Genomic DNA, 57,671 nt, shown 5'->3' with positions numbered 1-57,671 from the left:
CTGGTGCTTCGCCAGTGGTTATGCCTGGCGAAGCAATTTCCATTAAGTTTTCTGCAGCCAAAGGACAAGCGCTGAGCTTTGCAACGATGTATGGTTGGTCGAATGACTTGTTTTTTGCTCCCGCAAATCCTGGCATAAAGCTGTATCAGGACAATGGAACTCCGGTTGAGGGCGATGTTTCTGCACAGATCAAATTATGGGATAATGGTACTCGTATCAATCAGATTCCAGGTGCAGCTGTAATTCACCCGGGAACAACAGAAACTGCTCCAAGAGCTATTATTGAAGTAAACGGAACCGATGCACAGGGCAATACTTATGCTCCAGCTTCTACTTTAATGAAAGCAACACTTCATTATGAAGGTAATTCCAATTTTACACTTATAATCACTAATGTTTCGGGCGGTACGACCAATCCGACCCCCTTCAGTCCCGGAGTTTGGGCGATTTCATATAGCGTGGGAGGCAACCTGTTAAATCCTAATCCATTATTTGAAGTAGGAAAACCAAGTGTAAATGGCTTGACAAATATTGCGGAGATGGGAGACAATAGCGTGTTGGGTAATTACATTAATACGCAAACAGGTATTTTTACACCATTATCTCCAGTTTTGGTGGTGCTATATAAAGGCATCGAAAACCCAATATATAAAATCGGTGAAAATGACCGTGGTAAAGGACTGAAAGATTTAGCGCAAAAAGGTGATGCATCGGGCCTGGCGGCTTATCTTAAAACACTCTCCGGTGTAAAAGCGGTTTATATCCTTCCGGCGGCTAGCTCAACAGTATTACTTCCTAAAATCGGAGCGCAGGCAGGAAGTAGCGTTTCACAGCGGTTAAGTATAGCAAGTGGAGATCGAATTGCCATTGCAAGCATGTATGGCCTTTCCAACGATTGGTTCTTTGCAACAAAAGATAATGGAATTGATGCAACAGTAAAAGGAGAGGTATCCTATTCAATCGGATTGTTTGACAATGGGACAGCGATTAATCAGTTTCCCGGAGCCGGCAATGAGCAAGCAGGATTAGGCGGCACTCCTGTGACCGAACGTAAACCAATTGCAGAAGTGCCTAATCCAAATGGGTTCACCACACTGCCATCAATTTCTAGCATTATTAAAGTAACAATCAACTAATTTTTGAGGCCGGTTATACGAACGAAAATCTCATGGCTATTATTGTTCTTATTGGAGACAGGACAATCAGCAACCTATTTCATGCAGTGGCTAAAGTATCGATTGAGTTTCCACGGGCAAAAAGTATCGATTCAGTATTTATTAAGTAATAAACGTGTTATGAAATGAAAAATCCTATAAAAACAAAATTAGCTGCGTTTGTTGCGCTGCTGTTGTTCACGACCTGCATCGCAAGCATAGCCAATGCGCAGGAGCGGTCCAGCATGCGGAGAGCTGACAGCAGGATAGATAAAATGGATATGAAGCAAATCCCTTATCGAATTCCGCAAAATCCGGAAGACATCAGTCCGTTATTGTGTGGAGAAAAAATACCTATGGCAGTATTGGTAGACGTTTCAGGTAAAAGGTTTGATCTCAATAGAGCGATTTCCCAAAAGCCGACCATTTTGGTTTTCTACCGCGGTGGCTGGTGTCCTTATTGTACCAGACAACTTTCGGGCTTACAAGAGGCCTTTCCCGGCTTGGAAGAAATGGGGTATCAGTTGATTGCCATAAGTACAGACGAATCCGAGGGATTAATGAAAGCTGCAGCGAAAGAAAAATTAAGCTATACACTTTTATCGGATGCAGATCTTTCACTGTCGAAACAAATGGGGATTGCGTATAAAGCTCCGAAAGACTACTGGGAGATGCTACCGAAAACAACTGGAGGTAAAGACACCGACTTGCTGCTTCCGGTTCCATCAGTATTTATACTTGATCAAAAGGGAACAATTCATTTTGAATTTATCAATCCCGATTTTAAACAAAGATTATCCTCCAATATGCTGCTTGCTGCTGCAAGCAGCATTAAAGAAGACCTTTAAATTTCTAGCTTGTGGGCGTTAGGCTCTTACAAGAAAATGATTAAATTTAAGCGAATTGAAATGCTGTAAGTAAATGACAACATGATTAGGGAGTATAGCGATAACGCAACAGCAGCACTTTTTGTGATGCACAGTGACAACAGCCAGTTTTCAGGCAGGGGACTTCGTAATGCGAATTCCCTGCCTATCAATACATTTATTTATAACAAGGGCGGCGAACAAAAAGTGACGATCGATGAGATCAGCTATACGATGCCATCAAGGTGTATACTTCCTTTGGTTTCCAATCAACATTTTGTATTTGAACAGCCCGATGTGCTGACTGCCTGGCAGTTTAATAGGGAGTTCTATTGTATCGTTGATCACGATGCTGAGGTCGGTTGTGTTGGTTTTCTGTTCTATGGTATTCGACATCCAATGTTCATTGTATTAAATGAAACTGCTGTGGAAGAAATGTCTCATCTGGAGAATGTGTTTTCAAATGAGATGATGGTAAAAGATAATTTTCAGGGTGAAATGCTGCGCACCCTTCTTAAGAGAGTGATTATCAATACCACAAGAATTGCAAAGCTCCAAAGTGAAAGCTATCAGTTATTCCCCGACGAAAAAATGGATATTGTGAGAAAGTTTGCATTGCTACTAGAATGTAACTTTAAAGAGGAACATGAAGTCAGGTTCTATGCGGCTGCACTCAACAAATCACCAAAAACACTAAGCAATGTATTTGCGCTGTTGAAACAGTCGGCGCCATCCGTTCTAATCCGCAACAGAATAATTCTTGAGGCTAAAAGGTATCTCCATTATACCGAGAAGTCAGCGAAAGAGATAGCTTACGAACTGGGTTTTGAAAGTCCTGCTCATTTTAGCCGGTTTTCAAGATGTACTCCGGAACAAATATTTCTGTCTTTAAGAACCTTTGATCATTATTGCGTTTAAATACAGACTGTCATGTTGAACATGAATAAGAGGTGCTACAAATAATGTGAAAAAACGGCAAATACTGCCCTATAATTTTCTTTGTTTTCAACAATTTGTGTGCTAACTTATGACCTATTAAATCTTCAAAAATAGGAATCGATTCATTGGTGAAAAGCTTTAGATATTTAAATTTTATATAGCCAGTATCAGGATTGAATCAACGTAATAGGACGACTTTGTTTTAGCTAGTGATCATGAAAGTTTATTAATCATAGAAGCGAAAATAAGAGAATTTAAATAATCAACAAACCGAAACGGAGCACAGAAAAAGAATGAAAAAAGGAATAAATAATCTAATATTAGCTGCTCTGATTTTTGGATTTTTTACAAATTGTCACCAAAAAGAAAATAGAAATTCTAATTTTAATAAAGATAACAAGTTTGAATTTACTGAAAAAAAGAGCATAGTGTATGTTGAGAAGTTTGATGGCTTTTTGGTCCATTTCTTTTGTGACTCAATATTCCAAATAAGTAGAATCGATTTCCCGCTCAGAGGCATGTCAACTGAATTTGTTTTTAATGAAGAAGAAGCAAGAGATTCAGTTGGTAATTCTTTTTTCATTAAGGACAGAAAATTTTATTGGACTAAAATGAATTGGACCGTTATTCAGTCGGCGAACCTTAATAATGTCGAAGATTATTCCTTTTTCAAGAAAAAAGGCGATAATTATTATGAGATAACCTATCGGTCAAAGTTAGACGACATTGTTTTATTTTTTAGATTTCAATCTGTGTCCGGACATTGGTACCTTACATATTATAGTTTTGAATGGAACTAGGTAAATGATCCTTTAAGAAAGGGGAAATTAATAAAGCTTACTTTGATCATCAAAGAGGGCGACTTTTTCTTCATGTTTATGGAAGAAAACGATGATGATTTGCTAGCAAATTCGGAATTTTGGAAGCAGGAAATTGAAGAATTGATTATAAATAAAAATGCAAATTCGACAAGTTGAATTTTAGAGCATGACAATCTGTTATCGACAAATCTAGTTTATAAATATGCATTTGAATGAGGGCATTTCACATATAGTCAAGGCCTTCGAGTCTGAGCGAAAGACTAGAATCCTATTTTGAAAAATGAAATATGTTGTTACTTTTACTTTCTCTTTTTTTTTCATTATAATTTACTTTGATCGATCACATTCGCATAAAACTGTTCGAAAGGAGATACAAAAACTAATAAAAATGAAAAGTAAAATAAGCTTAGAGAAATTCGATATTGAATGCACTAATTTTACTATTGGACAGAAGAATTTAGGTTTTCATTATAGGAAAGCTGACTTATATTTTATTGAAGACGCACTAATTATTGTCGGATTTTATACACTATTTAGAATATAAAAAATGACTAGCATTGTCCTGCCTAAATGAGTATCTTTCAAAAAAATATATAATGAAAACCAAACTCCTAATTTTAACCCTATTTATTGCCAATTTCGGTCGTGCACAAACCTCATTAATGGATAGTTTAATTCAAAATAGCTATTCGACCTTTAAAAAAAACAAAAATAACGCTTTTGACGGCAAAGGATGGACTACTTTGCTAGATGAAATCAGCAAAAACAACTCCGTATTATTGGGCGAGCAGCATTTCACCAGCGAAATTCCTTATTTCACAAACGCGGTCGTCAATAATATTAAGTTCGATAACTATATTCTGGAAATTGATCCCTATACAGTCAATACAATATCAAAGAAAATTAAATCCTTAACTCCTTCTGAACTGGACAAATTTCGCAATGAGTCGGGGTCTGCTTTATCTTTTTTACAAGGTGAGGCTGAGTTTGACTTATTCAAAAACATAGTAGATCAGAATGTCAAAACCTATGGAGCTGAACAAATTAGTTTATTTTCAGATCGCTTGCTTTTTTCGGAATTAAGTAAGCAATCCAAAAGTGCTAAAGCAAAAGAAATTTATACACAGATGATTGCTAATTCTGCTGCTTTTGACACAAAAAATAACACCAGATTCTATTTGTTCTCTGATGATTGTTTAGAAAAAATAAATGCATTGACCGCTCTCAATTTATCCGCCATTGAGAAAGAACAGCTTGAAGCGCTAAAATTAAGCAAGGATCTATATTTAAATCGAATTCATCGCTTAAGGATTCAATATATCAAACATCTGGTTTTTGAGAAGCTTCCCGAATGGAAAGACAAGAAGAATCTTTTCAAATATGGCGCTAATCACATGCCTAAAGGAGAGAGTTTAATGGAAGTATTCGATGTTGGTAACCTGGTTGCTAATATTGAAGAGGCAAATTACCGGAAGTCATTACATATTATGCTCATCGGAAAGGGCGAAGGTGAAACATTGGCTGATTTGGATCAATATAAATCGTTTTTAAGCGTTGTAAAAGATGACAATTGGTATGCCTATAATTTGAGACCCTTACAACAAGCAATCTCTAAACAGAAGCTTAAGGTAGAGGATTTGGAGTTGGAAAGAATTATAAAAGGTTACGATTATTTGGTTTTCATCCCCAATATTACCAAAACACCCAAAAGAGGTAAACAGGATCATTAAATCCTTTTCAAAAGCCGGCTTTCTATAACACAGCCGGCTTATTTGTTTGATTCATATAGATCCTTCCAAGTTTGTCTATAAATCGACATGCTTGTTAAGTATATATTTTTAACCGATATTGAATGCCTACTTTCGTTTATTCAGGGCGAAAAGGATGAATATGGTACATTAGCTCAACTGCAAAAGACTGTAGATCAGGGTTCGGGATGTGCGGAAGAATTAATTTATTTTAGAGCCCAAACATTGCTATCGAGAAAAGAGATCTTATTTAGGTTAATTGTTATACTCTTGATCTGTCACAGGTTTAAGCCATACTGTTTCTCCCTTTTCCCTGCCTGTTATGGCAATCTGTACAAAAGCAGAATCGGCGCTCGCGCCATGCCAATGAGGAACATCTATTGGGCATTTTACAACTTCTCCTTTACGGACGATTATTTTTTCCTTACCTTCTTCCTGATAGAAGCCGACACCATCCAATGCCAGAATAATCTGTCCCGCCGGATGAGAATGCCACTTGGTCCTGGCGCCAGGCTCAAAGGTCACACTTCCAACAGCATTCTGATTGATCCGATCTGCGGTTACTAGATTATTTAACCACACTGTTCCTGTGAAATTGTCATTTGTAATCCTTTTACCTTTTGAAAAAATAGGATCATGTGTTTTGTCCTGTTCAGTTTTTGGTGGTTTGATCTGTTGAGTACATGAAATTGCCAAGATTCCCGTCAGAAATAGTATCGTTGTATTGTTTAAATGCATGATTTTAAATTTTTAAATAAAGTTTATCCTTTCTATTCGCTAACACTTCATCGAATATTTTTTGTGCAACTATAGCCTCTTTTTTGCCCACAGTAGATTTAATAATAATTATAAACTGCTGTAATTGTTCTTCCGATAAACCAACATTTAAACAAATTGCCAAATGCGATTTCAGCATCGGTTCCACGCCGCCTATGCTGGCTAGTACAGAGACTGTTACCAGTTCTCTTTCAGCGTAGGTAAGAATATCCCGTTCAAAAATATCAGCAAATAGATGTTCCTTTAAAAATAGTTCAATAGTTGGAGCAAAAGCAGCATAATCAGTTTTTGGATCTTTTTCGGCTACTCCTGTAAGCTGTTCCAAAATCGCTTTGCCACGATCATATTTTGCAATAATATACTTTTGTTTCTTCATGATCATTCTCTATTAGTGATCCTTTCTATTTCATCTCTTTTTGGAGTAGAAAGACTAGCGATCGCATTCTTTACGAAGATATCACTGGTTGAATCGTTATTAGTTCCCAGGAGTAAGCAGTTTGGTGAATGACAGTGATCCTAGTTTCCAAGTGCCATTTTGTTTTACGTAGACTTCCGTAACCATAAAGGGATTGGTTACCTCGTTACCACCAACGACAGCAAGTAGGTCGATCCTATTGAGAAGGATGGCTGTATTGTCAATGATATTAACCGATACTTCATGGATATCAGCCTTTTTATACCAGATTCCGCCACTTTTTATGACATCAAGTTCCCTTTGTTTTCCCCAGGATCCCCCCATGTGGACAAACATTGAATTTTCATGAAAAAGGCTGTCCAATGTGCCGATATTTTTGTCGGCCATCAATTGCCATTTATCTTTTGAAATTTTGATGATTTCCTGATCAGCAGGCGACTGTGCAAATGAGATCTGAATTCCGGAGAGGGCCAAACAAAGGCCGAGTAATAATTTTTTCATAATCATAATAAAGTATAGTGTATTTTTTATTAAAGGTTCTGGTGATAAAACTCAACCAATTTATTTACAGCTTTTGTGACGTATTCCTTTTTCCAGTAAGTTTCAATGTGTGTAGCTCCTTCTAGTAAAAAGAGCGCTTTGTTTTTTGCGTTTTTAGCCTTTGAAAAAGCCTCATCGGTCATATACTTGGTATCTGCCTTGCTTCCAGCGATCATCAACAAGGGCTGATCGATCAGTTCGATACCATCGGTCGCGTCCCATGTCATCAGATCCATCAAGCTGCTGGTTGTATATAAAAACGTTGAATTCGGATGGGCGTGCGTCCGATAATAATATTCAAATCCTTGCCGATAGAGATCTGTTGGAGTTTTGGCGATCTCTTCGTCCGTTATACTAGCTACGCCAGAATACTTGATTTCTCCGCCTGCTGCCTCCTGTGCCCGGGCATCTGATGCCTGTTTCAATCGTTGCTCAATTGTATTTTGTTGGGAATTTTGAAAACCGTTGCGTCTCACTTCACCAGAGTTGAACATGCTCAGTGTAGCAACAGCTTTTAGCCGTTTATCAGACTGTGCTGCTTTGAGGGTATAACCGCCGCCGCCGCAGATCCCGAGTGCACCGACACGCCCCGGATCCACACCGGCGTAACCAGCGATATAGTCTGCCATGCCATGGATATCCTCTGTTCTGAACTGGGGTTTGTCGGTATGGCGGGGTTCGCCACCGCTGGCTCCCTGATAGGCGGCATCTGCGGCTATTGTAATGTAACCCGCTTCTGCTAGTCGCTGTGCATAAAGACCGGCAGTTTGTTCTTTGACCCCACCATTGGGATGTGCGACTATAATGGCAGGATATCTTTTTGAAGGGTCATAATTCGCCGGAGTATATACATTAGCAGCGATCGCTATTCCGTTTAATTTATAGCTCACAGGATGTATATTTACTTTTCCCTTTACATTTTCCTTTATAGCATCACCATACACAAGGCCAAATGGATTTTTTGATTTGTCCTGTGCTTCTGTGATGAGCCCCGTCGCCATAAACATGGCTACGATGATATACTTGATTTGTTTCATTGATTGTAATTTTATGCTTTCCACTTCTTATTATTTTGTGAATCCAAGTTTTTCAAGCCATTGGGCAAGTTGAACGGTAAGCTGTTTTTCTTTTTCACCTGATATCACAAAGAGGATTCCGTCCCGTTCTTTACCTGCTTTTGTTGTAAACCCTTCCAATATTTTGCTTTTGGAACAAAGTTGTTTGATCGTGTCAAAGCTGCTCCCAACGCCATATCCGGCATTTGTATTAAAAGGGACAATCGTCTTTCCTGCCAGATCATACTGTTTTAGAAAACTCTTTATGGGGGGAGGGAGCTGCATCCCCCAGGTTGGAAAACCCACAAAGATGAAGTCGTATTTTCCTATGTTGTCTATTTTCGTTTTTAGTGGCGGCAGATAACCCGTTTTATTTTCTTCGGCAACCTGGTCGACAGCGGTTTGATAGTGAGCGGGATAAGGATTTTCGAGCTCAAGACCAACCAGATCACCGCCTACCTGCCGATGGATAATCTCCGCTACAGCTTTGGTATTTTTTGTCCGCGATAGGTAAACGATCAAAACTTTCTGATTATTTAGCGAATCACGGGGAACTATCGGGAAACCTTTGTTTTCAAATGTGGCTTCATTTGCTCCCGAACAGGAAGTTACCGCAAACAACAGGCAAAGTAGTAGGCAATATAAATATCTAGTTTTCATTTGCATCGTTTTTGATTTATACAAAGTTCCCTAAATCAACTTTCTTTTTAGGTAGACGGATTACGGATAGTACTACCATTATTACTTATCCAGTCCTTTTTGTTTTAACCATTTGGATAGTTCATCCGCAACTTGCAAATTGTTGAGATCCGAAAAAGGAAAATGAGTATTTCCCATGATTCCAACTTCAGGAAGATGGATTACCGTTGCATTTCCGCCATGTTTATTAATTGCCGCGGCCCATAGTCTGGCCATTCCCAGCCCCGAACGCCAGTGGTCTTTGTTCCATACATTAGTCGGCTCTTTGGCAATATTATCCCCATAGTAAATGACAATGGGGATTTGGGTCAGCTTTTTAAAATCAGATAGGGGAATTGTAACTCCTTTGAGTTCACCAAACAACCCCGCGGATTTTATGGGAGCCGGAAGTTCACCCTCTGGAAATACAAATCCACTGTATGGTTCGTATGCGACGACCGCTTTGACTTTATCGTTTTTGATCGCGGTCAGCCAACCTGGACCTCCGCCTTGGGAGTGGGTGACCAAGATTCCGGCATTAATCTTATCAAATAGACTGGATACCGCTGCGGTAATAACGGTTGCATCGAAAGCACCCGTATTGGGTGTCATCTGTCTATAGAACTGTTCTAATGCTATACTATCCTTTGGAAACTGAACATTTGAGAAATAGTTGGGGTAATTGCCTATACGAAATTGTGTAAACCAGAACTGCTCATCTGCCGCAGGCTTGATCGTTGCTTCTACCATGCTTTTTCCGGCTTCCCCACGTCGCGGTTGGTCGATGAGGTACACTGAGAATTTCCGACGGAGGAAAATGTTCTGAAAGCCTTCTCTACCATCTGCTGTTGTTTCCCATGTTTTTTTTGATTGGCCTGCACCATGCAGAAATACCAAAGGATACTTGTGGGCTTTTACCGGTTTTTGATAGAAAACGTAGGCATGATCGCCATGGAAAGTTTGTCCTTGAGGACTCAGGGCATCATTTACGTTAAAGTGCCCAGCTTCGGTCTTGATTGTACCACCAACTGCAAAGCTGCCTTGTTCATCAATGAGCAAAGGCTTTTGTTTTTTTTGGGCATGTACCGTCATCGATAAAATAAATAGGGCAGCAGAGGCTGTAATATTTCGTATTATTCTGTTCAATCGCATAGTTTATTTTTTATTTACCGACTCTGTTCTGTAAAGCAGCAGGATATCGTTCGCCTTGGATGGTAATCGCTGAAGCCGCCTGGTTGATCTCCTGTATTTCCTTTGTATCTAGCTGAACAGCAATGGCGTCAATATTTTCCTTCAGGCGATGTAGTTTTGTCGTTCCCGGGATTGGGGCAATCCATGGTTTCTGAGCAAGCAGCCATGCCAATGCAATCTGCGCTGGAGTGGCATCTTTTGCACTTGCTATCGTTTTTAGGAGATCTACAAGAACCTGATTCGCTTTGCGATTTTCTTCCGAGAAACGTGGTACGATGTTACGGAAATCCGTCGGGTCAAATTTTGTCGTTTCGTTGATTGCGCCGGTTAAGAAGCCTTTTCCCAAGGGGCTAAAGGGCACAAAACCGATCCCAAGCTCCTCCAGTGTAGGGATGATCTCATTTTCAGGTTCACGGTAAAAGAGCGAGTATTCGCTCTGCAATGTCGCTAGGGGCTGCTCTGCATGTGCTCGACGGATAGTTTCAGTTCCCGCTTCAGAGAGTCCCCAATGTTTTACTTTACCTTCAGCAATCAGATCGCGGATGGTTCCGGCCACCTCTTCAATAGGGATATTGGGGTCGGTGCGGTGTTGATAGAATAGGTCGATTCGGTCCGTACGCAGACGTTGGAGGGAAGCTTCAGCAACTTTTCTGATTCTGGCGGGACTACTGTCCAAACCTTTTTTTGAATCGCCATCTTCGAAACCAAACTTAGTTGCGATTACCACATGATCTCTGAATGGCTCCAGTGCTTGTCCAAGTAGGGTTTCATTGGTAAAAGGGCCATAACATTCAGCCGTATCGAAAAAGGTAATCCCAGATTCAAAAGCAGAGCGGATTAATTGAATTGCCTCTTTTTTGTCCGTAGCCGGGCCATAGCCAAAACTCAAACCCATGCAGCCTAATCCAAGTGCGGACACTTCAAGTCCACTATTTCCCAGTTTTCTTTTTTCCATTTTAGTATCAATTTAGCGTTTTAGATATCAAGTTTTCTTTCACTCAGCGATCTGACCATCTTAGGGTCCCGGTGATCAAAAAATAGACTTTCTCCAGTGTCTAGGGATCTTATGGCATCCATTTCCTTCTCTGTCAGTTCGAAATCGAATAGCTTGAAATTTTCGGCTATTCTTTCTTTACGAACTGATTTGGGGATAGCAATGATGTCCCGTTGCACAAGCCATCGGAGGATGACCTGTGCAACAGTTTTATTGTAATTTTCTCCTATTGACTTAAGGACCCCATTATGGAAAATATCATTTTTCCCCTCTGCAAAAGGACCCCAGGATTGGGTCTGGATATTATTTTCGTTCAGGAAAGCTTGATTTTGAATTTGCTGTTGAAAAGGATGTGTTTCGATCTGGTTGACAGCCGGAGTGAAACCACTATTGACAATGAGATCCATCACCCTGTCCGGCTGGAAATTAGCAGTCCCGATGGCCCTTATTTTACCGGCTTCATAAAGTTCTTGCATCGCTTTCCACGATCCAAAGATATCGCCATAAGGTTGGTGGATCAGATATAGATCGAGATAGTCCAATTGCAGTCTTTCCAATGAGCGGTGGAAGGCGGTCTTGGTTTTCTCATATCCCGTATCCTGAACCCACAGTTTGGTCGTGATAAATAGCTCTTCACGTTGGATAGCGCAATTTTTTATCGCTTTTCCTACTGCTTCTTCATTCAAATAAGAGGCCGCGGTATCAATTAGCCGGTATCCAGTTTCGACAGCATCAATAACAGCACGTTCGCATTCTAAGGCATCTTTTATTTGGAAAACACCGAAACCAAGGATAGGCATTTCAATTCCGTTATTTAGTTTTACTTTATACATAATGAAAATCGTTTATGTAGTATACAATCCAATGATAACAAAGTTCGGTTTTGCAGGCTAAGGTTTTGGTAGATGGATTACGGATAGTTCTACCAATATTACGGATTCAATACATTATTGGATTTCAGTTTTGTAAATTTGTTTCATAGCATTAAGGCAAATGGAAGAGATCATCAATTTTAAGAGTATTAGCGAATACAATAATTTCAATAACAATGAAACATTGCATCCTTTGGTCAGTGTTGTCGATTTGAGCAAAGCTGATCCTCGTAAACTGTCAAAGCTCAGGTATGAGTTCTATACCGTGTTTTTTAAAGAAATAAAATGCGGAGATCTCCGGTATGGACTTAAGAATTATGATTATGAAGAGGGAACATTGATATTTTTGGCTCCGGGGCAGGTCATTGGGGAGAACGGCACCGAATTCTACCAGCCTCAGGGGACAGCATTGGTATTTCATCCAGAGCTGCTTTATGGTACTTCTTTGGCAAAGGAGATTGCCAACTACACGTTCTTTTCTTATTCGGCTAGCGAGGCGCTTCATCTTTCCGAGCAGGAGAGGAGGGTCATTATGGATTGCCTCAACAAGATAAAGCATGAACTGGTACATAGTATCGACAAGCATACCAAAAAGCTCATTGTCTCCAACATCGAGCTTTTCCTGGATTATTGTCAACGGTTTTATGACAGACAATTTATAACGCGCGAAAATGTTAATAAGGGTATTGTAGAAAAATTCGAAGAGATTTTGAATGCTTATTTTCAGTCAGATGAACCACAACAAAACGGTCTGCCTACTGTGGCCTACTTTGCTGAACAATTATTTCTTTCTGCCAACTATTTTGGTGACCTCGTTAAGAAAGAAACAGGGAAGACTGCGCAGGAATATATTCAGAATAAGTTAATCGAAATTGCCAAGGAAAAAATATTCGATTCGAATAAAACCATTAACGAAATTGCATTTGAACTTGGCTTTAAATATCCGCAGCATTTTAGTCGCCTATTTAAAAACCGTGTCGGTTATAGCCCAAATGAGTACCGGAATGTCAATCTGAATTAGTTTTAAAATGAGAAGCCTTGATATTCTGCTCATTTAAAAATTACAAGAATGGCAGAGGCTATGGTATATCCTTCGTCTTGACCACCAAAAGTGAGGAGGAGCCAGTGTATGTTCAATTAGAAGCTATTTCTTGCAACAGGTTATCATATTTAGGGCGCCATCCCAATTCTTTTCTGGCTCGGTCAGAATTGACAAGGATATTTGAACCTAATCCAAAATGTGCCATTATTGGTCCCCAGAGAGCAATGGCATCCATTATTGAAATCTGTTCAATAGTGTCCTGTTTATAGCCTAACCGAGATATGATTGAATAGCCTATTTCGGAGAATGAAACTGTTCCATTTTCTGCAAAGAAGAAACTTCCCGAATTGGCTTTTTCAATAGCCAATACATATAAATCTGTTAAATCATCAATATGTACATTGGAAGTACGATTTGCTCCCGAGCCTATAAGAACAACTTTGTTATTTTTTTCAGCCGCTTTGATTAGTGCTGGAACCTGAGAAGATTCCTTTTTTAACCCTTTCCCGATCCCATAAACTAAGGTAGGACAGATAACGATTGTATAAATGCCTTTTTTACTATAACCAACTACTTCTTTATCAATAACTACCCGTCCCTTTCTTTCTAATAGCGGAAATTGAGGAATGTCTGTATAGATTTTTGTGCTGGGATATTTTCCTTCAGCTTTATCTCCGACAATGCCTCCTCCAGATGTATGTATATACATCTTACCAGTTCCCTTTAAAGCTTTTAAAATGAAAGCAACTAGGAAAGTATCGTCTGAATCGGCGGCGTTGATCACAATCTCTACTTCTTGTAAAATGGCATAACCTTCGGGGTTGCCATCTAGCTTTGTATGTACAGGTTTTACACCTAAATTCATTACTCTTTCGATGTCCTCCACACGCCTCACCAAACCATAGACACTGAAGCCTTTTTCCAATAATTTCACAGCGATCGATCCGCCAACATATCCTGTAACTCCAATTATAAATACACGTTTTGTGTTAAAACTATTCATTATGTAATATTTAAGATAAACATATAGTCTTTAATACGTAAAACTTTGTCCTCTATGCTAAATGCTACCATTAGGACTGTGTTTTACCATTCTCTTTTTCAGAAGATTCAAGCACAAATTTATAGTCTATTATTATAAATATACCATACAGATTTTTCAATAGTAATCAGTACAGATGAGACGTGTTATTTCTATTAGTTTGAAAATAGATTTAGACCACATGTGCTTTCGGAGGATTTTGGATAGTGAAAAACCAAAAGGAGTAGCTGCACTTGGTATGGTGAGGATAGCGATAAATGAGCTTTTCAGAAATGTTAATTGAGCTTCAGCGTAAAGAACTTACTTTGTTTATTTACTACTTTCTTTAAAAATGATTATCTAGCTCTTTGTGAATTATGATCGAATTTAAAAAAAAGGAATTCACTGTTTAACAATGTTAGACTGTAAAATTGAATTTCTTATAACCATAAAAAGTTGATTAATGTCCAGGTTAGGGGATAAAACCGATTGAACATAATTTGTACATCGCTTTGCTTCACAAAGAAAAGTTTGATGTACAATAAGTAAAATGACCGTGTCGGGATAAAAATAATTTACAAACGAAAAGAAAAGTGCTGTGTCTTTAAATACGAGGCGATAATCTATCAGCAGCAATTCTGGCCTTTCATTGATGTAAGAATTGCTGCTGATAGAATCAATAGAAGTTGCTTCAAGTACAATATTTGCCGGACTTTGTATATGCTCAGAAAAAAGTATACGGTAGGCGAACAATAGCTTTCTCAAATTCGTAATAATACCAATATTGATTTTTTCCATACCTAACGATATTACTGTTATTTACAAGCTTTCTACTTATCGCTACCGATATATTGATACCTTTAAAATTGAGGTATACGCTGATTTAGGGATAGCATGTCAGATTTGTGCTGAAAAGCATTTTCTACCTTTTCGGCTTCTTTATCACTTACAGTTTTTCGAAGCGATTGGCTCGAGAACCTATTTTTGTTTTTGGTATAGCATATTTCGATTCCTTCCGAGATACAATAATCCTTTCCTGAAAAATCGACCAATTTATATTCTTCACCTATAAAATACTTGTGAATGGGCAGCGACTGAAGCATATCCGTGATGTCTTTATCCGATTCAAAAGGAATAATTTCATCAACAAATTGACAACCCTCCAATTTGATAAACCGTTCGACCATTGTTTGTGCTGCATCTTGGGATTCAGCATTCTGTATGTTTGAATCGGTTTTAAGTCCTACAACCAAATAATCACATTTGCTCTTGGCTTCCTGTAGTGCAACAATATGGCCTACATGTAACATGTCGAATACGCCGAAAATAATACCTACGTCCATATATTCATTATTAGTTTATGCATTTATACGCTTTAAGGCATAGTTAACTCCCTCATTTATGTTTACGACTGAACCCGCACTGACTCTTTCTTTCGATGCAATTATTCGGCGTAATGAAGAACTCGAAAACCTGTTTTCCCGTCTATTGAAATACAATTCTATTCCTTTTTCTTCGCAATATTGCCTTCCTGTAAATGCTTTATCCATATATTCATCGCCTAAGATCCGCACATGTATTTTGAACGAACGTAATACATCTTCCAGATCCTGTTCTGTTGCATATGGAATAATCATATCTACATGTTTACATGCCTTTAATTGCATATAGCGTTCAAATACAGATTGTGTTGGCTTGTTTTTCTCTGGACGATCAAGTGTTGGATCGGTTTGTAGGCCGCAGATCAGAAAGTCGCAATGTTCTCTGGCATCTTCGAGCATTTTAATGTGACCTGCATGGAGCAGATCAAAAGCAGAAAACGTAATTCCTATTTTTTTCATTTTATATTAGTTTAAAACTGCAATTATTGAAGAAGTATAGGTAGAACGTAGCTCAAAAAGATTCGTTTTAATTTTAAATTATTTTTTTTCTGTAGTATTTTCAGAATTCTTGGACCTTTTTTCCATCTTTCTTTTTTGAAATTCATATGAACTAAAATTGCTGGCCGACGTTCTGATCTAAAATGAAATTCAGCGAGTCATGCAGATGAATAGAAATGTATCCATAAATACGCCGAACACTACTTACAGAATTCAGTTTCATAAAGAATTTAACTTTTCGGATTTCAAGAGAATTATTCCTTACTTAAGAGATCTGGGCATCGATACAATCTACGCTGCACCTATTTTTCAGTCAACACCAGGGAGTATGCATGGTTATGACGGCACAAATTTCAATAAAATAAATAGTGAACTTGGTACGCTGGACGAGCTGAGATCCATTAAAAAAGAGTTAAGTGAATATCATATCAAATGGTTACAGGATATTGTTCCTAACCATATGGCGTTTCATCCCTCGAATGAATGGCTAATGAATCTGCTCGAATTTGGACAGACATCAAAATTTAGCCATTTTTTTGATACCTGCTATAGTTCCAATTTATTCGAGAAAGGAAAGTTAATGGTGCCTATCTTGTCTAAGATTTTAGACGAAACGATTTCAAACCACGAAATTGCTGTCGTTTTCTCAGATGATAGTCTTCGGCTTTCTTATCAGGAAAACCTTTATCCACTTTCGCCTGAATCCTATTTTTTCGTCCTTAATGATTATTTAAAAGAGAGCCAGTCGGATTTTAGTGGACTTCTGGTTCAAATATATACGGCTCAAGCTAATGGAGATGTCGAGGAGTGGAGACAGCTGCGTGCGCACATTTTTAAGCACCTTCCCAATGAGAAATTAAAGCATATTCTTGACCAATTTAATAATAATCTAGAAAGTATTCACGAACTGGTGGCTAGTCAGCTTTATGAGCTTTGTCCTTGGTGGTTTACAAATCAACGTATAAATTTTAGACGTTTTTTTACGGTCAATGAATTGATTTGTTTAAATGTACAAGACAAAAATGTATTTGAGCAGTCGCATAAGCTGATAAAAAAACTTGTCGATGAAGAACTGATTGATGGATTAAGGATTGATCATATTGATGGACTTTATAAGCCTACTGACTATTTATTTAATTTGAGGAAATTAATCGGTCCACAACCTTATATAGTTGCTGAAAAAATACTTGAACAGGGGGAGAAACTTCCACTCGAATGGCCTATACAGGGAACAACAGGCTACGATTTTTTATCGGCTTCCAATAATGTTTGCTCCTGTAAATCGGGAAAGAAAATATTGGATAAGTATTATAGAAAAGTTATTGGAGAAAATCTATCCATTAAAAAACAACAGTATATAAAAAAGAGCATAATTCTCAATGAACACATGCAGGGCGAGCTTAATAACCTGGCCCGGTCATTGGCATCACTTTTAGCAGTTAAAAGTCCGAATAAGCTAGGGCCTTTAAAAGATATTCTAACCTCTTTTTTAGGATTTTTCCCTGTTTATCGATTATATGACGAAAGCTTTCCACTGTTGGCAAACAATATTAATCTGCTGTCTTCTCTTTTTAAAAAGTTGACCCGAAAGCCCGAGCTCGATCAAAAGCTGGTCAATCAATTTCGAGAACTATTTGAGCAAGCACAGGTAGATTCAAAATCGCTGAGCCATACTGCTGTGGTTGATTTTTTTCTCCGATGTATGCAGTTGGCCGGCCCTGTAATGGCTAAGGGTGTGGAAGATACGTTAATGTATACATACAACCGTTTTATAGGACACAATGAAGTCGGCGATCATCCGGATAACTGGGGGCTAAGTAAAAAGAAATTCCACAAATTAATGCAGGAAAGACAAAAATTTTGGCCACTGTCCATCAATGCAAGTTCTACACACGATACCAAACGTGGTGAGGATTCGCGAAGTCGCTTATTAGTCCTAACTGCTATGGCTCAGAAATGGGTTAAACAGGTTCAGATTTGGCAAGATGTGGTTTGGAATGAATATCGAAAAGACCTCCCACATCCGAATGATGAATATTTTATTTATCAGTCGCTGGTAGCCTCTTATCCAATGGAAAAACAGGATGGAGAAGCATACGACGCATTTGAAAAACGTTTTTTGGACTACTTGGTTAAATATCTACGCGAAGGGAAAGAGCGCTCGAGCTGGGAAAATCCAAATTTAACCTATGAAGACGCTGTTCGGGAATTTGCCTCTTTTTTGCTTGATAAAGATCGCCCATTTTTTACGAGCTTTTATCAATTTATTGAAGCGGTAGCTGATTTTGGAATTTTAAACTCGCTTATACAGCAAATCTTGAAATTTACTTGTCCCGGTGTAACTGATATTTACCAGGGGTCGGAACTCTGGAACCATAGTTTTGTTGATCCCGACAATCGACGACCGATAGATTATCAATTAAGTGAAAATCTGCTGAAGGCTATTGAAAATATGCCCAACGACAGTCGAATTAGACAATTATGGCAAAATAGATACGATGGGACAATTAAACTATGGTTAGTTAAGGAATTGGTAAAATTCAGAAAGCATGATGCTGCACTTGCATCAGATAGCAGTTATATTCCATTAAAAGTAAGCGGTCGTTACCGTAAACATATTTTGGCATTCGCGCGTAGATCTGGAGATGATTGGATGATCGTGGTACTTCCGCTACACCTCGCTGCTATCGGTAAAATCTCCAAATTCGTACCTGGCTCATTTGACTGGGCAGATACGAGCGTTCATCTTTCCCTAAATCATTCCGTGACCTGGCATCACATGCTATTTGACATAGCGGGCGAAGGCTCAGAAATTTCAGTGAATACCATTTTTAGGGATCTTCCAATGGCTATTTTAAAATACAAAAGTAGCCCACCTAAGCGTAGTGCGGGTGTTTTAATGCATATCAGCTCATTGCCATCATCCTATGGAATTGGTGATTTGGGATCCAGAGCTCGTCGTTTTGTCAAACAACTGCATTATAGCGGCCAAAGCTGGTGGCAGGTACTTCCTTTAGGGCCGACAGATGTTGAGCAAAACCATTCTCCTTACAGCACCCTAAGTAGTAGAGCAGGTAATCCATTATTCATCGATTTAAACGAATTGCTGGAATTTGGCTTATTGGAAAGAGGGGAACTAAAGGCTTTAAAAAGAAATAGTTCTAAAACAATAGATTTTGCTGATATAGTCTTCACAAAGTACAAACTTTTGGAGAAGGCATTTAATCGTCTTTCTGTTCAACATGCGCTTGATTTCTCCGAATTTGTAGACCGTGAATCTTCGTGGCTTAAGGATTATGCGCTTTTCAAAGTTCTAAAAAACAGACATGGGAATCGTCCTTGGTATGAGTGGCCAACACAATACAAACATCGCGACAGCGCTGCACTTAACGATTTCGCAATTGAATTCGCAGATGAATTGCGAAAGGAAAAATGGTTTCAATACTTATTTTTCAGACAATGGGATGCCATAAGAAACTACGCATACGATTATGGCGTAAGATTTATCGGTGATATTCCATTTTATGTTGCCTATGATTCTGCCGATGTTTGGGCCAATCCGCACTATTTTTCCATAGGAGCAAATGGTACTATTAAAAATGTTGCTGGGGTTCCGCCTGATTACTTTAATGCAGCGGGACAATTATGGGGGATGCCGACGTATCATTGGGGATCGCTCAAAAAAGATGGCTACAGATGGTGGATTGAGCGCCTGTCACACAATTGCGCGCTGTTTGATAGGTTACGGCTTGATCATTTTAGGGCATTTTCTTCCTATTGGGACGTTCCCTTTGAAGAAACTTCCGCCAAGAATGGACGTTGGTCAACAGGCCCTGGTTCGGATTTTTTTGATCAAGTAAAAATTCATTTAGATGACATGCCTTTTATCGCTGAAGATCTTGGAGATATCGATGCGAAGGTATATGATCTGCGCGATCAATACAACTTTCCGGGCATGGCGGTTTTACAGTTCGCTTTTGATAACGATATGGCACATTCACCCCATATTCCACATCATTATAGCAGAAATTCTGTTGCCTATCCTGGAACACACGATAATAATACAACACTTTCTTGGTATCGTGAAGATCTTAAATCATCGAGTAAACTAAATATCAATAGGTATTTTGGACAAATTGTTGAAAGTGGAAATGTAAATGAGGTCCTCATACGATCACTTTACGCCTCTGTCGCAGATACAGTCATTGTTGCGATGCAAGATATCCTCAATCTTGATGGATCCTGTCGTATGAACCGACCTGCCAGTACGACCGGAAATTGGTTGTGGCGCATGCAGAAAAGAGCTTTTTCTCCAAAACTTCAGGCGAGATTAAATGACTATACAAAATTATACAACCGTTAAACATAAAAATGGAAACAAAAATCAATACTGGAAGCCCTTATCCTTTAGGCGCAACTTACGATGGAGAAGGGGTTAACTTTGCCCTTTTCTCCGAAAATGCCGAAGCTGTCGAACTTTATCTCTATGATAGTTCGAACCAACAAGAAATCGAGAAATTTAAGATAACGGAGAAGACGCATCAAGTTTGGCATATTTATGTTTCGGGAATTAAACCAGGACAACTGTACGGTTATCGCGTGCACGGTCCTTACGATCCGGCCCAGGGACATCGTTTCAACCCCCATAAATTACTGATTGATCCCTATGCAAAAGCAATTTCGGGTGTCGTACAATGGAATGATGCTTTATTTGCGTACAATATAGGAGAGGACGATTTAAGTTTGGATACAACTGATAGCGCTCCTTTCGTCCCGAAATCCGTGGTTATAGACGGTCATTTTGATTGGGGGGACGACCATCCTCCGCGTGTACCCATGCACCAAAGTGTGATTTATGAAACACATGTAAAAGGTTTTACAGCAACTCATCCGGAGATTCCCGAAGAAATAAGAGGAACCTACGCTGCCTTGGCGCATCCTGTCACCATAAATTACTTAAAGGAATTGGGGATCACTGCAATTGAATTATTGCCTATACACCATTTTATTACAGACCGTCACCTACAGGATAAAGGACTAACTAACTATTGGGGATATAACAGTGTTGGTTTTTTTGCCCCTGATGTACGCTATTCTGCTTCGGGTACCCATGGAGAACAGGTCGTGGAATTCAAGGAAATGGTAAAAGCACTTCATAGTGCGGGGATAGAAGTTATCCTTGATGTCGTTTACAATCATACAGGCGAAGGGAATGAAATGGGACCAACACTCTCTTTTAGAGGAATTGACAATGCTTCATATTATCGTTTGGCTGAAGATCCACGTTATTATATGGATTTTACTGGAACAGGCAATACATTGAATACCCGCCAGCCTAACGTGCTACGGTTGATCATGGATAGTTTACGCTATTGGGTGCAGGAAATGCACGTTGATGGATTCCGTTTTGATCTGGCATCAGCATTAGCGCGGGAGCTCCATGACGTAGATAAATTGAGCTCTTTCTTTGACGTTATCCACCAGGATCCGGTGATCTCACAGGTTAAACTAATTGCCGAACCATGGGATATTGGAGAAGGAGGGTATCAGGTAGGCGAGTTCCCCGCCGGTTGGGCCGAATGGAATGGAAAGTATCGTGACTGTATCCGCGATTATTGGATCGGAGCGGACAGTATGATCGCTGAATTTGCTAATCGCCTGACTGGATCGTCCGATTTATACCGGGGTGACAATCGTACACCTTCCGCCAGTATAAATTTCATTACTGCACATGACGGATTTACGCTCCACGATCTGGTATCGTACAATGAAAAGCACAATGAAGCTAATGGTGAGGATAATAAAGATGGAGAAAGCCACAACCGCTCCTGGAACTGTGGGGCAGAAGGACCTACAGATGATTCTACGGTAAATAACCTGAGAGAAAAACAAAAAAGAAACATGCTCGTCACATTATTTCTTTCCCAGGGAGTACCTATGCTTGTCGCTGGCGATGAACAGGGGCGAACACAGCAGGGCAATAATAACGCCTATTGTCAGGACAATGAGATTTCATGGCTCAACTGGGCCAATGTAGACGTATCTTTATTGGACTTCACTAAAAAATTGATCCATTTTAGGCGAGAACATCCGGTATTCTGTCGTCGCAAATGGTTTCAAGGATTGCCTATCCGCGGTACAGGTGTTGAAGATATTGTATGGTTTCTTCCAGATGCATCTGAGATGGATGATCATCACTGGGAGGAAGACTATGCGCGCTCACTCGCTGTGTTTTTAAACGGTGCGGGAATTAGATCAGTAGATACCGATGGAAAGAAAATCGTGGATGCTAATTTTTACCTGATATTTAATGCGTATTGGGAAGATGTAACCTACACGCTCCCCGGTGAAAATTATGGGGCTGGATGGTTTAAGATCTTAGATACGAATAATGATACGATAGAAAGCCTTGGAAACTATTCAGCAGGAGATTCTATTTTAGTGCCCTCACGTTCCATACTTTTATTTCAATCACAATAAAGTGGGGGATATATATGAGCAAGACAGGAATTCAACAATTGGGTATTCGTCGCAATGGTGACCTTTGGCAGATTCGCGTATGGGCACCAATGGCAAAGAATGTGCTTTGCCGATTTTATCAAAAAGATATGGAGATCGCGCTTAAGCCCCAACAATATGGTTATTGGTACGCAGAGGCTGATTTATTAGCAGCTGGAGATTTATACTGGATCAGTGTCGATGGCAACGAATTGCCGGATCCGATTTCGCTCTCCCAGCCAGAAGGTGTACATGGTCCCTCAAAAATCGTTGATCTCACTTTTTCTTGGACCGATAAAGACTATCGGCCTCCAGCATTGTCTGATTTTATTATTTACGAGCTTCATGTAGGAACATTTACTTCATCCCATGATTTTGATGGTGTTATCAAAAAGATTCCCTATCTGAAAGATTTGGGTATCACTGCTATTGAAATTATGCCTGTTGCACAGTTTCCTGGTGAGAGAAATTGGGGATACGATGGTGTTTTTCCTTTTGCAGTGCAGAATTCCTATGGTGGCGCTTCGGAATTCCAAAGGCTTGTGAATTCCTGTCATGAGGCCAATATTGCGGTAATTTTGGATGTCGTCTATAATCATCTCGGTCCAGAGGGAAACTATTTCTCGAATTATGGCCCATATTTTACCGACAAATACCATACGCCCTGGGGTAATGCGCTGAATTACGACGATAGCTATTGTCATGGACAGCGGGATTTGGTACTGAACAATGTACGCATGTGGTTTGAAGACTTTCATATCGATGCGCTGCGTTTGGATGCGGTACATGCAATCAAGGATTTTAACGCTGTTCATATCCTTCAGCAAATTCGTAAGGAAACGGATGAAATTATCGCTAAATCCGGAAAAAAACATTTTCTATTTATTGAATGCGATCTCAACGATAGACGATTTTTAGACCCATTGGCGAAAAATGGTTTTGGGATGGATGCACAATGGCTCGATGAATTCCACCATGCTTTAAGAGTAAGCGTGGGCGAACCAAAAAAGGGGTACTATGAGGAATTTAATGGATTGGCGGATCTCGCCAAAGCTTATGAAAAAGCATATGTATTCGATGGCAACTATTCTCCCCATCGGGAAAAATTCTTTGGAACGGACACTCTCGGTATCAAAGGGGATCATTTTATAGTTTTCTGTCAGAATCATGATCAAGTCGGCAATAGGATGATGGGCGATCGCGCGGCTTCACTCTATCCTGTAGAAATAACGAGACTAATGGCTTTTGCGGTGTTCATATCCCCGTATCTTCCTTTACTGTTCATGGGAGAAGAATGGGGTACAAAACGAGCTTTTCCCTATTTTACCAGTCATAGTGACCCCAATCTTGTAGAGCAGGTGAGACAGGGAAGAAAAAAAGAGTTTGAAGATTTTTTTGAAGATTCAGAATTTCTCGATCCGCAGGACGGGACGATATTTAGGAATACCGTTTTGAATTGGTACGAACAGGATAGCGAAGTCCATCAGCACTATTTATCCTATTATAGATCCCTGATAGCATTCCGTAAAACCAATCCTGTGCTGAAAAATATACAGCGCGATGAAATGATGGCCAAATGTCTCCCGGATCAAAAAGTACTTATTTTAGCGATGAAAAAAAATGATAGTTCTCTATTTGTAATGATGAATTTTTCTGCCGCTGTACAACAGGTAACGCTGCCTGAGGATCTGCAATGGAAAATGATATTTAATACGAATGAAATGGATGCCGCGGGTTTGTTTGATACTGATTATGCTCAAAACACTGTGGCATCGCTAAAGCCTTGGTCAGGTCAGGTCTATATTTCTATGTAGATGCATGGTATATAAAAATTTTTATATACCATGCATCAGATTTTTATATCGCGTTAAGCAGCCCCTCGGATTACACGTAACAGAACGACAATAATGGCGATAACTAATAAAACGTGAATTATATTCCCTGTAGCATAACCTCCAAAGAAACTAAACGCCCAAATAATGACTAAAATAACAGCAATGATATATAATAAATTTCCCATAATATATTTGTTTTTGGAGTAGAACAGCCTTCGATGGATTATGGTTTGAATGGATAAAATTTAAACGTTAGTTGTTCGTTATCAATCGCTAGTTGTTAGTTATCAATAAAGTGTACAGTTTTTCAGCGACTGACTAGCAAACTGGTTTGCAAATAACACTTTAGAATAAACGTATTTATAACATTTCCCATATATAAATACCCTATTGTCTTTTTTTATTATTTGCTTATTTTTTTATCTGTATTTAAAATTAAGGGCAAAAATCCATTAAAATTTGCTTAATAGGCTTTGTAAATAAGGACAACGTATTTTTACCACTAACAATGCTATTTATTTTACATGCAAATTGGCCCTCAAAATTAGCACTCTTCTTGTTATCCTTTTCTTGTAAAATCATTTTAAACAATCAGTTGAATAAAGAAAGAGGATAAGTTATGAACAACCACAATTTAAATGTACTCATCACCGAAAAAAGAAGTTTACTTAATCATTTTGCTGCTAAATTTACAGCTGATCCGGATGAAAAGGAAGACCTGATCCAAGAAACGTGGATACGCGCATTGAAGTCCATAGACAATTTTGTTCAGCATCCGAAGCTAATGAGCTGGTTATATGTAATTATGAAACATACTTACATCAATAAGTATAGAAAAGCAAAGCGTACCACCGAAATTCAAGATCAATATGTGGTCTTGGGAAGTACAAATACAATAGAACTCAACAAAGGGATCAATAAGTTTATGGCCGAAGATATCGAACGTGCGATGAACAGCTTAACGGCAGAAAACTATGAAATTTTCCGTTTGTTTTTAGATGGTTATAAATACCATGAAATTGCATCCTATTTTGATATGCCAGAAGGTACAATAAAAACTAGAATCCATATGGTAAGAAAAAAGCTGCAAAAACAGCTTAAGGTCTACCGGTTAAATTAACAATCCCAATAAATAAAACAAGAGCTAACGTTTCAGTTTAGTTTGATTTTTGCGAAAGGCTGACTTTTTAAGGTCAGCCTTTCTTTCGTATACTTTCAACACAATAGCTCCTTTGCGGAAATCGTATGGTCATCAGCTGAACATGATTGCACTCCGACGAAGGTTCATCCCGGCTGCAGCTTTTCGACTATTTTCCAATTGTCCTCTTTTTTATCATAGCGAAGTAGCCAGGTTTCCTGGGGGATTTTCTCTTCCTTATCGGTTGAATGTTCACCCACCGTAATCGTGATCTCTGAAGGAAGAGCGTGGATAATTTCGGCGTAGGCTTTTTCGCCGCCGAGGAATTCGATAATTGCTGGCATCGCATTATAACCAATTTCCGGGCTGAATAAGAACTCAGCTATGCCGCCATAATGAATCTCAGTACCATGAAAAATAATACCATTCATAATCTTACAAATTGAAAGTTAAAGTTATAGTGATCTTATCTCAGATCATAAATTTTGAAATTTTGATCTGCGATAATTCTAACACTCGTATGCTATTTTTGTTTTTTTAGCGATCCAATAATTTATTTTGCAAAAGCAATCTATTTGTTTTTGAGACGTGTTATATCAGTAATTAAAAGCAGGAGCTTGAGGGTGAAATAGAAAAATTTTCAGGCAAAAAAGGATTAAAAAAATAATATATTCATCATGAACGTAAAAAGAATATTTGGAACTATTCTCACAGTATTGGGTATTGTAGGGCTAATCTATACCGGTTATGAACTGATCATGAAAAGTAATGCCTATACGAATTTGGCAGTAGTCGGCATTTTGGCGCTTATTTTCTTCTCATCAGGAATAAGTCTTGTGAAGAACACTAAAGACGAGTCTTAAAGGCGGTTCATTTTGGGAAGTCTAATTTTCGGCTTTTGCTAAAAATTAATGAAGGTCGGATTATCAAGTCCGACCTTCATACATGAATTTTACTTAATATAGTTGAGAATATAAATAACAACTATATACCTCGCATTGTTTTCGTAAAAAGCCTTTAGCTGGTGTCCAAGGTTTTTGCTGTATTTCAACTATTCTTGGGCAGCCTTGTCGTTTACGAAACCGCCTGCTATCCCTGTTAATGCTTCGTCGGTATCCTTCTCATTGTCTAAGGTTTTTTGGAGCAGTGTAGCTACATCGTCGTGTCCCATCGTTTCTGCAAATGTGCGAAGAGTACCGTAAGTAGCGATCTCGTAATGTTCTACTTTCTGTGCTGCAAGAATGAGGCCTGCATCTCTGGTAAAAGTATCCTTTTCTGTGTCAGAAATGATCGAATCGGCTTCATCAAGTAGACCCTGCATAGCGTCACATTTTTTAGCAACAGCTTTTTCTCCCAATTGCTCAAATACCTGTTCAAGAGTTTCTATATGTTTCTGAGTTTCCTTGGTATGCTTTTCAAAAGCAGCGGCGAGTTTTTCGCTAGTTGCAGCTTTCTGCATTTTGGGTAAAGCTTTCACTAAGTGTTTCTCGGCCCAATAAATGTCTTTTAGTTCATCGACGAAAAACTCGTGGAATTCACTGTCTTTCATTTTTCCGGTATTACCAGAAGGTTTTTTTGTGGCATTTTTTGCCGGTACAGATTTCGTAGTTGCCATAATAAAAATTTTAAGTGTTACTGCATAGATAACCTAGCCCAAACAACTTTAGTTCAATAAAATATATTTAACTGTTATCAAATAAAAACGAAAGCGATATTCTCTTCTAAGTTTGGGTACAATCCTGTTAGCAAAACCTCTCGCACGACAGCATTGTTCAGATTAATATTTATCAGGCCATAAAAAGCAATTTGCTAAATCAGAGAAAACCATTTCATATTGAGTTTTGTGCTATATCAAAATCGAATTAATTGGTAGCGTAACATGCATTTTATTATTTACCAATATATTAATTTTTAAAATACCGATCATGGCCTATAATAAATCCAAAAAGAGAAAAATAGCTAGAAATAGATCACCTAAAAATACAGCTATGGGATTAGGTAAATATCGGCAAAAGCGTACCGAAGAGAAAACCCCGGAACCCTTTGGCGGGAAACCAAGTGGAACAGAATTACGTTAGAAAGGATGAATTGTGAAGGTGATATTTTTAAGCCGGTCCTTGGTAAAGGTATTGATCTTAAAAAAGTAATTGAAAAATATACGAAATAAACGCATCAAAATCTGCATGGATAATCCGGAATTAAAAACCAGTAATAAAAAATCAATATACAGTGCACTCGCGGCGAATGTATTAATTGCATTAACTAAATTCATTGCGGGAGCATTTACAAATAGTTCCTCCATGATTTCAGAGGGTATTCACTCTACGGTAGATACTGCAAATCAATTGCTCATACTTTATGGCTTAAAAAGAAGTAAGAGGCCACCCGACCAGTCTCATCCTTTTGGTTATGGTAAAGAACTATACTTTTGGTCTTTTGTTGTTTCCATTTTGATTTTTGGGCTTGGGGGTGCATTATCTATTTACCAGGGTATAGCTCATATCATGAAACCCGAATTAATGAGCGATCCTTTTTGGAATTATATTGTACTCATACTCTCCTTAATTTTTGAAGGAACTTCTTTTTTTATTGCTTTAAAAGAATTCAATAAAACCCGCAATGGCATGGGTTGGTGGGATGCAATTATTAAGAGTAAAGATCCTTCCAGTTTCCTTGTGGTCTTTGAAGATGGTGCAGCTGTGGCAGGGCTAATAATCGTTATGGTACTCATGGGACTAAGTCATTACTTGCAGATTCCTGAATTAGATGGCCTAGCTTCAGTAATCGTAGGCTTGTTGTTGGTTTTTGTATCCTTTATATTGGCTAGAGAAAGCAGAAGCTTATTAATGGGAGAGGGAATTGCTTCAGAAACAAGATTGAAAATCGCCCAACTTGCCGAAAAGGATTCGGCTGTTGTAAAAACTAAAAACATACTATCCACTTATCAATCGCCAGAGTATGTTGTATTGATGCTTATTATTGACTTTGAAGATCATCTTGACACAGAGGAAATCACCGAGGCGATACGCCGGATTCGTGAGGATATAAAAAATGAATTTGAGTTTGTACACTTTGTGATTATTCAACCAGAATAATCACATACAAGCCCTTTTAACACGCTATCAAAACATCATCTTCAAGCCCATAGCGCAGAAATGGTGGTAATTTTTGCAAATATAAATATCTACCAAACCTTTCAGACTTTGGCTTTGTTCACCCCTGATGGATCAAATAAGAACAGCATTGGATATGAAAAAAGAAAAGAATTTAAAAACCGCTGGGGCTAGCAAATCTTCCATAGATAAAATTAAAACAGCATCCGGTTCATGGAAGGTAAGTACTTCAAGGTAAAGTGGGGGCATTACATTTTTCTTGAATGAAGGGAAGCTTCAATTGGTTAACGAAGAACCTACTTATTATCGAGACCATAATGCCATGGACAGAAAATCAATACCGACAGCCAATCCACTGCTTTGAGCGATGAGATTATGTTAAGAAGAATCAACAGCGAATTATTTAAAATGATACATTTGTAAATATCAATTTCAGAGCTGCTTAACGATGAATTTTCAAAATAATCAATTAGAATATATCTCACTTAAGCCGTGGCACTCACTTGAACACATCGTTGAGAGTATCTGGATGGTAATAAATAATTCTGATGAGAATAGAGAAGGAATTATTGTTCCAGACGGCAAAATAGACTTATTTCTTTTTATAGATGAAAAAGGAGCTTTTGAGATTTTTATTTGTGGAGTCTGTACAGAACCTGTTATAAAGCCACCATTCCCGAAATCTCGAATGTTCGCCATTAGCTTTTATCCAACTGCTGCGGAATATATTTTTAATCACTCTTTTTCGGATTTAAAAAATACAAAAAAAACGTTGCCAGATGATTATTGGGGATTTTCAAAAGATGACCTCATTGATTTCGAGTGTTTTTATAAAAAGGCCTGTTATACTATTTCTTCAAAGTATAAAAAACAAATGGATGGAATGAAACAGAAGTTGTTTGAGCTTATCACTAAATCTAGGGGAGAAATTACAGTAAAAGAACTGGCGGGTAAAATATGTTGGAGTAGCAGGCAGATTAACCGCTATTTCCAGAATTGGCTTGGGCTTACGCTAAAATCATATGTTAACATTGTACGTTTTTCAAATTCATTAAAACAACTGAAAGAAGAAAACTTCTATCCAGAACTGAACTATGGCGACCAATCTCACTTTATCCGTGAAGTAAAAAAATATGCCGGAGTAACGCCAACTATTTTAAGCAAAAATGAAAACGACCGATTTATCCAATTGAACCTGATTCCTGATGCATAATTTTGTATTAAATAAAAGAAGAAAAAATGCATCTAAATCACATCAACCTGGTCGTAAAAGAGGTAGATAAAGCCGTAGACCTATTTACGCAAAATTTGGGTTTTAATTTAATTATAAACAGAAACAGCAAAATGGCAGTGCTTGAAAGTAGCAATAATTTTGCTTTAGTCCTTTGGGGGCAGCAATTGAACAACGAGGAAAATAGACCTAAGTATCCAGCGAATTTCCATATTGGATTTTATCAAAAAGATGAGAAAGCTGTTCACGAGGTATATCAGAAATTAATAAACGACAGCGGTTTGAAATTTGAAAGCGCACCAAAGAAAATCAGGGATTCATTTGGATTCTATTTTTATTTTGAAAATCTGATGATTGAAATCAGTGTAACTCCTTTTAAATGATCATAAAGTTGAGATTATCTAAGAGAGGTTAGATTTGCTATCAAAATTAAAAACAGAGCGGGGGAATACTAAACCAACCAAAAAATCTATAGTATGAGTTATAAAAGCTATTATTTGAACTGCTTCATATTGATGTTGCCGATCATTATTTGGAATATTTTATTAAGCAATAAGTTGCCTGCCAATTACCAGGCCGAAATATTTTCTGCTAATATTCCGGACGTGTTAACGTACGGTGAGAATATTTTTAGGCTGTTTATATTTGTAATTTCATTTTTGATGCCTCTGCAGCTGCGTACAAAAAGGCAAAAAGTCGGCTTCAGCATTTATCTTACAGGATTATTACTGTACATGCTTTCGTGGGTTTTATTAATTTTATTTTCTAAAAGCATTTGGAGCAATAGCCTCCTTGGTTTTTCTGCTCCCGCTTACACACCTTTGGTATGGCTTTTAGGAATTTCACTGATAGGAGATACCTTTAATTTTAACCTGCCATTCAAGAAATGGATTTTTATCAGTGCTTCTGCCTTATTTTTAGCCTTTCATCTTACTCATACCATTCTTGTTTATAAAACTTTTACGAAGATCTAGGCTTCATTTTTTTAGTATACTTTTTTTTAACTCCCCGGGAGCCTGTCCAGCAAAATAATTCCGAGCCTGACAGCACGATAAGTGGCTAGATTTACGATGCTGGGAGACGTAGCTGGAAGTCCGCAACTCCACCTTTGACAGTCTGAATAAAAGCGGCAGGTCATGCCTGCCAACTCTATTTGATTGTGTTGTTATTTATTGCGGGGATCTCCAGAAGTAGGCAGGATCAAACGTAATCACGTTGTTTTTTAAATATTTGTTATTGCTTTTGTCAAACCCACTTGGAACTAAAGAAATGTACTGCAGATCAGGGGCTACGGGCCTATATCTACTTTCTGTGTTAAACTGGCTTTTATTCGTGCATTGAATCCAGTATAAATTCTTTGCCATATAATAATCCAGGTACCAAAGTTTATTTACTTTGGACTCTGCGTTTAGCTTGAGCGATTGATTATTTTTTAAACGCTCCCTAACTTCTTCAATGCTCAGTAAATTGTTGTTGTCGTCCATCACAAATGTACCATGTGAAGGATCCATCCACAACCATTTTTTTAGAGTTTCAGCATATACGCTATTGATCACATGGCAGTCAGTATCTTTGTCGTCTTTTGGCATGCATGTAACATAGCGCGACTTAAATCCCATAGCGAGATACATTTCATTTAACGTCATCGCTTTGTGCCTACAGTTGAGACCTTTTCCTGTTGCCTTGTGGTAGTTGTAAAAATCGATTGCGTCAAATTCACATAGTGCCCAATTGCTGCCGTCATATTTAATGTTATTTGCTACAAAAAACATGATATTACGGATTTTCGAAATTTCGTCGCCATTACCGGCTATCGAGTCCAAGTTGAAAAAACTTTTTACCGCTAATAAATTAGGACTTCTTGTTACCTGGTAGGTAAATGTCGGCAAAGAGTCACTATTTGCTGAAATGTATCCTCCAGATTGCTGCAATAGGGTTAATTTATCGTACTGCTTCAGTTGGACTAATGCTTTTACAAATTTTTTTTCCTTACGGATATTGTCTAAATCATGATCATTTAAAGCATTACGATAGTCGGTATATCCCCACAAAACTGCCTTTTCAAAACTTGAAACAGCTTGTTTTTTTTGATTGAGTAATGACTGTAAACAAGCAAGGTTGTAGTTTATATTCGCATTAATTTCACCTATCGTAGTTTGATATTCCTGCTTTTCTTTTTCAGATAGCTGTAAGCTGTCCATTTTGGCCGATATGGCATTTAATACTTTTGTGGCTTTTTGATAATCCTTTGCCGGATAATAGGTATTATAATCCCGTTCTAATTTCTTAAAGTCTGATAGGAACTTATTCCATGTCGTCGAGTTTGTTTGTGCAAATGCACTGCCTGTCAAAAATATGAACAGAAGAAGGTTAAATAATGGTTTCATTGGAGGTCTTTAGTTAAATACTGTTTTATTCATAATTAGTGGTTAACAAGGTACTTGCCAAAATACTATCCTCTTGAAAATAAAAACTTTGAGTTAATAACCCTGTTCGATACCGAACAGTTGCTAGCTAAAAACGAACATTCCACAGGTATCACTTCCTCCAAAAGCTGGTATATATGGGGATAGGTCATAAAAAATACGATATGAGGAAAAAAATAACAGCATTTATGTCAATGTTCTTACTGTGCGTTTTTGCTTTTGGACAAGACACACAGACTTTTTCAGTATATTTTATTTGTTTTTAAAATATACTTTTTGGTATATTTGTAGCGTAAATAATAAAAACAGATGTTGACAAAAGCAGAAAAAACAAAACAATTTATTCTTGAAACCGCCAGCCCGCTTTACAATGAGAAAGGGATATCGGGTGTGAGTATTGACGATGTTTTGGAAGCGACCAAGTTAACTAAGGGCTGTCTTTATGGACATTTCAATGGAAAAGAGGATCTTTCGGAACAGGTTGTAGACTATTCCCTAAAAAAAATAACCGAAAGAGTGGCATCTACTGTATCAAAAGGTAAAACAGCGAGAGACAAGATCTTTTTATATCTTGATTTTTATAAGAACCCAATCGATACATATATCGCAGGAGGCTGTCCCATCTTTAACACCGCTGTTGAGGCTGATGATAATTTTCCTTCGATAAAAAGGAAGGTTGCAGCAGTTCTGAATGCTGGTCAGATCGCTCTTTCAAATGTACTGGAAGAAGGAAAAATTAACGGTGAATTTTCAGAAAACCTAAATGCAGAAGTTTTTGCCTTTAAAATGTTTTCAGCGATAGAAGGTGGAATTGTTCTGAGCAGGACGATGGGATCGAGAAAATTGATGCTAGAACTTATCAAGGACCTTAAAAAAGAATTAGAGCAATATATGCTGTAATTTTTTTTGAAACAAAATAGACTAAAAAGTATATTTTAAATATTAAACCAAAGAATTGAAATATGAGCAACAAATTGTTTGAAAGCTACGAGCTTAATGGTAAACGGTTAAATAACAGGATGGTAATGGCTCCGATGACCAGAGCCCGATCTGCCAACGAGGGTAATGTTGCAACCGAACTGACTGCGATATATTACGCGCAGCGTGCAACAGCCGGACTGATCATTACCGAAGGCACTTTTATCAGTGAGGAGGGTATTGGATTTATCAATGTTCCCGGAATCTATACAGATAACCAGGTTGAAGGCTGGAAATTGGTCACTGATTCTGTTCACGATAAAGGAGGGAAGATCTTTGCCCAGCTCTGGCATACAGGAGCTTATTCGCATCCCGATTTGCATGAGGGCAGATTACCTCTTGCTCCATCCGATTTTAATCCTGGGCAGAAAGCATTTACTTTAGAAGGCTTTAAACCTACCGTTGCTCCTCAGCCGATGACAATTGAAGATATCAAAAGAACAGTTAACGATTTTAAACAAGGAACTATCAAAGCTTTCCGTGCTGGTTTTGACGGGATAGAGCTTCATGGTGCAAACGGCTATCTTTTGCAGCAGTTTTTCAGCAAAAATGCCAATAACAGAACAGATGAATACGGAGGTTCTCCTGAAAATCGCGCAAGAATTCTTTTTGAAATATTAGATGCGATCAGAGAAGTGGCTGACATCAAAAATGTTGGCGTGCGTCTCAATCCATCGTTGAATGGAATAATGGGAATTGCTGTGGATGATGAGACCATTGCGACGTATAATTACATTGTCAGCCGGTTAAATGATTATGATCTGGCCTACATTCATTTAATAGAGCCTTTCACCGATGTAACGGGTAATAAAAATGCGATTCAACACGTGGCAAAGCATTTTCGTGAAATTTATAAAGGAACTATTATCATTAACCGTGCTTTCAATAAACAGACAGCAGAACAGGTCCTTGAGGAGGGAGATGCCGACTTAGTGTCCTTTGGCGTTCCATTTATAGCCAACCCAGATTTGGTTGAACGTTTTAAAACAGATTCGGCACTCAATATCCCAGATCAGGAAACTTTTTATACCCCCGGAGAAAAAGGATATACAGATTATCCATTTTTAAATAAATAAGAATATAATAATATCAAACAAAATTTGTCAAAATGAAAACAACAGGAAATACTATATTCATTAGCGGCGGAAGCGCAGGAATAGGATTGGCAATTGCCAAAAAATTAAATGAAGCAGGAAATAAAATTATTATAAACGGACGTAATGAGGACCGTCTTCAAAGAGCGTTGACCGAGTTGAAAGATGCCGTTGCCATTCAGGGTGATCTCTCAGTAGAAAAAGATAGGATACGAATTGCAGAAGATTTGAAGACAAATCATCATGATGTAAATATCATCATTAATAATGCGGGAGCAGCTTTTGGATATTTACTCAGTGAAACGACCAATGCACACGAAAAAGCAATGATCGAGATGAATACGAACTATTTTGCGATCATTCACTTTACAGAATTAATGATTCCACATTTGTTGGAAAAAGAAGAATCAGCGGTGGTCAACGTTTCGTCTATTGCTGTATATGGAAGTCATAAATTTCTTCCAACCTATGGTGCAACGAAAGCGGCACTACATAGCTATACTACAGCTCTGAGAAAAACTTATGAAGAGCAGCAAAAACTTCAGGTCTATGAGGTCTATCCTCCATTGGTAAACACCGATTTTTCTGCTGAAATAGGTGGGGCGGCTGGAATTGCGCCCAGTGAAGTGGCGGAAGAACTGTTTATTGGACTGGAAAACAATTTGTTTGATATTCCTGTTGGTGATACAAAGGTTTACGCAAATGCAATTGGGGAAGCTATGGCAAAATTAGTTCAGGCATAAATACAAGCTGAATCAGTCTTTTGAGAAATTAAAAGATTGGTTCAGTTCTTATTAAATTTTTCATTATGAATTTGAAAAATAAGGTGATCCTGATAACTGGAGGAGGTTCAGGAATCGGACTGGAAGCTGCGAAACAGTTTTTAGCACTGGGAAACAGCGTAATTATTACGGGAAGAAACCAGTCAAAACTGGAAGCTGTAAAAAAGCAATACCCTGAAATAACGATTATTCAATCCGACGCTTCTCAGGAGAAGGATGCAATCGCTCTTTATGAAAAGGTAAGCGAAATGGGGGGTATTGACATCCTGTACAATAATGCAGGTGTTGGGGTTGCTCCGTTAAACCTTGGTATTGCCGACACTAGACATCTGGACGGTGCTGTTTATGAAATGGAGGTTAATTATTTCGGGATAATCCGCCTGAATAATCTATTTATGGAAATGCTCAAATCCCGTCAAGAGGCAGCAATCATCAATACAACCTCCATTTTGAGCATTGTTCCGTCGGTATTGGAAGCAACGTATTCTGCTTCGAAAACGGCTTTGGCATTTTATACAAAATCATTGCGGTCACATTTGCAGGCAATCCATAGTTCGGTGAAAGTTTTTGAATTGCTTCCACCTTTGGTCGATACCGATATGGTCGCCGATCGGCAGGATAAAAAGATAAGTACGCAACAACTGGTCAAGGGGCTGATTTTAGGTATGAAGAAAGACGTTGAAACGATAAAAGTGGGGGATACAAAGGTTATTTCCATTCTTAATAGGATTGCGTCTACGACGGCCTATAATATAATCAATGCTAAAAAAGAGTATATAAAATTGAAATAATCATGAAAGCATTTCTAATTAATAATTATACAAAGGGAGGTCTGCAGCTGACAGATGTTTCTTTACCAAAAATTAAAAACAATGAAGTTTTGGTGGAGATTTATGCTACAGGTTTAAACCTGTTAGATTCGAAAATAAAAACAGGGGAATTCAAACTTATTCTTCCCTACAAAATGCCGCTTATTTTAGGTCATGATCTTGCTGGAATTGTAAAGGAAGTGGGGAATAATGTAAAAAAATACAATGTTGGAGATGAAGTTTATGCTAGGCCGACCGACTTTCATATAGGTACATTTGCAGAATATATAACGGTGAGGGAAGAAGATTTAGCCTTTAAACCAAAGAATCTTTCGATGGAAGAAGCTGCATCGGTTCCTTTGGTCGCACTCACAGCGTGGCAGGCTCTGGTGGAAATTGGTCGGTTAAAAAAAGGACAAAAGGTATTTATTCAGGCAGGTTCGGGAGGAGTAGGTACTATTGCGATCCAGTTGGCGAAACATCTTGGCGCAACTGTTGCGACAACTGCAAGTGCCAAAAGTTTTGATTTCCTGAAAGAAATAGGCGCTGATGTTTTAATTGATTATAAAACACAGGATTTTGAAGCAATACTGAAAGATTATGACCTCGTTTTAAATAGCCAGGATAATAAAACACTTGAAAAATCATTAAATATTTTAAAAGCAGGAGGCAGGGTCATTTCAATTTCCGGTCCACCAACACCTGAGTTTGCTGAAGCTATCCATGCGAATTGGCTGGTGAAGATGGTAACAAGATTTCTGAGCTTCGGGATTAAGAAAAAGGCGAAAAAATTGGGCGTTGATTACACGTTCCTTTTTATGAAGGCAGATGGAAATCAGCTCAATGAAATTACAAAATTGATAGAGTCTGGAATCATTAAGCCTATTATAGACAAAGTATTTCCGTTTGAGGAAACCAACAAAGCTTTGGAATATGTTGAAAATGGAAGAGCGAAAGGAAAAGTTGTGGTCAAAATAAAATGAAAGTGAAGATCATTCTAAACAAGCTTTAGTTTTGCTTCAAGTTATTATAAACAACATGTAGGTACCCCATTTTTCCAAATTTCTGAATCTATCATGGCAAGCCTGATTGCCGGTCATTGGGTTTAAAATGTTACGAAACGGCCCAATGGAATTTAAATGATAAACGGATTGCATTCACCTACAAGCATGTTCTTAAAGGCTAAAAATTCGCAATATATCTGATACTCACTGATAGATTTTATTCTGTATGTGGCTTATTTTGCACCGTATAAAGAGATTTATAGTTTTTAAGACAATGTCACAACAGATTCCAGCCGGTCTCATCTTTTCTCTACAAATCGGTGCTCTGCATAATAGGTTTAGTTATTAATCTTGTCCCCTTAAGAAGTATTATACCATGATTCTATCCCGATAATTGAAAAATGATAGCGGATAATAAATACAGCTTTACGAATTATAAAATAGCCTTTCATACCAAAAAGACCGGCCGTATATTTACATACGTGAATTTGAGTCAAATAATTGAAGTTCGGTAGCGAGCTCGCGCTATTTTAAAAATGGTGAATTAAGCTTTGGTGTACTATTTGGCGAGGCTATATATGTGGGGATAGGTCATAAAAAATACGATATGAGAAAAAAAATAACAGCATTTATGTCAATGTTCTTACTGTGCGTTTTTGCTTTTGGACAAGACACACACAAAACTAAACCCCAGATAAAAACAGAGGAAATAACCTACCATGGAATAGCGGGGCGGCCTATTAGCAGAAGCGACATGCAAGGACTGGATCAATATAAAGTGTACAATTTAGATGGTACCGTTTCAACTATCTATATCGTCGAGTTTGACAAAAGCAAGAATAAAAATAATTACAATTTAAATGAAAGATATATCTATGAAAAAGGCAAACTCTGCAAAATAGAACTAATTGGCACAGTTACAGGGGATAAATATGGGGAGATTTTGTTCTCTTATAATGAACAAAAACAATTGACAAAAAAGATTGAAAACCGGTACGAGGGCAATAGGTTAAGTCTGAATCAATTTAGCGCATACACGGATTATTTTTATAATGAAAATGACGAAACAATAAAACGTTATGAATACGACGAAACAAAAAAAGACTTTTTGTTAGTTTCTATTGTCACTAAAATATATGATCGGAATAAAAATATGATTCAGGAAAAAACTGACAATTTTGATGGCAATATATCAGGGGTTGTCGATATCAGATATGACAATTCAAATAAACCAATCGAGCTAAATTCTTCTTATTTTAAAGAAACAAAAAATTATAAATACAATTCACATGGCGAAATAGAAGAAGAAAAAAGCAGATCTGAAGAAAGCCCTACCATACAATCATCAACCTATTCATATATTTATGATAATTATGAAAATTGGGTTGAACAGAAGCAGATTATTAAAAGAAATCCTAAAGACGAATTTGAAGGTGGAATTTTAATAAAAAGAAAGATCGAATATTATGAATAAAACGACCACTAAAAAGTGATATTTGCTTGTTTTTAATGACTCGATGATTACTTTGTTTTTACAATAATTGATCAACATTGGGGTGGCAGGATACGAAATTCTATCTATTTAAGACAAGTTTTTTATTATTAATCAGCAAATTGACGGAGGTAAAGTTTCAAAATGTCAAACGCGGTTTATAATGAGAAGAGGTTATAGAATTGTGTAACGGTCGGGACTGTCCCACTAAGTGTATAAATAAAAACTACGGAGTTCAGTTATGTTACTTATAGCTGGACTTTTTTTCAAATAAATATAATTCAATTAAAAGCCCGTGGGGAGAGTAATCGCTCCATCGCTAGGTTGTGGGGCATCAACCGAAAGACAGTCAATGAATATGTCATATATACTCCGCATCTCGTTAAACAACGCATATCTGTTTTTATGGGTTTAATCTATTGTATTCAAGAAGTTTTTATCAATCGGACTACAAGTCTCCAGAAAGGAGTAGAAAGTTGTTAAAAGTCCAAGTTGACGCGTTGCAACTTGAACTTTTAATTTAATAGTTTTTTTGGGGGTACTTCCTTATTTTCCTAAATCATTAGAATTTGGCTATCACGTCAATTCGCTAAGCTGAGACGATTTTATTTTCAAAAATCACAATTTAATATAGCACCACTGCTAGCATTGCTAACAAGTTGCCGATATTGACTCAACCATTTAGAATTTAGTTTTTTTCTGATCGGAATAAAGTTATTTCTTCGCAATTGTATCTCATCTTCGCTTATGTCAGCTGAAAGCATATGTTGGTCAATATCAATAACGATGTGGTCTCTGTTTTTTAGTAATCCAATTAATCCACCTTCAGCAGCCTCAGGGGAGACATGTCCTATAGCTATTCCGCGAGTAGCTCCGCTGAATCGCCCATCTGTTATCAAGGCTACCGAACTACCCAATCCCATTCCCATGATCAGGCTTGTAGGTGTCAACATTTCCTGCATCCCCGGCCCACCTTTGGGACCTTCGTAACGGATCACCACAACATCGCCAGCTTTGATCTCACCGGCAAGGATGCCTACTATGGCATCTTGTTGGCTATCATAGCAAACTGCAGTCCCGCTAAATTTCTTTTCGCCCGTGATTCCTGCGGATTTTACCACAGCTCCCTGCTCTGCCAGATTTCCAAATAGAATCGCCAATCCTCCGACAGGACTGTATGGATTGTTTATTGTATGTATAATTGTTGAATCTTTGATCGCTGCATTTGCTATCTTTTCGAATAGCATTTCGCCACCGACCGTTATATTATCCAGGAGGACATGGTTGCTGCGCTTGGTCATTTCGTTCATTACAGCATTTACGCCCCCGGCGCGATGGACGTCTTCCATGTGAACGGTGCTTAAACTGGGCGATATTTTTGCGATGTGAGCTACTTGATCCGATATTGAATTAATGTCCCTAAGCTGAAAATCTACATCTGCTTCGTGAGCTATAGCAAGCATATGAAGAACAGTATTGGTACTACCACCCATAGCCATATCCACTGCAAAAGCATTCTGGATGGCTTTTGCATTAATGATGTTTTTAAGTTTGAATTGTTTGGAAAGCTGATCGTCTTTGGCGATTTCACAGATCCTTCTGGCTGATTCCCGATATAGATTTTCACGCTCGGGTGTTAACGCCAATATGGTTCCATTACCAGGTAGTGCTATACCCATAGCTTCCATCAGCGTGTTCATGGAATTTGCTGTAAACATACCCGAGCAACTACCACCACTGGGGCATGCGTTACACTCGATGTCTTTGAGTTCATCGTCACTGATTAAGCCCGCTTCGTGTTTGCCCACAGCCTCGAAAGCTGTAGACAGGTCAATGGCAGTACCATCTTTGGTATATCCTTTTCGCATGGGTCCTCCACTTACAAAAATTGTAGGCACATCTACACGTAGCGCACCCATAATCATCCCGGGTACAATCTTATCGCAGTTAGGGATAGCTATCATCGCATCCAATTTGTGTGCATTCATGACGCTTTCAATTGAGTTGGCAATTAATTCTCGGCTGGGGAGCGAGTAAAGCATACCATCGTGTCCCATAGCAATACCATCGTCAATACCTATCGTATTGAATTCAAAAGGAATACATCCATTTGCCTTGATTTCTTCTTTAATGATCTCAGCAACCTTATTCAGAAAAAAATGTCCGGGTATAATTTCGATAAAGGAATTTGCTACTCCAATAAAAGGCTTATCGAAATCGTTATCATTTATGCCTGTGGCCCGAAATAGGGCTCTATGGGGAGTACGTTGGTATCCCTTCTTTACTTCATCGCTTCTCATTTTTTATTAGTTATATAGTAGATTTTAGTCTACTTAGTGTTTCAGGCGATATGGCCAGATAAGCCGCAAGGTTGACATTAGACAAACGCTGTATGAGCTCAGGATTATTTTTCAGTAGATCGCGATAGCGTTCTTTAGCGGTTTGGGTTAATAAGCTGCTGAGTTTATTATTTATGACAGTTAATCCATATTCGAGAATGTAGATATAAAAATTGTCCCAGCCAGGCATGTTTTCTCTCAAAAAGGTAAAATCAGTGTTGCTGATGCTGAACACCTCCGTATCTTCTACTGCTTGGATAAATTCTGTAGCTGGTTGTCTTGAGATAAAACTAACGATAGAGGTTAGAAAAGTATGCTCAAAAGCCATGAATCGGGTTGCCGTTGATAGTTCGTCATTGCGAAAATATAGGCGCAAACAGCCCTTACCGACAAAGAAAAGATAGTCTGCAATGGAACCTTCGTTGAGCAGATGGTTATTTTTCTTTATCGATTGATGTTTAAAATAAGTTAAAGCCTCTGCTAATTGCTGTTCGGTTAACAACGCTTTCTCACGTAACAATTGTAATAGTTGCTCTCTCATCGCTTATTATTTTATACGTCAAAGATGCACTTTATATTAGGATACAGTCGTTGACATTGGTCAAAAACGTCAACGATTTATTAAAGTTTTAATCTTCTATTGGATAATGGAACTTTGGTAAGTTTAGAGCTAATACAACATTAAAATATACACCAATTATTTCTTTGTTAGGTGCGAAAGCTGTTCGTTTGACTACAGTTGGAAGCGACGGATAAATTAAGTAGATTTAATTTCTATAAAACTTCTTATATGAAGTTTCCATTTTGTTATTGCTATTGGTCGGATTTTATACGGTCTTCTTTGCACAAAATGCTGCGGCACATAGCGTTTCGAAGATAGAATTGAAGGAGACATACATCGTTGATATAGATCCGAAAGAATTATTTTAGCGGATTTGTTTCCGTCATTCAACTATTTTTGAAAGACATTTTTGGTTTGTCGTTATTTAGTATTCTTTAGTTAGATGCAATTGAAGAAAACCGTTTTTAAGCGCCTGTCCTTTGTACTTGAACTTTGAACTTAACTCCTCATTGTTTGCTAAAATTGCTCCAGCTCCAGTGATTATAGGGCTGACGTTAAAATAAATATCGGTAACCAAATTCTTGTCCAAAAAAGCGTTGAAAGTACTTGCTCCGCCTCCAACGGCTATTTCCCGCACTCCTTTTGCAGACATATATGCAATTGCCTCTTCAGGACTTGCTAAAGTCTTGTAACCATCAGCCGTATAAGGTTTATCGGCCAATATGATGATTTCTATTCCCTTAAAATGATCTTTTACCGGATCTGGAAAATTTAGAAAATTTTCAAATGTTTTCAATCCTATCACTACATTTCCAACCTGCCTTACAAATTGTACGTAAAATTCCATTGCTTCCGGTGGCAGCTTATGATGTGGATTATCGGATATCAAAATTCTTCCATTAGCTGAAATATTTGCGATTACTGTTACTTTCATAATGATTTTCCTTAAATTTCTGTTCAACAAAACTATTGGATATTCAATATATATTTACTATTCATTACCTTTAGGAAAGTAACTATCATATGAGCAATAAAAATATTGATAAAGAAACGATATTGGCATTAAAAGATGGCATTGAATTGCTCAGTGGCAAATGGAAATTTTGTATCCTGCACAATTTGCAGCGACACGGCACAATGCGGTTTAAAGATCTGCAAGAGATGGCTCAGGGAATATCCCCAAAAGTTCTATCCAAGGAACTTCAGGAATTAGAAGACAATTTACTGATTAGTAGAACAGTTAATGATACCAAACCTGTGACCGTTTCTTATGCGCTTACCGCCTATGCTAAAGAAACGGAGAAAGTTGCCAATGCTTTAATTAAATTTGGTCTAAAGCATAGAAATAAAATTAAAGCAAAATGAGGCTTATATCTTAACAGCTCATTTGACTTTCCGCTTCATAGAATGGTGTATTGTCGTCTCTCTCCAGACGTTTTTCAATGCTCCGCTTTCATTAAAATACCTCCGTTCCAATTTCTCGAGACCTTCGCGAAATATAGCTCTGCGGAAATATACATTTCTTCACTGTCGGTCGGCGGCGTCTTATCCTTACCACTTTGATTCAGGTCTTAAAGCGATGGAGGCGACACAAATACCGTCTTCTTGATCCGCAGGGAAATATGCTGATGGATGAGAGTCAGCGAGACGAAGACCCCGTATTCGGAGATGAACATTTCCGACCAGAAATCGATAGAGGAGCGCTGAGAGATCTAATCGACGGACTGCTTCCTGGTGGCGTTTCAAATGTTAATTCCAAGATTCTGCCAGTTCAGTAGCTGCATAAGCACCCATTTGTGCATACCCGCTCACAGAGACTCCAGATGAGATAAGAACAATGGAAGCTCCTTCTGATAAATGAGGGATTAATTTTTGCAAAGTAAAGAATAGTCCTTTGACATTGATGTTGTAAAGGTCGTCAAAAACCTCTTCGGTTGTATCTTCAATTGAATATTGCTTTGCTATTCCCGCATTCAGTACAAGCACATCCACTTTGTTTCCGCTAGCTGCAACTGTGGATAGTTCTCGACACGCAACCCGTAACGGTTCAATATCAACTAACAGAATACGGCTTGACGCTAAAAAAAATCATCAATACCCTGACCGAATGGGGAACTGAACATCGAAAAGTGATTGTCGGGAAGTAATTGATGAATTGTCGATAAGATACCATTAAAGATTATCGGAAATCTATAAAAGGAGAGCGTGCTAAAAATGGCGGCCCTTGCATTTTGTTGGAATTTTTACACTTAGGTAAGGGCGTTCTTGATAGCGTTGCTGATAATGAAATATACCGAGTTTAGGTATTGAAATGATAGAGGAATACTACATCCCCGATATAAGCTGGCTTAATTTGATTCTTGATAACAAGTTTAGCCTCAATAGTCACTTTTATTGTTCCGCGAAGGTTGCAGATGGATTTTGCGGTTGCTTGGAGTTGAACTTCACTATCTACAGGGACAGCTTGTCCAAATCTAAAATTTTCTATTCCATAATTGATTTCCATTTTCACGTTTCTAACATCTGCAATCTGCTTCCATAAGTAAGGAATTAATGATAGGGTCAGATACCCATGTGCAATAGTTGAAGAAAAGGGACCTTCCTCTTCGGCTTTTTGTTTGTCGACATGTATCCATTGATGATCGTGCGTCGCATCCGCAAACAGATTGATCTGCTGTTGGTTAATTACGTGCCAATTGGAAACCCCGATGAGTTTGCCCTCGTAGGCCTTATATTCTTCAAAATTGTTAATAATTACCATAAACTTCGGTTAGTCTGTAATAACTGATATAGGACAAGTTTAAATAAATGGATGTTAATATCATAATTTAATAACTTATAAACTTCCTAAATATTGCTGATAAACAATATTCAGGCAGAAATTAAACCAAGGGAAGCTTAAACGCCATTCTATTTTGGGAATCAAAGAATCTATAAAGTGACAGGTCTAAGTACGGTTAACGATTCCGATTATTACCTAAACTTAGTTTTTATTTCGAAGACTGGTTAAGTTGGTATGTTAATTGTATTTTTTGACTGTATAGAATTAATTACAAACCACTTAATATAAAACTACCATGTTCAACAACAAAGATAATAAATCAGGCTTAGTTCTTGGAATGCTGGCAGGTGCTGCTCTTGGAGCACTTGTAGGACTATTATTTGCTCCAGAAAGTGGAGAGGAAACAAGAAAGAAAATAAAGAAAAAGTCAGATGATTTAAAGGATCAGGCAAAGAATAAATATGGAGAACTTAGTGACGCAGTGAAGGATCAGTTTAACAGTGCTTCTGCGAGTGTTAAAGAGACGGCAAGTAATGCCGCTAATTCGGTGACCGATGGTTTTGATAAACTGAAAGGTCAGATTACATCTAAAGCAGAAGATGCTCAAGAGAAGGCCGAGCCAAAATCAAAATGATGTTAAAAAGCAGTACTTCCTTTCCATCTTATTAAAAGAAGAACGGAAATTGCAATACCGCATTAAAACGACGATTTTTTGTGGGACAAACCTTTTTTAGCGTATGTATATAAGTCGATTCTAAACGAAGAATCGACTTTTTTTGATCTTTCGCACACCATTTTTTTGGATTTCCCTCGGGGAAATTGAACGTTTTATTTCAAAATTACTTTCCTTAGAAGCTCCTGATGCTCATCACCCCAATTTCCTAGCGCAGAAATTACAGGGATTAAAGTTTTCCCAAATTCTGTAAGACTGTATTCCACTTTAGGTGGTACAACAGGGTAAATAACTTTTGCAACCAATTCGTGCTCTTCAAGTTCTTTTAGCTGAACATTTAGCACTCTTCGTGAAGCATCCGGTATTTTGCGCTGGAGTTCGCTTGGGCGTTTATACCCTTCATTGATAAACCACAATAATCGTATTTTCCATTTACCATAGAGAACTTCACCAATCAGGTCTAAACCACAGTTGAGACTTAAAGGTATTTTCTTTTCGTACATATTCCAAAATTAAGTCAATGTTCGAAAATATACAATATGGGATAAATTTATCCCTATGCAATTCGTTTTTCCGTACTTGTGTAAACTGTTTATAGGTCGGAAATTTGTATAAAAATATTTCAATAATGGAACATATAGTTGATTTCAACAAGGAGTTATCGGGTAAATTTGCTTTGGTGACAGGTGGTACAAAAGGCGCGGGAAAGGCAATAGCTGAGCGCTTGTTAAATGCAGGCGCAACGGTGATTATTGCGGCAAGAAATGCCCCTAAACAAGCCAACGACAAGTTACATTTTATTTCTGCTGATCTAAGCCAATCTGCCGGAACCAAAAAAATAGTTACAGAAGTTCTTCAAAAATTTGGAAGGTTGGATATACTCGTCAATAATCTGGGCGGTTCAGATGCACAAGGCGGAGGTTTTTCAGTATTGAGCGATGAAGATTGGGAAAAGGCTATTCATACCAATCTGCTTGCGCCGGTCCGTTTAGACCGAGGCTTTTTGCCTCATATGTTAGAAAGGGGAAATGGTGTCATTATTCATATCGCTTCCATACAAGCTAGGTTACCACTACATGATTCAACATTACCTTATGCGGCAGCAAAAGCAGGATTGCTAAATTATAGTAAAAATCTATCAAATGAAGTCTCACCGAAAGGGGTACGAGTTTTAACTGTTTCGCCGGGCTGGATTCAGACTGATGGTGCAACGGGAATGATGCAGGAAATTTCGGAGCGAACCGGTATTAGCGTTGAGGAAGCAATTCAACAGGTCATGAACAGCCTGGGAGGAATACCTTTTGGCAGGCCGGCAAAACCCGAAGAGGTTGCGGAATTGGTCGGTTTTTTAGTATCACCACGAGCAGGATATCTCACCGGAACCGAATTTGTAATCGATGGCGGGACAATACCAACCGTTTAAATTTAATCATATGCCAGCATACATAATATTTACAAGAATCACAACTATTGATCAAAAAGAGCTAGAGAAATATTGGAGCCTGATCGGAGAGACTATGAAGGGGCACCCAATTGAAGTTCTTTTTCCTTATGGAGACTTTGAAGTTCTCGAAGGTGATCAGATCCAGGGAGTCGTTGTTGCTAAATTTCCAGATATGGAATCAGCAAGGAAATGGTATTTTGGGAAGCCCTACCAGGAGGCCGCAGCACACCGCAAAGCGGGGGCAATATATAATGGAGTTCTTGTGGAAGGAATTGTATAGGTTAAAAGTAACTAAAATAAGAAATCATGGAATTACCAAAAGTGTTAATAGATTTAGTGGCAGCACAAGCGAGCTACAATAGTGTTGCATATGCCAAGTGTTTCACCGAAACAGCAGTAGTTTATGATGAGGGCAAAATGCACAATGGACGAAAAGAGATCGAAAAATGGATTTCAGATGCAAACAAAAACTATAAGTCAATTATGAAGCCTATCAGCTTTGAGAAGAATGAGGATCAAAGTATTTTGAAAGCGGAAGTCTCAGGTAATTTTCCTGGAAGCCCTATTGTATTGAGTTACCGGCTCAATATTGTTGGTAATCAAATCCAATTTCTAAAAATTACAGGTTAAGGAGAAATTTTATGGACCAAAGGGTATCGGCGGTATTTATGAAGGATGGGTTGATCTGGAGTGTTGGTGAAACTGATATGTCAGAAACAGATGTAAGAACTATTTCCCAAGAGGTCTGCATAGATAAGAGAATATATTTCTTAAATGATCAAAGCCGGCAAATGTATGCCTGCTTTGAATTTGACCTTTTCAGTATTCTTAAATACTGCGGAATAGTGCTGCTGTAACTATGTTTCTATCGTCGAGAATAAAAGGTGCTGTATTGACGGAGGATTTTCCCCATCTGCCTCGAAGATATCAACCTTTGTTTGTAGCAACCTATCGTCTTTAATTATCAGATGCTCGGGGAAAACATTTTGTGCTTTCTTTGTCAGCTTTTCAAATACCTGAAAATCAGTGTCGGTTACGGGGGTAAATGATTTTTCCCGATTGGGCAGGCGCATTATCCTGATCGCAAAATAGGGTAAAATAACACTGACAAATAAAGAGTATAAAATGTCTTCATTCTGCTCAAGGCGGAAGGAAAAGTGATATGAAGGGCTTCCCCCCAAGAAGGAGTAGTCCCAGATTTCAGTAGACAGGTCGGTAAGGGACTCTTTTAATTGTTCCCACGAAAAAGAGATGTATTTGACCGCTGACCTTTCTGAGGTTCCGAGACCTTTATTTTGGAAAGAAAAATTAAGCAAATACGGACACGACATTTTGTTTCGTTATTATTCAGATGAAGAAAGACAACCAGAGCAAGTTCCTTATCCAGACTATCAAGGTTACTATATACAACTTGCGGACAGAATTAGCTCGACACCATTGAAGATTGATACCTTATGTATGTTGTTTTTGCCAAGTGATGAACTATTGCGACCGGAGGAATGTTTTAGGATTAAATGGCGGAGGCCACATTAAGATTTTTGGATTTTAAAAGGTTATGGTTGATATACAAAAAATATTTGCAGAGGGGGTGGAAAGCTCCTTTCTTGTTGAAATAGGAGCGAGAACAATTATAATGTTTATTCTAATACTGATCATTCTAAGGCTCTCGGGTAGAAGGGGAGTTCGGCAGTTAACTCTTTTTGAGGTTGCGATTATAATCAGTTTGGGCTCAGCTGCTGGAGATCCAATGTTTCAAGAAGAAATACCCATCTTTCATTCGATTGTTGTCTTTATATGTGTAATCTTTGTCTATAAGTTGGTAACCTGGATTGCCTCCCGATCAGAGAATATTGCCCATTTATTGGAAGGTAAAGTTTTACCTGTAGTAAAGGATGGCGTATTTGATATAAAACATGAAAATGATAAGACCTTTTCGCGTATGGAATTTTTTTCTGAACTGAGAAATTTAAATATCGAACATTTGGGACAGGTTAAGGAAGGGATTCTAGAAGTTGATGGAACGCTAAGCGTTTTATTTTATGCTGATAGTGATGTGAGGTATGGGCTGCCATTATTCCCGTCATCTTTCAAAAAGGTTGATGTATTCAGTGCTGAAGGGCCATTCGCATGCATGTATTGCGGCCATGTCGTATTTAGTTTTGAGAATGATTCCAAGGCATGTCCAAGATGCAATAAAACACAATGGAGCAAAGCCTTGAATTCAAAAAGAGTTTAAAAGAAATAATACCATGTATTAATTAAACAAATCATAGGGTGATACAGCTCGTGGCCGTTTTTATTCGAAGCCATTCTTTGAATAGAAAAACTTAAGATTGGGCAGCAGCATAATGAATTCAGGGTGCCATCGATGTGGAAAAAAAAGCAAATGGCCACGAATCGTTATTTATTGCCAGCGAATTGTAATCCATTCAATTTGCTATAGATTTTACAGCTAAATTTGTTTGGTAAATGAAGCTGAAATCTTAAACAATAATATCAACATTTTAGCATCCTGACAAATGAATAAAGTAATATTAATTCCATCGATTTTAATTTTAAAGCTATCTGCTTTAAGGAAGATGCTTGCCGGCATCTTTTTTTTATTTTTCTTTTTAATTCCAATCAGTAATGGTTTTGCACAGACATGGATCAATATTGAACTTGAGCAAACCGAATACGATGATGCTACTGATAAAACCTGTTTAAAGGAAACGGGAGAGCCTTTAAACGGGAATTATGCGATAAAATTTAATGGTTTCCAAACCAATTTCGAGCCATTTACAGATGGTTTTAAAAATGGGGAGGCCAAAGTTTACAGACATAAGAAGCTGGCAGAGAAGGGCACATATCTAAACAACCTTAAGGAAGGTGTATGGTTTTACTATAAAGAAGATGGAACAATTCGTAAACGGGTTATTTATAAAAAAGGGAAAACAGAACCTATTGGTGATCGGAGATTAAGGTGGGAAAGATCCAGTAAAAAGTAGTGTTTTACCTGTTATTAAAAAAGAATAAAAATCATGAAGATATTATCATTACTAGCTATTTTACCCTTTGTTATCTCTTGTAGGAGTCAAGAAAAAATAGATTTAGCAAACTTGAACTTAAATGAGCCGATTGACCAAATCAGTAAATATGATGATCGATTATTAATTGGTGTGGAGACAGTAGAGTATCCCTTCAGTCTGTTGCTAGAGGTTGAAAAATCACAAAGGTATAGTTTCGATGGAATTGATTTAGCAGGGCAGCGGATTATTTTTCAAATCAATTCGGAAACATTAAAAACAGATAGTATTACACGTCTTGGCGGTGGACATATTGATCTCAAACAAGCCAAAACCGCCAGTGAATTAGAAGAATCTTTAAAACGATACGCTGCTGATGATAAAATATACGGCGTAAGAATTGAGCTCAAGACGCAACAGCTAAAGGCGAGTATTTTAAATAAACTAGAGGTAAAATATGGCAAAGGGACAAAAAATCCAAATACCGACCATGGTTTATACTGGAATTTAAAACCCCAAAATAAATTTATTTTATACGCGCCAGACTATGATAGGTTAATCATTTTGAACAACACAAATTTGTCTAAAACGTGTTACTGGGATATCATGAATGGTTTAATTGATTTTGGCGGATGCAACAATGAAAAATATATGGCGGACTTGCTAAAAAATGCGACCAAACCGGAAGATGTTAGAGACAAACCCACGCTGAAAATTGATAAGAACTGGAATATAAACAATTTGATTGTTGGCAAAACAACGGAAGAAGAATTTACGAAATCTCCTATAAATAAGCGTTTTGAACGAGTGACAGAAATTGATGGCACTACCGGAAAAACCAACGAGATCTATTATCAGAATACTTATCATGATTTCAATCTTTTTTTTGCTGTCAGTAAAAGTGATCCGGAGAACCAAAAGGAAAACACTATCAATGGTTACGCCATCAACGACTTTAGAAAGGTCAACATCTCATTTGAAAATAACTTAAAACCAGGCTTACAATTTGAAGAAGTGCTTAAGTTGTTAGATAAGCTTAAAATAATTTATCATCCGGTGGATTTTGCCAATTATATTGAAATCAAAACACCACCTTATACTGTAACCCTGAATTTTAACGAAAGTATGTTGCTTTCTGGAATGTTTGTTAAATAGCTTTCTGATATAACATTTGGCCGATTGCTTGGCTATTGACCTTGCCCGATTGAACAATAGAACGCTATGATAGCAACCCCAACCAATTCCAACATTCCAATAGCTGCCCATGTTGTAATCGGCACCACTGTCTTTAGCAATAAGGTGCGAGCTATATCGATTTCTCTGGTGGTAGTGCTTAGGATATTTAAAGCCAAGTTCATAAAGTTTTGAGATTACATCGAAGCTCTATTTTGAATGATGGTCGTTATTTGGAATTAGAATAAATAATTATAACTTTGGGGACCCTTATTTCATTTACTCATGTTATCCAGGCCCAAAGATATTGACAAATCAAGCAGCCTTTGCATTGACAAAGACAGCTTTGAAATGATATACATACAATTCTGGAAAAAGCTTTATTACTTAGCCCATCAAAAACTTGCAGACAGCGATCTCGCACAAGATATGGTACATGATGTCTTCAGATCTATATGGGAACGACGTGAAGAACTTGTCATTTCCGATTCAATAGAAAAATATCTGGTCAGGTCTATTAAATACAAAATATCTGGTTATTTTCGTGAACGGATCCAGCAAGAACGGAATATGGAAGCCTCGCTTTTATATGTCAATGAATCAGAATCGGTAACGGAAAAGCAGGTTGCATATAACCTTCTTTCCACTGAAGTAAATATGCTTGTTGAAAAGCTTCCCGAGCGTTGCAGGGAAGTTTATAAGCTCAGTAGGGAGAGTGGTCTTAATAACCGCGAAATTGCATCGACTTTGTTGGTTTCGGAAAAAACGGTAGAAAACCAGATTACGAAAGCACTTTCATTCCTGCGATTGGGACTGAATAAATATAGAAATGAATGAAATTCAAAAGCTTTAACAGCTACAGAAAATATTGGGCCTTATCCTTTATCCCCTTTTTAGCCTTTGCGTGCAGACCTGAGAAATCCAAAGACCAACATGCTGGAAAATATCTATTGATCATCAACGGAGAAAAAGGCAGCAGAGACAAAGACCGGGCAGTATGGTTTAATAGCCTGGATTCTGGTACGGTAATCAATGCTGGCGACGGAGCTGATATCAGTGGCAAATTAGGATCTGCTGTGATCTTGCGTGATAGCTTTGCACTAAGTTTGGATAAGAAAACAGGCATTCTCCAGAAATTCGCCTATACTCAAGAAGGGATAACGGCCAAAAAATCACTTAAATTAGAGGGTTTTGAATACATATCCTACGCAGCTGATCTGGATAGTGGACGCATGCTTATCAGCGGCCGCGGCAGTCAGAATATTTCACGTTATGCTATGTTTGATACCAAGTCTATGCAGCTGCTCAAAACCGATAGCTTTAAATTGCCCGTCGCTAAAGGGCAGTCGTTGAGTGATAATTTTGGGGTTTTAAGCGATAAAAGATTTTATGTAGGCTATAGTTCATTCGGGGCCGATTATGATCAATGTAGTGATACATCGTATTTTGCTGTGTTAGATCCTCAAGGTATGAAACCTTTATCGGTATCTCGGGATACCCGTTCAGCTTTTCCGGGAGCCGGTGTGAATGGCATGTTCAGTTTTTTCAAAGGTGCCCATGAGGATCTCTATATATTGACCTCACCCGTATTTTATCACGGCAATCATCCTACAGCCCCAACAGCCTTTTATCGCGTTGGAAAAGGGAAGACAGGTTTCGATAAGGACTATTTTTTTAACCTTTCTGAAAAGCTCCAAGGTCTACATCTCCTGGGAATTGCGCAAGCTGGTCCTGGTAAAGTTATCCTTGCTACTATTTCCTATCCCAGTACAGGAAGGAGTGATTTTTATCTGGCAGATGTAAATCAACAGACACTACGCCTTTTATTGAAGGATCAGTTCCAGCCTAGCTTTGTATGGGGAACAAGTGGTGGAAACATCGATAAGCAGTTTTATTTTATAGTTAATGGTAGCGAAGGCACAGCGCAGTTATATCTTTACGATCCCCTTAGTGATACACTCAAAAAGGGTGCACTAATCGAGGGCGAAATATCTCCAAAATCATCCTATCTATTGACATCTCCGAAATAAACTTAAAAAATATAGCTCTTTCTAGCGTTGAAATAACGTTTTTAAATTTATTTGAAAAGAATCTAAATAAGGCGTAGGGGAGAATGCCGCTAAGATCGACTGTTATTATAAGATGCAGTATATTCAGATTACAGAAGAACTTTTCAAGCGCTACCATTCGAGCAAGTGTTCTCTTGAGGAACAGGCTGCCGTTGAGGCATGGTTGGAAGATTCAGATGAAGATATCTTATTCCAGCACAGTTCCGAAAAGGAAGATGAGATTGAAAGACTGCTTTGGGATAGGCTTCAGAAAAACACCGTTTTAAAAGAAGTTCCTATAAAGAGATTTAGGAAGAAGTCCTTGTGGTTGAGTGTCGCAGCAAGCCTCTTGCTAATAGCTACTAGTACTATTGTGATCAACCGTATCGGTTTTTTTAAGGCTACACCGCAATTGGTGCGTATTGATAATCTCAATGGGCAGTTTGCCAAGGCACATAATATAAATGGACTTATTCTGACCGCGTTGCCCAAAGGCGATATCAAGGCAAGGATCAACAGCTCGTCAGGCAATGTTTCCTTTTGTGAGGTGATGCTTATCGAAAACCATTCAGTTGAGGATGTCGTTCTGGACTTTGCCTCCGCATGTTCAGATTCTGGCAATTCCAAAAAGAATTTTATCTGTAAAAAGGGGATAAGCTATGTTGCCCTTAAAATGAGTAGTTTATCGCCCGATATAATCGTGGTCGATCAGCGCTATATGGAAGATTATTTACCCCTAAATCTAGCAATAAAAATAAACAATGAGTTAAGACAGATATAAAAAAAAAGCCGCACTGCTGGTAACAGTACGGCCAGTCCCGTAAACCGGGTTAATTTTAACGTATGACAATTAAAATCAATGCAAATTAATAAATTTCTATTGACGGGGCTTCTATTTTCCGTAAATTTTCTATCTATCGCCCAAATTTCCCAGCCGCTGATCAGCGGAAAAGTTTCAAATAGGAACGGCCAAGCCGTTGAAGGGGCATCTTTATTGGTCAAGTCAACTCAAATCGGAACTGTAAGTGCTACTGATGGTAGTTTTCAGTTAAAGTTACCTTCTTTTAAGCAGTATGTGATACAGGTGAGTGCCATAGGTTACCTAAGTCAGGAGAAGGAGATCGTACTGAAGCCGTCGGATACTTCGAAGGTCGACATTATGCTAGAAAGGGACGCCCGGGCTTTGAAAGTGGTTGACGTTACTGGTATGACCGAAAAAACAAAGCTTGTCCAGGGCGGCTTTAATGTAAATGCAATCGAGACCAAATCATTGGCCAATACTACTTCCGATTTGAACCAGATCTTGAGCCGTAGTACCGGCGTCAGGGTGAGGGAAAGTGGAGGTCTGGGGTCCGATTTCAATTTTTCGATCAATGGCCTCTCCGGAAAACAGGTGAAATTTTTTATTGATGGTATCCCAATGGAGAATTTCGGCAATTCAATGTCACTCAATAATATTCCTGTCAATCTTGCCGAGCGCATAGAAGTGTATAAAGGGGTAGTTCCGGTAGAGTTGGGTGCAGATGCGCTGGGTGGAGCGGTTAATATTGTCACCAATCAGACTGTTGAAAAATACCTCGATGCCAGTTATAGTTATGGTTCCTTTAATACCCACCGTGCGGCTTTAAGCGGACGCTACACCGATGTTAAAACCGGTTTTACAATTAATGCTGGAGGTTTTTATAATTATTCAGACAACAATTACCTGATGCGGGATGTGACGGTGAGACTGGCTTCAGGCGGAAATGAGGTCAAGGATGCTAAACGTTTCCATGATGCCTTTCGGTCAACAATGGGGCAGGTAGAAATGGGTTTCAGGAATAAAGCGTGGGCTGATATTTTACTTGTGGGAGCGCTTTACTCTTCCGGCTACAAGGAAAGGCAGACGGGTGCACAACAAGATATCGTGTTCGGACAGGTACATTCCCGCGGCAACTTTTTTATGCCCAGCTTAAAGTATAAGAAAAAAGATCTGTTCTTAAATGGACTAGATGTGAGTGTTTTTGCATCCTATGCTAAAGACAGGACCACAAGCGTTGATACCTCGGCGGCAAAATATAACTGGGATGGCGATATCATCTCCACGGATAAAAACTTTGCCGAACAGGGCGCTTTCTCCCTTTTTAAATATACCAATAAATTTTTTGTGATCCGGACGAATGTAGCTTATGCGCTTAATACCGGCAATTCCATTGACCTAAACTACTCACTTACTGCTGGCCGGAGAACAGGAATCAACACCTATCAAGGAGCGGGGCAGGAAAATAACCCATTGGATATACCCAATAAGCTTGATAAGGGTGTTCTTGGGCTCTCCTGGCAAAACCGGTTATTTGGCGAACGGTTAACAACATCAGTCTTTGCCAAGCAATACCATATTCATTCCTATATCCGATCGGCTGTTTATTATAACGGTAGCGGATACGTAAAAGAGGAGGCCGATCAAAGCAAGGATTATTATGGTTATGGAATCGCTACACGGTTTAAGCTAACGGATGGAGCAGGTATTAAGGCATCCTTCGAGCATGCTTACCGGTTACCAGATGTGGAAGAACTTTTTGGTGATGGGGTAACAGTACTGGCCAATCCCCAGCTGAAGCCCGAAGAAAGCGGTAATTACAACCTTGGCATTTATTATGGCATAAAGATCGGTGAGCATCATTTATCGGCTGAAGCTTCCGGTTTCTATCGTGGTGCAAAAGATTTTATCAACGCAGTTCCGGGCGGTATATATTCATCCTTTATAAATATCGGCAAGGTCAATATCACCGGTTTTGATGGAGAACTGAAATATAGCTATCAGGATTGGCTGAACTTTACGGTGAACGGTAGTTATATGAATGCCCTCAATGCAGATAAAAGCTCAACTGTTTTTGAAGACAGGATTCCCAACCAGCCCTGGCTTTTTGGAAATGCGGATTTAGGCTTAGGGAAGAATGACCTCTTTGGTAAAGACACCCGGCTTCAGTTCAACTGGTTTACCCAATATACCCACTGGTTTTATCTCAACTGGCCGAGCCGTGGATTTACGGAGGGCAAAAGTAGAATCCCTACGCAGACCATTCATAACGCAACACTTACCTATTCCTTTCAGCAAGGCCGATACAATCTATCACTAGAGTCGAGAAATATCTTTAATGAAACCGCTTATGACAGTTTTAGGCTGCAAAAACCTGGACGGTCATTTTTGGTCAAACTCCGCTATTTTATCAAATAATTCAATCATTCTTTATCATAAAAACCATCTTAAAATGAAAACAAAAACTACCTTGAGCAAACTGTTCCTTGTCGTACTAGGTCTCGCCGTTTCGGTATCCTCATGTAAAAAAAGTTCCGAGGGGAGCCAGGAAGGTGGCGAGAGTCAGGACGGTAATGCCTATGCCATTGTCGGAGAAGTGACCAATCCTTCAGCACTTTATTTTCTAAGTTCAGGGACGCTGGCAAGTGGATCGGTTACCGCAGTAGGAAAAGGTGCAGAAGTAACGGGAACTGCCAGACTGTTCAAAAAAGGTAATTATTATAATATTGCCAACGGAACCCTAACCAAATACAAGTATGAAAATAATCTGCTAACCGCATCCGGACAAGTTGCAGTAACAGGCGCAGCCTTGTATTCTTATTGGATCAACGATGAAACGCTTATCGTTTGGAATGGTATTGCTTCAGCGCCCAATAATGTAATGACCTATAGCATAGTTAATGTGTCTACTATGACCGTGACTAAAACGGGTAATATTTCCCTTAGCGGTTTAGCGACAGGAGATAAGGCGATTTATTTGAACGGTTGTATACTCCGGAATGGCCGTTTATATCTGCCTTATGCAGTTTACAATTCAGATTGGACCTCAACAGAAGTATCCTATCTGGCCTCTGTAGATTATCCGGCAATGACCAACCTGAGCATCTCAACTGATACACGTTCAGCTTATGCGGGCTCTTTTTCAGCTGTCATCCCTTCAACGGCATTGCTTAACGGGGATATTTACATGTTGACCAACACCGGAGACAGATGGGCTGTGACGCCGAATAAACCGAGCGCGGTATACAGAATCAAAGCTGGAGAAAATAAATTCGATACTTCCTACTTTTTTGATCTTTCGGCAATCAGTTCCGGCAACCGGGAGTTTTATGGTTTTTGGGATTTGGGTAATGGAAAAGCTATTACCAGATTAGGAAGAACGGATCTTTTAAAAACTTTTCAGGACTATTTTTCAACTGATGTCTTCGAATATTATCTGGTAGACGTCGTAGCTAAAACAAAAACTAAGTTAAACCTGCCTTTAAGCAAGGTTGTACATGCCTCTCCTGTACTGGTTGAGAATGGAAAGGCCTATATTGCTGTAGCTTCTTCTACCAGTGGAAACTTTGTTTACACCTATGATATCGCAAGCGGTAGCTTAACCAAAGGGCTAGAGATTAAAGGAGTAGACAATGTAAACTGGATTTCAAGATTTAATTAACAGCATGTTCAGGAAAATCAATAACTGGTTGCATTTATGGCTAGGGCTTATTTCAGGAATCATAATGCTGGTGGTATGCCTGACCGGAGCTGTATGGGTGTTTGCAGATGATATCAGGGACCTCATCGAACCGCCAATTGTTGTGGAAAAGCAGCATAAAGCGATCATCGGTCCATCTGATATCAGTGGTATCGTGCACAGACTTTATCCAGGGGAGCCTATTAATACCGTTTTTTATAAGGACGGTTCAGCAGTTGAGGTATTGATCAAGAAGTGGGGAAATGACCCACTTCTTATTTTTTTAGATCCCTACACGGGTAAAGTGCTCTATAAACGGATTCTGGAAGACCGTCTGACACTTTTTTTCTACTGGATAGAAGCCGGACACAGAAACTTATGGTTACCGTTTAAGTTGGGCAGGGCCGTTGTAAATTATGGGACACTAATATTTGTTGTGTTACTCGTTACAGGACTAATATGGTGGTATCCTAAGAAATGGAACCGCTCTACCCGCAACAAGAGCTTTAAGATAAAATGGGATGCAAAATGGAAACGGATCAATATCGATCTGCATAATGTCCTTGGTTTTTACGCGCTACTTATTTTATTGCTCTTATCTCTCACTGGAATGATCTATGGAATTAAGTGGTATAGCAATGGTCTTTACCTGGCGACTACAGGGGACAAAATGCCTGAATGGTCGGCGCCAATATCTGATAGTACACAAGTAAGGCCACTTAAGCTGGATCAGGCCCTTGACGAGGCGATGCAGAAAGTTAGGAGTCGCTTTCC

The 57,671-nt window shown here is 38.5% G+C and carries 59 protein-coding genes (2 of these 59 running past the window's edge); 37 read left to right on the top strand and 22 right to left on the bottom strand.

Annotated features, from left to right (window positions below):
- From A9970_RS08265 to A9970_RS08245, 5 genes are all read left to right on the top strand, one after another.
- On the top strand, positions 1-1,136 hold the 3' portion of the coding sequence (locus tag A9970_RS08265) for a spondin domain-containing protein (RefSeq protein ID WP_182981939.1). It extends 163 nt beyond the left edge of the window; only the last 1,136 of its 1,299 coding nucleotides appear in the window; its start codon lies beyond the left edge, outside the window; the stop codon is at positions 1,134-1,136.
- Positions 1,137-1,300: 164 nt separating this feature from the next.
- Positions 1,301-2,002: a peroxiredoxin-like family protein gene (locus tag A9970_RS08260; RefSeq protein WP_182981938.1), complete on the top strand. Its 702-nt coding sequence runs from the start codon at positions 1,301-1,303 to the stop codon at positions 2,000-2,002.
- Between the two features lie 81 nt (positions 2,003-2,083).
- Positions 2,084-2,938: a helix-turn-helix domain-containing protein gene (locus tag A9970_RS08255; RefSeq protein ID WP_259655343.1), complete on the top strand. Its 855-nt coding sequence runs from the start codon at positions 2,084-2,086 to the stop codon at positions 2,936-2,938.
- 314 nt (positions 2,939-3,252) lie between these two features.
- The gene (locus A9970_RS08250; protein ID WP_182981937.1) at positions 3,253-3,759 is read left to right on the top strand and encodes a hypothetical protein; all 507 of its coding nucleotides are present in this window, start codon (positions 3,253-3,255) and stop codon (positions 3,757-3,759) included.
- A gap of 617 nt (positions 3,760-4,376) precedes the next feature.
- Entirely contained in the window at positions 4,377-5,510 is a 1,134-nt protein-coding gene (locus A9970_RS08245) for a hypothetical protein (protein ID WP_182981936.1), read from the top strand.
- A 273-nt stretch (positions 5,511-5,783) separates the two neighbouring features.
- Here the strand turns inward: A9970_RS08245 and A9970_RS08240 are convergent, their stop codons facing one another.
- From A9970_RS08240 to A9970_RS08205, 8 genes are all read right to left on the bottom strand, one after another.
- Positions 5,784-6,266: a cupin domain-containing protein gene (locus A9970_RS08240; RefSeq protein WP_182981935.1), complete on the bottom strand. Its 483-nt coding sequence runs from the start codon at positions 6,264-6,266 to the stop codon at positions 5,784-5,786.
- Positions 6,267-6,270: 4 nt separating this feature from the next.
- Positions 6,271-6,681: a carboxymuconolactone decarboxylase family protein gene (locus A9970_RS08235; RefSeq protein ID WP_259655342.1), complete on the bottom strand. Its 411-nt coding sequence runs from the start codon at positions 6,679-6,681 to the stop codon at positions 6,271-6,273.
- A 99-nt stretch (positions 6,682-6,780) separates the two neighbouring features.
- Complete coding sequence (locus A9970_RS08230) at positions 6,781-7,221, bottom strand: nuclear transport factor 2 family protein (protein WP_182981933.1); 441 nt, start codon at positions 7,219-7,221, stop codon at positions 6,781-6,783.
- Between the two features lie 29 nt (positions 7,222-7,250).
- Complete coding sequence (locus A9970_RS08225; protein ID WP_182981932.1) at positions 7,251-8,297, bottom strand: alpha/beta hydrolase; 1,047 nt, start codon at positions 8,295-8,297, stop codon at positions 7,251-7,253.
- Positions 8,298-8,327: 30 nt separating this feature from the next.
- Positions 8,328-8,975, bottom strand: coding sequence for a flavodoxin (locus A9970_RS08220; protein ID WP_182981931.1), 648 nt, complete (start codon positions 8,973-8,975; stop codon positions 8,328-8,330).
- A gap of 81 nt (positions 8,976-9,056) precedes the next feature.
- The gene (locus tag A9970_RS08215) at positions 9,057-10,145 is read right to left on the bottom strand and encodes an alpha/beta fold hydrolase (protein WP_182981930.1); all 1,089 of its coding nucleotides are present in this window, start codon (positions 10,143-10,145) and stop codon (positions 9,057-9,059) included.
- 10 nt (positions 10,146-10,155) lie between these two features.
- Positions 10,156-11,139, bottom strand: coding sequence for an aldo/keto reductase (locus A9970_RS08210; RefSeq protein ID WP_182981929.1), 984 nt, complete (start codon positions 11,137-11,139; stop codon positions 10,156-10,158).
- A gap of 20 nt (positions 11,140-11,159) precedes the next feature.
- Positions 11,160-12,011 (bottom strand): aldo/keto reductase, encoded by an 852-nt coding sequence (locus tag A9970_RS08205; RefSeq protein ID WP_182981928.1) that lies wholly within the window; start codon positions 12,009-12,011, stop codon positions 11,160-11,162.
- A 160-nt stretch (positions 12,012-12,171) separates the two neighbouring features.
- Here A9970_RS08205 and A9970_RS08200 point away from each other — a divergent pair, with 160 nt between their 5' ends.
- Positions 12,172-13,071: an AraC family transcriptional regulator gene (locus A9970_RS08200; protein WP_182981927.1), complete on the top strand. Its 900-nt coding sequence runs from the start codon at positions 12,172-12,174 to the stop codon at positions 13,069-13,071.
- Between the two features lie 112 nt (positions 13,072-13,183).
- On the opposite strand, the gene A9970_RS08195 is transcribed toward A9970_RS08200, so the two are convergent.
- The 3 genes from A9970_RS08195 to A9970_RS08185 form a co-directional block, all read right to left on the bottom strand.
- Positions 13,184-14,095 (bottom strand): NAD-dependent epimerase/dehydratase family protein, encoded by a 912-nt coding sequence (locus tag A9970_RS08195; protein WP_182981926.1) that lies wholly within the window; start codon positions 14,093-14,095, stop codon positions 13,184-13,186.
- An 878-nt stretch (positions 14,096-14,973) separates the two neighbouring features.
- Entirely contained in the window at positions 14,974-15,456 is a 483-nt protein-coding gene (locus tag A9970_RS08190) for an adenylyltransferase/cytidyltransferase family protein (RefSeq protein ID WP_120333755.1), read from the bottom strand.
- Between the two features lie 15 nt (positions 15,457-15,471).
- The gene (locus A9970_RS08185) at positions 15,472-15,954 is read right to left on the bottom strand and encodes an adenylyltransferase/cytidyltransferase family protein (protein WP_120333754.1); all 483 of its coding nucleotides are present in this window, start codon (positions 15,952-15,954) and stop codon (positions 15,472-15,474) included.
- Positions 15,955-16,153: 199 nt separating this feature from the next.
- On the opposite strand from A9970_RS08185, the gene treY reads away from it, so the two are divergent.
- From treY to treZ, 3 genes are read left to right on the top strand one after another with little or no spacing between them, the layout of a single operon-like run.
- A complete protein-coding gene (gene treY, locus A9970_RS08180; RefSeq protein ID WP_220801539.1) occupies positions 16,154-20,356 on the top strand; it encodes a malto-oligosyltrehalose synthase in 4,203 nt (1,400 codons plus the stop codon).
- Positions 20,357-20,364: 8 nt separating this feature from the next.
- Positions 20,365-22,473, top strand: a complete 2,109-nt coding sequence (gene glgX / locus A9970_RS08175; protein ID WP_182981924.1) for a glycogen debranching protein GlgX — start codon at positions 20,365-20,367, stop codon at positions 22,471-22,473.
- Between the two features lie 14 nt (positions 22,474-22,487).
- Positions 22,488-24,305 (top strand): malto-oligosyltrehalose trehalohydrolase, encoded by a 1,818-nt coding sequence (treZ, locus tag A9970_RS08170; RefSeq protein ID WP_182981923.1) that lies wholly within the window; start codon positions 22,488-22,490, stop codon positions 24,303-24,305.
- A gap of 53 nt (positions 24,306-24,358) precedes the next feature.
- On the opposite strand, the gene A9970_RS08165 is transcribed toward treZ, so the two are convergent.
- Positions 24,359-24,511: a lmo0937 family membrane protein gene (locus A9970_RS08165; RefSeq protein WP_120333750.1), complete on the bottom strand. Its 153-nt coding sequence runs from the start codon at positions 24,509-24,511 to the stop codon at positions 24,359-24,361.
- A gap of 434 nt (positions 24,512-24,945) precedes the next feature.
- Between A9970_RS08165 and A9970_RS08160 the strand changes: the two genes are divergently transcribed.
- A complete protein-coding gene (locus A9970_RS08160) occupies positions 24,946-25,446 on the top strand; it encodes an RNA polymerase sigma factor (protein ID WP_182981922.1) in 501 nt (166 codons plus the stop codon).
- 164 nt (positions 25,447-25,610) lie between these two features.
- Here A9970_RS08160 and A9970_RS08155 read toward each other — a convergent pair whose 3' ends face one another.
- Positions 25,611-25,895, bottom strand: a complete 285-nt coding sequence (locus tag A9970_RS08155; RefSeq protein WP_182981921.1) for a hypothetical protein — start codon at positions 25,893-25,895, stop codon at positions 25,611-25,613.
- 246 nt (positions 25,896-26,141) lie between these two features.
- Between A9970_RS08155 and A9970_RS08150 the strand changes: the two genes are divergently transcribed.
- Positions 26,142-26,327 (top strand): hypothetical protein, encoded by a 186-nt coding sequence (locus tag A9970_RS08150; protein WP_075993108.1) that lies wholly within the window; start codon positions 26,142-26,144, stop codon positions 26,325-26,327.
- A 188-nt stretch (positions 26,328-26,515) separates the two neighbouring features.
- Here the strand turns inward: A9970_RS08150 and A9970_RS08145 are convergent, their stop codons facing one another.
- Positions 26,516-27,079 (bottom strand): ferritin-like domain-containing protein, encoded by a 564-nt coding sequence (locus A9970_RS08145; protein ID WP_120333747.1) that lies wholly within the window; start codon positions 27,077-27,079, stop codon positions 26,516-26,518.
- A 310-nt stretch (positions 27,080-27,389) separates the two neighbouring features.
- Between A9970_RS08145 and A9970_RS08140 the strand changes: the two genes are divergently transcribed.
- The 4 genes from A9970_RS08140 to A9970_RS08125 all read left to right on the top strand — a co-directional run bounded on the left by A9970_RS08140 (position 27,390) and on the right by A9970_RS08125 (position 30,191).
- Positions 27,390-27,542 carry a hypothetical protein gene (locus A9970_RS08140; protein WP_182981920.1) on the top strand — a complete coding sequence of 51 codons (153 nt, stop codon included), beginning with the start codon at positions 27,390-27,392 and terminating at the stop codon, positions 27,540-27,542.
- Between the two features lie 105 nt (positions 27,543-27,647).
- Positions 27,648-28,559, top strand: coding sequence for a cation diffusion facilitator family transporter (locus A9970_RS08135; RefSeq protein WP_182981919.1), 912 nt, complete (start codon positions 27,648-27,650; stop codon positions 28,557-28,559).
- Positions 28,560-29,025: 466 nt separating this feature from the next.
- Positions 29,026-29,790 carry an AraC family transcriptional regulator gene (locus tag A9970_RS08130; RefSeq protein WP_182981918.1) on the top strand — a complete coding sequence of 255 codons (765 nt, stop codon included), beginning with the start codon at positions 29,026-29,028 and terminating at the stop codon, positions 29,788-29,790.
- A 26-nt stretch (positions 29,791-29,816) separates the two neighbouring features.
- Positions 29,817-30,191, top strand: a complete 375-nt coding sequence (locus A9970_RS08125; RefSeq protein WP_120333744.1) for a VOC family protein — start codon at positions 29,817-29,819, stop codon at positions 30,189-30,191.
- Between the two features lie 786 nt (positions 30,192-30,977).
- Here the strand turns inward: A9970_RS08125 and A9970_RS08120 are convergent.
- Positions 30,978-32,195 carry a transglutaminase-like domain-containing protein gene (locus tag A9970_RS08120; RefSeq protein WP_182981917.1) on the bottom strand — a complete coding sequence of 406 codons (1,218 nt, stop codon included), beginning with the start codon at positions 32,193-32,195 and terminating at the stop codon, positions 30,978-30,980.
- A 348-nt stretch (positions 32,196-32,543) separates the two neighbouring features.
- Here A9970_RS08120 and A9970_RS08115 point away from each other — a divergent pair, with 348 nt between their 5' ends.
- The 6 genes from A9970_RS08115 to A9970_RS08090 all read left to right on the top strand — a co-directional run bounded on the left by A9970_RS08115 (position 32,544) and on the right by A9970_RS08090 (position 38,375).
- Positions 32,544-33,134, top strand: coding sequence for a TetR/AcrR family transcriptional regulator (locus tag A9970_RS08115; protein WP_159732615.1), 591 nt, complete (start codon positions 32,544-32,546; stop codon positions 33,132-33,134).
- Between the two features lie 62 nt (positions 33,135-33,196).
- A complete protein-coding gene (locus A9970_RS08110; RefSeq protein WP_182981916.1) occupies positions 33,197-34,288 on the top strand; it encodes an alkene reductase in 1,092 nt (363 codons plus the stop codon).
- A gap of 32 nt (positions 34,289-34,320) precedes the next feature.
- Positions 34,321-35,049: an SDR family oxidoreductase gene (locus A9970_RS08105; RefSeq protein WP_159732621.1), complete on the top strand. Its 729-nt coding sequence runs from the start codon at positions 34,321-34,323 to the stop codon at positions 35,047-35,049.
- 65 nt (positions 35,050-35,114) lie between these two features.
- Positions 35,115-35,879: an SDR family oxidoreductase gene (locus tag A9970_RS08100; RefSeq protein WP_182981915.1), complete on the top strand. Its 765-nt coding sequence runs from the start codon at positions 35,115-35,117 to the stop codon at positions 35,877-35,879.
- A gap of 2 nt (positions 35,880-35,881) precedes the next feature.
- A complete protein-coding gene (locus A9970_RS08095; RefSeq protein ID WP_159732627.1) occupies positions 35,882-36,880 on the top strand; it encodes an NADP-dependent oxidoreductase in 999 nt (332 codons plus the stop codon).
- A 628-nt stretch (positions 36,881-37,508) separates the two neighbouring features.
- Positions 37,509-38,375: a hypothetical protein gene (locus A9970_RS08090; protein WP_182981914.1), complete on the top strand. Its 867-nt coding sequence runs from the start codon at positions 37,509-37,511 to the stop codon at positions 38,373-38,375.
- Positions 38,376-39,004: 629 nt separating this feature from the next.
- On the opposite strand, the gene ilvD is transcribed toward A9970_RS08090, so the two are convergent.
- From ilvD to A9970_RS08075, 3 genes are all read right to left on the bottom strand, one after another.
- Positions 39,005-40,693 carry a dihydroxy-acid dehydratase gene (gene ilvD, locus A9970_RS08085; RefSeq protein WP_153848104.1) on the bottom strand — a complete coding sequence of 563 codons (1,689 nt, stop codon included), beginning with the start codon at positions 40,691-40,693 and terminating at the stop codon, positions 39,005-39,007.
- A 10-nt stretch (positions 40,694-40,703) separates the two neighbouring features.
- A complete protein-coding gene (locus A9970_RS08080) occupies positions 40,704-41,273 on the bottom strand; it encodes a Crp/Fnr family transcriptional regulator (RefSeq protein ID WP_182981913.1) in 570 nt (189 codons plus the stop codon).
- A 445-nt stretch (positions 41,274-41,718) separates the two neighbouring features.
- Positions 41,719-42,228, bottom strand: a complete 510-nt coding sequence (locus A9970_RS08075; protein ID WP_120333733.1) for a dihydrofolate reductase family protein — start codon at positions 42,226-42,228, stop codon at positions 41,719-41,721.
- An 89-nt stretch (positions 42,229-42,317) separates the two neighbouring features.
- On the opposite strand from A9970_RS08075, the gene A9970_RS08070 reads away from it, so the two are divergent.
- Positions 42,318-42,659: a helix-turn-helix domain-containing protein gene (locus tag A9970_RS08070; protein ID WP_120333732.1), complete on the top strand. Its 342-nt coding sequence runs from the start codon at positions 42,318-42,320 to the stop codon at positions 42,657-42,659.
- A 194-nt stretch (positions 42,660-42,853) separates the two neighbouring features.
- Entirely contained in the window at positions 42,854-43,072 is a 219-nt protein-coding gene (locus tag A9970_RS08065) for a hypothetical protein (RefSeq protein ID WP_182981912.1), read from the top strand.
- On the opposite strand, the gene A9970_RS08060 is transcribed toward A9970_RS08065, so the two are convergent.
- A complete protein-coding gene (locus A9970_RS08060) occupies positions 43,044-43,346 on the bottom strand; it encodes an SDR family NAD(P)-dependent oxidoreductase (protein ID WP_310889274.1) in 303 nt (100 codons plus the stop codon). The two genes, A9970_RS08065 and A9970_RS08060, sit on opposite strands and share 29 nt — an antisense overlap.
- Here A9970_RS08060 and A9970_RS08055 point away from each other — a divergent pair.
- A complete protein-coding gene (locus tag A9970_RS08055; RefSeq protein WP_153848127.1) occupies positions 43,301-43,441 on the top strand; it encodes a winged helix-turn-helix transcriptional regulator in 141 nt (46 codons plus the stop codon). The genes A9970_RS08060 and A9970_RS08055 overlap by 46 nt on opposite strands.
- A gap of 152 nt (positions 43,442-43,593) precedes the next feature.
- On the opposite strand, the gene A9970_RS08050 is transcribed toward A9970_RS08055, so the two are convergent.
- On the bottom strand, positions 43,594-44,055 hold the full coding sequence (locus A9970_RS08050) for a MaoC family dehydratase (protein WP_120333731.1): 462 nt from the start codon (positions 44,053-44,055) through the stop codon (positions 43,594-43,596).
- A 316-nt stretch (positions 44,056-44,371) separates the two neighbouring features.
- Between A9970_RS08050 and A9970_RS08045 the strand changes: the two genes are divergently transcribed.
- Entirely contained in the window at positions 44,372-44,710 is a 339-nt protein-coding gene (locus A9970_RS08045; protein ID WP_153848099.1) for a YtxH domain-containing protein, read from the top strand.
- 194 nt (positions 44,711-44,904) lie between these two features.
- On the opposite strand, the gene A9970_RS08040 is transcribed toward A9970_RS08045, so the two are convergent.
- Entirely contained in the window at positions 44,905-45,252 is a 348-nt protein-coding gene (locus tag A9970_RS08040) for a helix-turn-helix domain-containing protein (protein ID WP_153848098.1), read from the bottom strand.
- A gap of 125 nt (positions 45,253-45,377) precedes the next feature.
- On the opposite strand from A9970_RS08040, the gene A9970_RS08035 reads away from it, so the two are divergent.
- Genes A9970_RS08035 through A9970_RS08025 form a run of 3 tightly spaced genes read left to right on the top strand, consistent with a single transcriptional unit; the run spans position 45,378 to position 46,823 of the window.
- Entirely contained in the window at positions 45,378-46,172 is a 795-nt protein-coding gene (locus tag A9970_RS08035) for an SDR family oxidoreductase (protein ID WP_153848097.1), read from the top strand.
- A gap of 10 nt (positions 46,173-46,182) precedes the next feature.
- On the top strand, positions 46,183-46,473 hold the full coding sequence (locus A9970_RS08030; protein ID WP_182981911.1) for a DUF1330 domain-containing protein: 291 nt from the start codon (positions 46,183-46,185) through the stop codon (positions 46,471-46,473).
- Between the two features lie 26 nt (positions 46,474-46,499).
- On the top strand, positions 46,500-46,823 hold the full coding sequence (locus A9970_RS08025) for a hypothetical protein (protein ID WP_075993091.1): 324 nt from the start codon (positions 46,500-46,502) through the stop codon (positions 46,821-46,823).
- A gap of 227 nt (positions 46,824-47,050) precedes the next feature.
- On the opposite strand, the gene A9970_RS08020 is transcribed toward A9970_RS08025, so the two are convergent.
- Positions 47,051-47,524 (bottom strand): hypothetical protein, encoded by a 474-nt coding sequence (locus A9970_RS08020; protein ID WP_182981910.1) that lies wholly within the window; start codon positions 47,522-47,524, stop codon positions 47,051-47,053.
- A gap of 224 nt (positions 47,525-47,748) precedes the next feature.
- Between A9970_RS08020 and A9970_RS08015 the strand changes: the two genes are divergently transcribed.
- The 9 genes from A9970_RS08015 to A9970_RS07975 form a co-directional block, all read left to right on the top strand.
- Positions 47,749-48,429, top strand: a complete 681-nt coding sequence (locus A9970_RS08015; protein WP_182981909.1) for a DUF421 domain-containing protein — start codon at positions 47,749-47,751, stop codon at positions 48,427-48,429.
- A gap of 283 nt (positions 48,430-48,712) precedes the next feature.
- Positions 48,713-49,180 carry a hypothetical protein gene (locus A9970_RS08010; RefSeq protein WP_182981908.1) on the top strand — a complete coding sequence of 156 codons (468 nt, stop codon included), beginning with the start codon at positions 48,713-48,715 and terminating at the stop codon, positions 49,178-49,180.
- 33 nt (positions 49,181-49,213) lie between these two features.
- Positions 49,214-50,353, top strand: coding sequence for a hypothetical protein (locus A9970_RS08005; RefSeq protein ID WP_182981907.1), 1,140 nt, complete (start codon positions 49,214-49,216; stop codon positions 50,351-50,353).
- 369 nt (positions 50,354-50,722) lie between these two features.
- Positions 50,723-51,208, top strand: coding sequence for a sigma-70 family RNA polymerase sigma factor (locus tag A9970_RS08000; RefSeq protein WP_182981906.1), 486 nt, complete (start codon positions 50,723-50,725; stop codon positions 51,206-51,208).
- Entirely contained in the window at positions 51,205-52,401 is a 1,197-nt protein-coding gene (locus A9970_RS07995) for a hypothetical protein (protein ID WP_182981905.1), read from the top strand. The genes A9970_RS08000 and A9970_RS07995 overlap by 4 nt, the downstream gene beginning before the upstream one ends.
- 112 nt (positions 52,402-52,513) lie before the next feature.
- A complete protein-coding gene (locus tag A9970_RS07990) occupies positions 52,514-53,200 on the top strand; it encodes a hypothetical protein (protein ID WP_182981904.1) in 687 nt (228 codons plus the stop codon).
- 78 nt (positions 53,201-53,278) lie between these two features.
- The gene (locus A9970_RS07985) at positions 53,279-55,636 is read left to right on the top strand and encodes a TonB-dependent receptor (protein ID WP_182981903.1); all 2,358 of its coding nucleotides are present in this window, start codon (positions 53,279-53,281) and stop codon (positions 55,634-55,636) included.
- A gap of 34 nt (positions 55,637-55,670) precedes the next feature.
- Positions 55,671-56,879, top strand: a complete 1,209-nt coding sequence (locus A9970_RS07980; RefSeq protein ID WP_182981902.1) for a DUF4374 domain-containing protein — start codon at positions 55,671-55,673, stop codon at positions 56,877-56,879.
- A gap of 4 nt (positions 56,880-56,883) precedes the next feature.
- Positions 56,884-57,671, top strand: the 5' portion of a protein-coding gene (locus A9970_RS07975; RefSeq protein ID WP_153848087.1) for a PepSY domain-containing protein. It continues 352 nt past the right edge of the window; only the first 788 of its 1,140 coding nucleotides appear in the window; the start codon lies at positions 56,884-56,886; its stop codon lies beyond the right edge, outside the window.

The sequence above is a fragment of the Sphingobacterium sp. UME9 genome (assembly GCF_014170215.1).
GTDB classification, from domain to species: Bacteria; Bacteroidota; Bacteroidia; order Sphingobacteriales; family Sphingobacteriaceae; genus Sphingobacterium; species Sphingobacterium paramultivorum.
The sequence above is the reverse complement of the archived record's forward strand: the minus strand, read 5'-3'. Positions and strand labels throughout refer to the sequence as shown.

Coding starts and splice junctions, on each gene's coding strand:
- A9970_RS08260 (WP_182981938.1), top strand. CDS start 1,301: ATGAAAAATCCTATAAAAACAAAATTAGCTGCGTTTGTTGCGCTGCTG.
- A9970_RS08255 (WP_259655343.1), top strand. CDS start 2,084: ATGATTAGGGAGTATAGCGATAACGCAACAGCAGCACTTTTTGTGATG.
- A9970_RS08250 (WP_182981937.1), top strand. CDS start 3,253: ATGAAAAAAGGAATAAATAATCTAATATTAGCTGCTCTGATTTTTGGA.
- A9970_RS08245 (WP_182981936.1), top strand. CDS start 4,377: ATGAAAACCAAACTCCTAATTTTAACCCTATTTATTGCCAATTTCGGT.
- A9970_RS08240 (WP_182981935.1), bottom strand. CDS start 6,266: ATGCATTTAAACAATACAACGATACTATTTCTGACGGGAATCTTGGCA.
- A9970_RS08235 (WP_259655342.1), bottom strand. CDS start 6,681: ATGAAGAAACAAAAGTATATTATTGCAAAATATGATCGTGGCAAAGCG.
- A9970_RS08230 (WP_182981933.1), bottom strand. CDS start 7,221: ATGAAAAAATTATTACTCGGCCTTTGTTTGGCCCTCTCCGGAATTCAG.
- A9970_RS08225 (WP_182981932.1), bottom strand. CDS start 8,297: ATGAAACAAATCAAGTATATCATCGTAGCCATGTTTATGGCGACGGGG.
- A9970_RS08220 (WP_182981931.1), bottom strand. CDS start 8,975: ATGAAAACTAGATATTTATATTGCCTACTACTTTGCCTGTTGTTTGCG.
- A9970_RS08215 (WP_182981930.1), bottom strand. CDS start 10,145: ATGCGATTGAACAGAATAATACGAAATATTACAGCCTCTGCTGCCCTA.
- A9970_RS08210 (WP_182981929.1), bottom strand. CDS start 11,139: ATGGAAAAAAGAAAACTGGGAAATAGTGGACTTGAAGTGTCCGCACTT.
- A9970_RS08205 (WP_182981928.1), bottom strand. CDS start 12,011: ATGTATAAAGTAAAACTAAATAACGGAATTGAAATGCCTATCCTTGGT.
- A9970_RS08200 (WP_182981927.1), top strand. CDS start 12,172: ATGGAAGAGATCATCAATTTTAAGAGTATTAGCGAATACAATAATTTC.
- A9970_RS08195 (WP_182981926.1), bottom strand. CDS start 14,095: ATGAATAGTTTTAACACAAAACGTGTATTTATAATTGGAGTTACAGGA.
- A9970_RS08190 (WP_120333755.1), bottom strand. CDS start 15,456: ATGGACGTAGGTATTATTTTCGGCGTATTCGACATGTTACATGTAGGC.
- A9970_RS08185 (WP_120333754.1), bottom strand. CDS start 15,954: ATGAAAAAAATAGGAATTACGTTTTCTGCTTTTGATCTGCTCCATGCA.
- treY (WP_220801539.1), top strand. CDS start 16,154: ATGCAGATGAATAGAAATGTATCCATAAATACGCCGAACACTACTTAC.
- glgX (WP_182981924.1), top strand. CDS start 20,365: ATGGAAACAAAAATCAATACTGGAAGCCCTTATCCTTTAGGCGCAACT.
- treZ (WP_182981923.1), top strand. CDS start 22,488: ATGAGCAAGACAGGAATTCAACAATTGGGTATTCGTCGCAATGGTGAC.
- A9970_RS08165 (WP_120333750.1), bottom strand. CDS start 24,511: ATGGGAAATTTATTATATATCATTGCTGTTATTTTAGTCATTATTTGG.
- A9970_RS08160 (WP_182981922.1), top strand. CDS start 24,946: ATGAACAACCACAATTTAAATGTACTCATCACCGAAAAAAGAAGTTTA.
- A9970_RS08155 (WP_182981921.1), bottom strand. CDS start 25,895: ATGAATGGTATTATTTTTCATGGTACTGAGATTCATTATGGCGGCATA.
- A9970_RS08150 (WP_075993108.1), top strand. CDS start 26,142: ATGAACGTAAAAAGAATATTTGGAACTATTCTCACAGTATTGGGTATT.
- A9970_RS08145 (WP_120333747.1), bottom strand. CDS start 27,079: ATGGCAACTACGAAATCTGTACCGGCAAAAAATGCCACAAAAAAACCT.
- A9970_RS08140 (WP_182981920.1), top strand. CDS start 27,390: ATGGCCTATAATAAATCCAAAAAGAGAAAAATAGCTAGAAATAGATCA.
- A9970_RS08135 (WP_182981919.1), top strand. CDS start 27,648: ATGGATAATCCGGAATTAAAAACCAGTAATAAAAAATCAATATACAGT.
- A9970_RS08130 (WP_182981918.1), top strand. CDS start 29,026: ATGAATTTTCAAAATAATCAATTAGAATATATCTCACTTAAGCCGTGG.
- A9970_RS08125 (WP_120333744.1), top strand. CDS start 29,817: ATGCATCTAAATCACATCAACCTGGTCGTAAAAGAGGTAGATAAAGCC.
- A9970_RS08120 (WP_182981917.1), bottom strand. CDS start 32,195: ATGAAACCATTATTTAACCTTCTTCTGTTCATATTTTTGACAGGCAGT.
- A9970_RS08115 (WP_159732615.1), top strand. CDS start 32,544: ATGTTGACAAAAGCAGAAAAAACAAAACAATTTATTCTTGAAACCGCC.
- A9970_RS08110 (WP_182981916.1), top strand. CDS start 33,197: ATGAGCAACAAATTGTTTGAAAGCTACGAGCTTAATGGTAAACGGTTA.
- A9970_RS08105 (WP_159732621.1), top strand. CDS start 34,321: ATGAAAACAACAGGAAATACTATATTCATTAGCGGCGGAAGCGCAGGA.
- A9970_RS08100 (WP_182981915.1), top strand. CDS start 35,115: ATGAATTTGAAAAATAAGGTGATCCTGATAACTGGAGGAGGTTCAGGA.
- A9970_RS08095 (WP_159732627.1), top strand. CDS start 35,882: ATGAAAGCATTTCTAATTAATAATTATACAAAGGGAGGTCTGCAGCTG.
- A9970_RS08090 (WP_182981914.1), top strand. CDS start 37,509: ATGAGAAAAAAAATAACAGCATTTATGTCAATGTTCTTACTGTGCGTT.
- ilvD (WP_153848104.1), bottom strand. CDS start 40,693: ATGAGAAGCGATGAAGTAAAGAAGGGATACCAACGTACTCCCCATAGA.
- A9970_RS08080 (WP_182981913.1), bottom strand. CDS start 41,273: ATGAGAGAGCAACTATTACAATTGTTACGTGAGAAAGCGTTGTTAACC.
- A9970_RS08075 (WP_120333733.1), bottom strand. CDS start 42,228: ATGAAAGTAACAGTAATCGCAAATATTTCAGCTAATGGAAGAATTTTG.
- A9970_RS08070 (WP_120333732.1), top strand. CDS start 42,318: ATGAGCAATAAAAATATTGATAAAGAAACGATATTGGCATTAAAAGAT.
- A9970_RS08050 (WP_120333731.1), bottom strand. CDS start 44,055: ATGGTAATTATTAACAATTTTGAAGAATATAAGGCCTACGAGGGCAAA.
- A9970_RS08045 (WP_153848099.1), top strand. CDS start 44,372: ATGTTCAACAACAAAGATAATAAATCAGGCTTAGTTCTTGGAATGCTG.
- A9970_RS08040 (WP_153848098.1), bottom strand. CDS start 45,252: ATGTACGAAAAGAAAATACCTTTAAGTCTCAACTGTGGTTTAGACCTG.
- A9970_RS08035 (WP_153848097.1), top strand. CDS start 45,378: ATGGAACATATAGTTGATTTCAACAAGGAGTTATCGGGTAAATTTGCT.
- A9970_RS08030 (WP_182981911.1), top strand. CDS start 46,183: ATGCCAGCATACATAATATTTACAAGAATCACAACTATTGATCAAAAA.
- A9970_RS08025 (WP_075993091.1), top strand. CDS start 46,500: ATGGAATTACCAAAAGTGTTAATAGATTTAGTGGCAGCACAAGCGAGC.
- A9970_RS08020 (WP_182981910.1), bottom strand. CDS start 47,524: ATGTCGTGTCCGTATTTGCTTAATTTTTCTTTCCAAAATAAAGGTCTC.
- A9970_RS08015 (WP_182981909.1), top strand. CDS start 47,749: ATGGTTGATATACAAAAAATATTTGCAGAGGGGGTGGAAAGCTCCTTT.
- A9970_RS08010 (WP_182981908.1), top strand. CDS start 48,713: ATGAATAAAGTAATATTAATTCCATCGATTTTAATTTTAAAGCTATCT.
- A9970_RS08005 (WP_182981907.1), top strand. CDS start 49,214: ATGAAGATATTATCATTACTAGCTATTTTACCCTTTGTTATCTCTTGT.
- A9970_RS08000 (WP_182981906.1), top strand. CDS start 50,723: ATGATATACATACAATTCTGGAAAAAGCTTTATTACTTAGCCCATCAA.
- A9970_RS07995 (WP_182981905.1), top strand. CDS start 51,205: ATGAAATTCAAAAGCTTTAACAGCTACAGAAAATATTGGGCCTTATCC.
- A9970_RS07990 (WP_182981904.1), top strand. CDS start 52,514: ATGCAGTATATTCAGATTACAGAAGAACTTTTCAAGCGCTACCATTCG.
- A9970_RS07985 (WP_182981903.1), top strand. CDS start 53,279: ATGCAAATTAATAAATTTCTATTGACGGGGCTTCTATTTTCCGTAAAT.
- A9970_RS07980 (WP_182981902.1), top strand. CDS start 55,671: ATGAAAACAAAAACTACCTTGAGCAAACTGTTCCTTGTCGTACTAGGT.